The sequence below is a fragment of the Mycolicibacterium pyrenivorans genome (assembly GCF_025821625.1).
GTDB lineage: Bacteria > Actinomycetota > Actinomycetes > Mycobacteriales > Mycobacteriaceae > Mycobacterium > Mycobacterium pyrenivorans.
In genome coordinates this window covers 1-47,413 of record NZ_JACKSH010000143.1, presented here as the reverse complement: position 1 = coordinate 47,413, position 47,413 = coordinate 1, and the positions used below count along the sequence as shown (strand labels likewise).

Genomic DNA, 47,413 nt, shown 5'->3' with positions numbered 1-47,413 from the left:
TGGTCCCGGCCGTGCCGGCGGGTCCGCCGGTGCCCGCTGCACCGGCGGCCGCGCTCCCCGCGGTGCCCCTCGGCGATGCGCTGCCGGGGCTGCCACTGCTGCCCGCCACTTTGCCGGTCCCGCACGACCTCGTCTGCGAGGGCACCGCATGGTCGGCCGGCCAGTCCCCGGACGAATCGGGCGTACCGACCGCCTCGACCCGGCAGGATCGTCGCGACGAATGGTGATCTCCGGCACATCCGCCGTCGGCCCCGGGTCGTGAGCGGCGAGATTATCGTTGCTGCAGTGCGGAATTCACGACCCGAATCCGTTGCCCCGTGCCATCCTGTATGCACCGTCACGTCGCGGCGGGCAGGGTGACGTTGCCGGCGCGAGCGGGGCCGAATCCTGGGCGAATGCGATCCCGGTGTGGTGATTCGTACCCATGTTCTGCTGATGCCGGGTTACTGTCTGTGGCGTTGCAGCTGACACTGGGAGGATATGGATGAGCGCCTATCAAACCGTGGTGGTCGGTACGGACGGCTCTGATTCGTCGTTGCGTGCCGTCGACCGCGCCGGTCAGATCGCCGCCGGGGCCAACGCGAAGGTTATCGTTGCGACGGCCTACTTCCCGCAGAGCGAGGATCAGCGCGCCGCTGACGTGCTCAAGGACGAGGGCTACAAGATGTCGGGCAATGCCCCGATCTATGCGATCCTGCGCGAGGCACGGGACCGTGCGAAAGCCGCCGGAGCCGAGAACATCGAAGAGAAGGCCGTCGTCGGGGCACCCGTGGACGCGCTCGTCGAGCTCGCCGAGGAGGTGGGCGCGGACCTGCTGGTGGTGGGTAACGTCGGCCTGAGCACCATCGCCGGGCGGTTGCTCGGCTCGGTGCCCGCCAACGTCGCGCGTCGGTCCAAGATCGACGTGCTGATCGTGCACACTTCCTGACCGGAACCCACATCGGAACAACCCTGGGCCGGCGACCCGCCGACCCAGGGTTGCCGGGTGTCAGGTGTTGGAAGCCTTCGCGATGCTCGTGATCGCCGCGTCGAGCATGGCGTCGAACTCGTCGTCGCTCTGCTGAGCTGAGAGCCCCTCGGTGAGTGCGCGGGAGAAGCTGGCGATCACGCCGTGGTTTCTCGCGAGCTTGTCGCACGCCTCATCGCGGCTGTAGCCGCCGGACAGCGCCACCACGCGCAGCACCTTGGGGTGGTCGACGAGCTCGCGGTAGAGGTCGTCGACGTCGGGCAGGGTCAGCTTGAGCATGACGACCTGACCGTCGGCGAGGCTGTCCAGACCCTTGAGCAGCGCGGCCTTGAGCTGTTCTTCGGCCTTGCCCTTCTCCGGGCTGTGGATGTCGACCTCGGGCTCGATGATCGGTACCAGACCGGCGCCGATGATCTGGCGGCCGACCTCGAACTGCTGGTCGACGACGGCATCCAGGCCCGCACCGGGCATTTTGATGACCGAACGCATCTTCGTGCCGAAGACGCCCTTGTCGCGGGCGCGGGCCAGCAGGTCGTCGAGGTTCGGGATGGGCTTCATGACCTGGGCCCCGTCCTGCTCGTCGGCGAGGCCCTTGTCGACCTTGAGGAACGGAACGACCTGCTTGACGTTCCAGAGGTAGTCCGACGTGGGGCGACCGTCGATCTCACGGTCCATGGTGTCCTCGAACAGGATCGCCCCGAGGACGCGGTCGCCGTCGAAGCTCGGGCTGGTGATGATGCGGGTGCGCATCTGGTGAACCAGATCGAACATCTCCCCGTCGTCCGAGTAGGCGTCCTCGGCGATGCCGTACAGCTTCAACGCCTTGGGCGTGCTGCCGCCACTCTGATCCAGCGCCGCGATGAACCCGGCGCCGCGCTGCGCCTTGTTGAACTGATCGCTGTTCATGTTGTGTTCCGTGCCTCCTGTGTCACCATCCGCGCTCGCGCCATTCGCCCAGATGCGGGCGTTCGGCTCCCAGCGTCGTGTCGTCGCCGTGTCCTGGATACACGACTGTGTCATCTGCGAAGACGTCGAACACCCGACTGGTCACGTCGCCCAGGAGTTGCTCGAAGTCTCCGTCTTTCCAGGTCTTGCCGACGCCGCCGGGAAACAGGCAGTCGCCCGTGAACAGCTGCACCGCGTCACCGGCGGCCGGGCCGCGCAGTGCCAGCGCCACCGAGCCGGGGGTGTGGCCGCGCAGGTGAATGACGTCGAAGTCGAGGTCGCCGACGGTGACGGTGTCGCCGTCGGCCAGCAGGCGATCGGGGGTGACGGGCAGCGGCCCGGCGTCCAGCCGGTGCGCGGCGGTAGGGGCACCGGTGGCCTCGACGACCTCGGACAGCGCCATCCAGTGGTCCTGATGCTGGTGGCTGGTGACGATCAACGACAGCTTCGGTGCGTACTTCTCGATCAGCTCGAGCAGGATGGCCGGGTCGTTGGCGGCGTCGATGAGTAGGGTTTCGCCCGTGTGGGAACAGGTCACGAGGTAGGCGTTGTTGTCCATGGATCCGACCGACACCTTGACGATCGAGGCGCCGGGAAGGATGCGCCGGGCTGCAGTCCGGGGCTCGACGTGGCCCGTGTAGTTGTCGTCGACGACTGTCATGGTGACTCACGTTACTTCCCGCAGTCGAGCTGCCGACGAGGGCTTGGCCCAGCTTTGTCGGAGGGGCCACCTAGCATTGTGTCTGTGGTGCGTCTACCTGGATGCGTCGGGCACGGAACTGGGTATGCGCGAGTGATTGTGGGAAAGGACGGAGTTGGCTGACCGCCTGATCGTCAAGGGTGCCCGGGAGCACAATCTTCGCGGCGTCGACCTCGACCTACCGCGCGACGCGATGATCGTGTTCACCGGGCTCTCGGGCTCCGGCAAATCATCGTTGGCGTTCGACACGATCTTCGCCGAGGGGCAACGCCGCTACGTCGAGTCGCTGTCCGCGTACGCGCGGCAGTTCCTCGGCCAGATGGACAAGCCGGACGTCGACTTCATCGAGGGGCTCTCGCCCGCGGTGTCGATCGACCAGAAATCGACCAACCGCAACCCGCGCTCGACCGTCGGCACCATCACCGAGGTCTACGACTACCTGCGCCTGCTCTACGCCAGGGCGGGAACGCCGCACTGCCCGGTGTGCGGGGAGCGCATCGCCCGCCAGACGCCGCAGCAGATCGTCGACCAGGTCCTCGCCATGGACGAGGGGCTGCGCTTCCAGGTGCTCGCACCGGTGGTCCGCACCCGCAAGGGTGAGTTCGTGGACCTGTTCGACAAGCTCAACACCCAGGGTTACAGCAGGGTCCGCGTCGACGGCGTGGTGCATTCCCTGACCGACCCGCCGAAGCTGAAGAAGCAGGAGAAGCACGACATCGAGGTGGTCGTCGACCGCCTGACCGTCAAGGCCTCTGCCAAGCAGCGCCTCACCGACTCGGTGGAGACCGCGCTGAACCTGGCCGACGGCATCGTCGTGCTCGAGTTCGTCGACCGCGACGACGACCACCCCCACCGCGAGCAGAGGTTCTCCGAGAAGCTGGCCTGCCCGAACGGGCACCCGTTGGCCGTCGACGATCTCGAGCCCAGATCGTTCTCCTTCAACTCGCCCTACGGCGCGTGCCCTGAGTGCGTCGGCCTCGGCATCAAGAAGGAGGTCGACCCGGACCTCGTCGTGCCCGACCCCGACCTCACCCTGGCCGAGGGCGCCATCGCACCGTGGTCGATGGGGCACACCGCCGAGTACTTCACCCGGATGCTCTCCGGTCTCGGCGATCAGCTCGGTTTCGATGTCGACACCCCGTGGAAGAAGCTTCCCGCCAAGGCGCGCAAGGCGATCCTCGAGGGCTGCGACGAGCAGGTGCACGTGCGGTACAAGAACCGCTACGGCCGCACCCGGTCCTACTACGCGGACTTCGAGGGCGTCATGGCGTTCCTGCACCGCCGCATGGAACAGACCGACTCCGAACAGATGAAGGAACGTCTCGAAGGCTTCATGCGCGACGTGCCGTGCCCGGAATGCGACGGCACCCGCCTCAAGCCCGAGATCCTGGCGGTGACCATGACCGCGGGGAGTTTCGGCGCGAAGTCGATCGCGCAGGTCGCCGAGCTGTCGATCGCCGACTGCGCGAACTTCCTCAATGCGCTGACCCTGGGTACCAGGGAGGCCGCCATCGCCGGGCAGGTCCTCAAGGAGATCCAGTCCCGGTTGGGCTTCCTGCTCGATGTCGGCCTGGATTACCTGTCGCTGTCCAGGGCGGCGGGCACGTTGTCCGGCGGTGAGGCGCAACGCATCCGCCTGGCCACCCAGATCGGTTCCGGCCTGGTCGGGGTGCTCTATGTGCTCGACGAACCGTCCATCGGGCTCCATCAACGCGACAATCGCCGGTTGATCGACACCCTGGTGCGGCTGCGGGATCTCGGCAACACCCTGATCGTCGTCGAACACGATCTCGACACCATCGCCCACGCCGACTGGGTCGTCGACATCGGCCCGGCGGCCGGTGAGCACGGCGGTCAGATCGTCCACAGCGGTACCTACGAAGATTTGCTCACGAACCCGAATTCGATTACCGGGGCCTATCTTTCGGGCAAGGAGCAGATCGAGATCCCGGCGCTGCGGCGGCCCGCAGACCGCAAGCGCCAGCTCACCGTCGTCGGCGCGCGCGAGCACAACCTGCGCGAGATCGACGTGACCTTCCCGCTGGGCGTGCTCACCTCGGTGACCGGTGTGTCCGGCTCCGGAAAGTCCACGCTGGTCAACGACATCCTGGCCTCGGTGCTGGCCAACAAGCTCAACGGCGCCCGCCAGGTACCGGGACGGCACACCCGGGTGACCGGCCTGGACAAGGTCGACAAGCTGGTCCGCGTCGACCAGTCACCGATCGGCCGGACGCCGCGGTCCAACCCGGCGACCTACACCGGCGTCTTCGACAAGATCCGCACGCTGTTCGCGGCGACCACCGAGGCCAAGGTCCGCGGCTATCAGCCGGGCCGGTTCTCGTTCAACGTCAAGGGCGGGCGCTGCGAGGCCTGCTCGGGCGACGGCACCATCAAGATCGAGATGAACTTCCTGCCCGATGTGTATGTGCCGTGCGAGGTGTGCCAGGGCGCCCGGTACAACCGGGAGACCCTCGAGGTGCATTACAAGGGCAAGACCATCGCCGAGGTACTCGACATGTCCATCGAGGAGGCGGCCGAGTTCTTCGCGCCCATCACGTCCATCCACCGCTACCTGAAGACGTTGGTGGACGTCGGTCTCGGGTACGTGCGGCTGGGTCAGCCGGCGCCGACGCTGTCCGGGGGCGAGGCGCAGCGCGTGAAGCTGGCCTCCGAGTTGCAGAAGCGCTCGACCGGTCGCACGGTGTACATCCTGGACGAGCCGACCACCGGGCTGCACTTCGAGGACATCCGCAAGCTGTTGATGGTGATCAACGGCCTTGTCGACAAAGGCAATACGGTCATCGTGATCGAGCACAACCTCGACGTCATCAAGACGTCGGACTGGATCGTCGACATGGGTCCCGACGGAGGTTCGGGTGGCGGCACCGTGGTGGCGACGGGCACCCCGGAGGATGTCGCGGCCAACGTCGACAGCTACACCGGTCACTTCCTCGCCGAGGCGTTGGGCGTCGCGCGGCCGAAACCGGTCAAAGCTCGCAGCAGGCGCAAGGTCAGTGCCTAACCCCTGCTCAGTGGAGACGGAAACCGCGGACTGACGCGCACCCCGCCCAGCCATGCGGTGAGTTCCTCGGCGCGCGCCGACAACTCCTTGCGCGCCCGGCGGCCGACGCCTTCGAGGAGCAGCAGTTGAACTCGGCCGTCGGCGTCCTGGCGCCAGGCCCCCACGACGCGGCCGTCCACCCACACCGTCGGCCCCGCGTTGCCGTTGCGGTCGAAGACCTGACTGCGGTGCGGGCCGAGATACCAGTCGCGGTCGAACCACCCCATCGTCGTGACGTCCAGGCCGGGCAGCAGCGCGCACCAGGGTGCCACCTCCGGTTCAGGCTCGTCGTCACCGGGCAGCACGAATCCGGTCGCGCCGTCGATGTCCACCTCGACGGCCCGGATGTCGCGCAGCGCCTGGCGCGCCCAGTTCAGCGTGTTGCCGAACCACCACTTGATGTCGGTGACCGTGGCAGGGCCGAAGGCGTGCAACCATCGGCGGACCAGGTCGGCACGCGCAACGTCGGGCGCCACGGCGGTCGCAGGACCCAGCCAGTCGGCGGCCGGCACCCAGCGGGGTCGCGACGTGGTCCACCCGCCGTCGTTCGGGCCGCGGACGATCTCGCCGCGTGCCGACAGCAGCGTCAACACCCGCGGCGCCAGATGGCCCTCGCCACCCCATGTCTTACCCGGCGCCGGGTCGTACGTCCCGGTCAGTTCGGGCAGTGCCTCGCGTAACTGCCTGGCCGAGCGCCCTCCGGTGCGTCCCAGGTGGTCGACGACGGCCGAGCAGGCGGTTTGCAGCCACGCGTGCCCGTCGGCGGCCACCCCCGCGCGCTCGGCGTCGGCGACGAGGCGGCGGTGCTCGTTGGCCGCGACCCTGTCGCTGGCGGCCGACTGGATCGACGGCAGGTCCTCGGGACGCACGACCCACAGGGTGCGCCGCATCGCGAGGTGCTTGACCAGCGTGCGGTCCTCGTACAGCGCGGCCTGGACGTCGGGAACCGAGCAGCCGGGGATCCGGGCCCACAGCGACAGATACGGCGTCGCCGGGTCGGTGGCGTGCAGGCCGACCAGTGATCCGGCCAGCGCCGCCGGCGAGGCGGGCGGGGCACCGGCCGCCAGGTGATGACGCCTGGCCAGCCGGGCCCGCCGCTCGTCCACCGTGAAAGACCTCATCGTCGACGAACCGTACCGGCGGACACCGACACCGGCGCGAAATTGGGATCGGTAGCGGTCACGTTGATCTTGACTTCACCTCGACGACGCCACCGAGGCGAAGCACGAACGAAGGGAAACACCGTGGAGGGAATGATGGCGATGAAGCGAGTTGCCGCAGGCGTGATCACGCTGGCCGCGGGTACCGCGATGCTGGTGGGTTGCTCGGACGACAAGGCCACGACGTCCGAGAGCACGGCCGCGGAGAGCGCACAGACCTCCGCGGTCGACGCCGGTGCACAGACCGAGGTCAAGGTCGACGGCGCCGATCTGGCGGGTCTCGACCTGAACTCGGTGACCTGCGTCAAACAGGGCGGCAAGATCAACGTCGCCAGCGGCGCGATCGGTGGCCAGCAGGGGCTCGGCATCGTCATGACCGACGAGGCGACGCCGGTGGTCGAGTCGCTGGGCATGGTGGTCGACGGCAACGCCCTCGCGGTCGCCAACGCGATGGGCGCCAAGAGCGGGTCGGCCGAGGTCACGGTCGACGGCGAAAGCTACACGATCACCGGCGAAGCCGTCGGCGCCGACATGGCCAATCCGATGGCGGGGATGATCACCAAGCCGTTCACCGTCACGGTGACCTGCAGCTGACCGCTCCTGCCCGGGGAAGCGGCGGGCGTTCCGAACACGTCCGCCGCTTCCTATGATTCAGCGGTGACCCCCTCCGACGTCGAGCGGGACCTCGAGCGGGCCCGCCACCTGGCCTTCGCTGCCGACGAGGAAGCAGCGAAGGACCTGCTGCTGTCGTTGATGCCGGCCATCGAGGAGACCGATCGCGACGATCTGATGCTCGAGGTCTACGCCCAGCTGGGCGAGATCTACCTGGTCCGCACTGCCTACGACGGGGTGACGGAATGCCTGAAACGCATGAACGACTGCCTGACGATCTACTCGCAGATCCGGGCGGGAGCACGGCCCGACGCCGCCGATCAGGTCACGATGCCCGACGAGGCGGTGGACGCCATGATCTGCCGTTACACGCGCCGCGCGCAGTTTCTGCAGACCGGGTTGGCCGCGACGCACGGCGAGCACGAGTCCGCCGAGGGGTGGCTCCGATTGCTCGGTCAGGACGCCGGCGTGTTCTCTGACCTCGACGCAGAGCACGCCTACCTGGTGACCCACGCACAGATCCTGTGCGCGGTGGCACTGTGCGATGACGACCTGCATGTGCAGTCGATCCCGCTGTGGGAGAAGGTCTTCGACGCCCTCGACGGGCCAGGGGACGGCAGCGAGTTCGACGACACCCTCAGGGTGCTCGCCGGCACCGGCTACGGCCGGTTCTGCGTCGACACCGGACGCCTGACCGAGGCCGAACCCTGGCTGCGCCGTGCCGGGGCCAGGGCACAGGCGCGGGACTGGCACCTGGCGACCGCCCGAACACAATTGGAGCGGGCCACCGCGGCGTGGGTGGCCGGTGACCGGCGGCTGGCACAGGATCTGGTCCACGGCGCGTATCCGGCGATCGCCGAGCACGCCCGCGCGCACGACGTCTCACGGTGTTGGTTGCTGTTCGGTCTGCTCGGCATCTCGGTCGGTGCGCTCGATGACGCCGACGAGCGCCTCGGTCACGCTGAACGGCACTGGCGTGAGCTGGGCCGGCCGCTGCACATCCACCGAATCCTGTTGCAGCGCAGCTGGGTCGACATCCTGCGCGAAGACTTCGGTGCCGCCGCCGAACGTGTCACGGCCGCGCGTGCCTTGCTCGACGACTGGCCGCGGCACAGCTGGCTGCAGTACGCCAGGCTCGACGATCACCTCGGGTCGCTCCTCCGTGCGCAAGCCGTGTCCGATCCCGATACGGCCGAGGAGAAGTTGGCGCGGGCCTGCGAGCTCAAGGTGCCTGCCGCGCTGGCCGTGGACTCGGTCCGATACGCACTCGGTGACGCCGACGCCCGGATGCGCTGGGCCACTCATGTGTCGGCTCGCATGCTGGCCGGCGCCTTCGCGGTGGCCTGGGAGTGGGGGAACACCTCATTGGTGAGCGAGTTGATCGAATACCACTGCGCGCGAGGCACCTTCAGTGTGCCCGAAACGTCCGCGCCCGCGGACTGGGCAGACACCGCGACCGCCGCGGTTCCCGTCGACGACACCGGCGAGTACGCGCTGGTGGCCTCCGGACCCGGGCCAGGTGCCGGCGCCGCGGGCACCGGGCCGTTGACGAAGCTGGGTGCACTCCCGCCGCTGCGGATGGATCCCGGGTCAGAGCCGATCCTGGTGCGATACCGGGAGTTGGCGTTCCAGCGTTATGGCCGTCAGGTGACCGCCGCCGACCCGGAGTGGTCGACATGGCCGTGAACCCGCCGAACCCCACCTTGGTGCTGCGTTATGCCGACGTCGGCGTCGCCACCTACGCCAGCCTGCGGGTGGTCGGACAACCGTCCGCGACGGTCACCTGGGTGATCGAGGAGTCCGCGCTCAGGACAGTGGGGGACCTGCTGACCGACGCCTTACCGGAACCGCGGCCGCCGGAGAGTCCCCGTGAGGCGATCGAACGTGCCGTTGCCAGAGGCTCTTTGGCAACCCCGGCGGCGGAGAAGGAACTGGCCGCCGTTCTCGGTGAACACCTCATCGCTCCCGCGGCGTGGCAGCTCATCGCCGAACACGCGTCCCGGTCACTGCCCACGCTGTTCGTGGCGCCCACCGCGAGACTGGCCACGGCGCCCTGGTCGTTGTTGGCCTCGAACGCCACGCCCGACGGCCGTGGACCGCGGCTGATCGAAGTCGCCGACATCCTGATGGCCGCGCCGCCCAACATCGCGAACTCGCCTCGGCGCCCACCGCGGTCAGATGATCGAGGTGAGGGTCCACCGTTGCTGATCCTCGATCCGCGGGTGCCTGGGCAGCTCCCGGACTCGCCGCTCGGTTCGGTGCTGGGCAGACCCGACGCCGACGGCCCACTGGCCCGCCACTTCGCCGCGCTGATGGAACGATGCGCCGTGCTCCCCGGCGTGAACACCGCGGTGGCGTTGTTCCGCAACGCCGAGGCCGACCGCGCCTGGCTCGCCGAGCAGCTCGATCTGCAGCCGAGCAGGTTGTTGTTCGTCGGGCATGCCACCGCCGCCGACGGCGATGTCGGACACGCCGACCGCGCGGCAGTGCACCTGGCCGAACCGCGGCCGCTGACCGCCGCAGACATGATGACGGCGCGGTTGCCCATTCCGCCCCGGGCCGCGCTGCTGGCCTGCGCATCGGGGGGTGATTACCGGTTCGATGAAGCCACCGGGCTGGTCGCCGCGCTGATCCTCGGCGGCGCGGTGCTGGTGACGGCCACGCTGTGGTCACTGCCCACCACCGCCGGATACCGTCAGTTCTGCGGTACTGCAGGCGAATTCGCCGACCCGATGGGCGAGGTCGTCGTCGCGGTCGACACCGCCCATCAGGCCGAGCACGCCGGCCGTGCGGTGAACTCCTGGCAGCGGCGGCAGCTGGACCGGTGGCGTGCCGGAGAGGTCACGGCGAGCCCGCTGTACTGGGCGGCGCTGACCACCTACGCGGTGGATGGGGCGCGATGACCACCGGGCGAGCGGAGCGACGGGGGGACAATCCCGGGATCCATGCGACGCTCACCCCCGCGGCACGTACACGGCCACCGCGGTCTCATCGCCGGGGCGGTAGCACATGTCGATGATGCTGCCGGGGGTGAACCTGTCCAGGGCCGACCGGGGGATGAGCGTGGTCTCCCTGGCCGGGAACTGGCCGCCCTCAGGGCGGCTCACCATGACGTCCAGCTCGACCTCATGGCAGTCCGCGTCGACCGCACCGGTCGACCGCGCCGCGACCACGACACCGCGCGACCTCACCACGGTGCCCGTCGGAACGAGCAGGACTGCCGCGGTGCCGACGAGCAGAAAACCGAAGAACACGAGTGGTAACACGCTGGGCATGCCGTCAGCCTCGGTGAGCCACCCGGCTACCGAACCCAACTTCTATTCTGTTCCGATGAGCGCCGGCCCCGAGGTAGCCGTTGCCGTGCGGCAGCCACGTCGTGCGGTGATCGAACGGGCGTGGCGTCGCATCGGCCCCGGCGTCGAGGTGCTCAGTGCCGACGACGGGGGCCCACTGAGCCGGACCGTCAAGAGGATCATCGACCCGCTGGTGCTGCGGCTCCGTGCCAACACGAAGTACTCGGCCCCTCTGGTGACCGCGGACGTCGCCGCGGAGATGCATCAGGTGATCGTCGGGCAGGCCGCGACGCTGCGCGCCACCGCCGAGTGGTTCGACCTCCTGAAACGGGAGCGACGCCGACTCCGGATCACCACCGGAAACGCCCAGGAGCTCTATTTCCCGGTCTGCTTCGAGCTCGCGGTCGGCAGGGGCGCGCCCGCTCACGAGGACCGCGAGGCGGCCGAACGGCACCTGCGAGACATCCACTCCGACCGCGACCGCACCGCGATCGAGGTGCTCAATCAGCACGTCGGCGACGGTGCGGTGGTCGCGGCGCTGTCGGCGCAACTCGTTCGCAGCTGGCGCGATGTGCGGGCCGGCGACCAGATCACCGGTCCGTTCCTGGCGGGCCTGAGCACCGTGCTGGGACGGGCCGACGGTCACAATGCCGCCGCGGCCCGCCAGCGGGTGTGGTCGGCGCTGGTGGCGGACGCGACGCCGTACAACCTCGGCGCCGCCGCCCACCGTGACTGCTCGACGCTGCCGTGGTCGATCGTCGATCTCGGTCTGAGTTCCGTTGAGCCGCAGTCGACTCCGTCGGTCACGGGCGGTGACGGCGACCGGCCGCTTGACCGCAGCGTGGTCGATCGGGTCCGCGCGACCATGCGCCGGGCGATGGATCGCGACGAGCTTCCCGACGTGCCGCTGTTGTGCGCCGAAGAGGTCGATCGATGCTGTGCGCCATGGGGTCTGCTGGCCGAGGACAAGCAGGCGACGCTGATCGCCGGGATCGAGGTCTCCGCCGATTTGGCGCCGCTCGACGAGTCGGCGCAGCCCCGCCATGATCTGTCGGGCCAGATCCAGGCCAGGCTGCGCAAGGAGGCCTACGTGCTGCACGCCCGGCGGTATCTGGTCGCAGGTGTGCCGGTGCATCCGCGCCAGCAGCACGTGATCGACGACCTCGCGGCCTTCCACAAGCCCTACCTCAATCGGTTGTGGGCACGCCTGCACGGCCGCGACGTCTGGCAGGAACCGTGCACCGACGTCGACGACGTCCGTGCGGTGCTCGCGGGCGTGGCCCGATCCGTGAGCCTGGACCACCGTCAGCGCATCAAGTCGATGCTGGAACTGCAGGTGGTGCGGACGCGGGGAGCAGGAGGGCCCTGGGGATGAGATTCATGGGTGTTGCCGGCCTGTGGACCACCGGCCCGGCGCCGGAGGCGGTGCCGCTGACGGCGGTGCTGGAGGTCTGCGGCGCGGTGCTGTCGTGGACGGTTGACGACCCGGCAGCCCGGGTCCAGATTGCGTTCACCGAACCCGCACGGGCCGAATGGCTTTGGCGACTCGTCGGGGAGCGCGGGCACAGCTCGATCGTCGAAGCCCTCGAGGCCGGTCTCCCGGCGGGGGAGCGAGAGGTCGCAGGCGTCGACTTCGCGGCCGACACGCTTGCCCCGTTGCGACGGCTGGCGCTCGGCCAGTGGATGCGGCGGTGGTGGCCGGCGAGCAGGCGCGACGGCATCGCCGAACTGGACAGTGCGCTGCTCGACGGTGAGATCGCCCTGCTCACCGCCGCGGCCGAGGACTTCTTCGGAGACGGCACGTTCGATTCGGACGTGGCAGGGCTGCTCCGTCCGCACACCCAGGCGCTCAGCGCCTTTGCGCGGCTGGGGGATCCGCGTGTAGTGCACATCGTGCAGGCGTGCGCGGAGTTGGCCGAGGACATCGGGGTGGCATTTGCGGAATCCACGGCAGTCGCCGCGCCGGGGCGCCGTGCCGACTACGCACTGGCTGCGGGGCCCGGAACGGCCGGGCGGGGCGGGGCGATCGCCTCGGGGGTGGGGTCGGTCAACTGGGGCGCGGTGCCGCAGGGCGTCTTCGACGCGGCCGAGGACACCGTCGGCTGGCGCATCGAGGCCGACGGCGCGGGGGTCGGCGCGGTGGTGCACACCGAATTGGCCGGCTCCGGTTCGCCGGAAGGAGTCGAGGTGCGGTTCAGGTCGGGTGCGATCACCGGGGAGGGCAGGCTGGACGCGACGGGAAGCGCGACGCTGTCGCTGTTCGACGAAGAAGACCATCCGGTGCCGGAAACTGCTGCCTGGAACCATGATTGGCGCGGCACCGAGGTGACCGTCGGCGTGGAGGTCGACGAGTCGGCTCAAGTGCGGGACCGGGTGCGCGCTCTTGTGCGGGCCCGGCTGCGGCGCCCGGGCGACGACGCCTTCCTCGCGGAGTTGCTCGCCGCCGAGTCCGACTACTGAGCGTCGTCCTCTGCGTGCATGGACTGGCGGATCTGCGCCAGCCGGTCGGCCGCGGCCTTCTGCCGGGCGGCGTACTGTTCCTCGGCGCTGCGGCCTTCCGGGGTCTCGGCGGCGAGTTCCGCCGACCCGATGGACGTCGTATAGCGCGTCTCGATCTTCTCGCGGACCGACTCGAAGGTCGGCACTCCGCTGCCGGTGTAGCCGGTGTCGACGGGTTCGGCGGCTGGCAGCGGCGTGACGTCTGCCTCGGTGCTGGGTTCGTCCGGCATACCGACCACGCTACCTCCCGGGACCACCGCGCCGCGGTGGAGATGACCGGCCGGCAGGTGGTTGCTACCGCGGTTTGGCCAGCGGGAAGGGCAGGGTCTCGCGGATGCTGCGGCCGGTGATGAGCATGACCACGCGGTCCACCCCCATGCCGAGACCGCCCGTCGGCGGCATGGCGTACTCCATGGCCTGCAGGAAGTCCTCGTCGAGTTCCATCGCCTCGGGGTCGCCGCCGGAGGCGAGCAGCGACTGCTCCTGCAGTCGGCGGCGCTGTTCGACGGGATCGGTGAGTTCGCTGTAGGCGGTGCCGAGTTCGACGCCCCAGGCGACGAGATCCCAGCGCTCGGCGATCCCGGGGATACTGCGGTGAGGCCGGGTCAACGGCGACACCGACGTCGGGAAGTCCTTGTAAAACGTGGGTTCGGTCGTCTGATCCTCGACGAGGCGTTCGTAGAGTTCGAGCACGACCGCCCCCGCGTCCCAGTGGGTGAGGTAGGGGATGCCCGCGGCGTCGCACAGCCGGCGAAGGGTGGGTAGATCGGTCTCCGGCGCGATCGATTCGCCGAGGGCCGCGGACACCGCACCGTGCACGGTCTCGACCCGCCACTGCCCGGAGATGTCCACGGGCTGCAGGACGCCGTCCTCGCGGGGGCGCAGGAACACCTGTGCGCCGTTGGCGGCCTGGGCGGCGTTCTGGATCAGCTCGCGGCAGCCGTCGATCCACACGTTGTAGTCGGCGTGCGCCTGGTAGGCCTCCAGCAGCGTGAACTCCGGGTTGTGGCTGAAGTCGACGCCCTCGTTGCGGAAGGCTCGTCCCAGCTCGAAGACCCGCTCGACGCCACCGACGCACAACCGCTTGAGATACAGCTCGGGAGCGATGCGCAGATACAGGTCGAGGTCGTAGGCGTTGATGTGGGTCAGGAAGGGCCTGGCGTTGGCGCCGCCGTGGATCTGCTGCAGGATCGGTGTCTCGACTTCCAGGAATCCTTTGGCGACAAGGGTTTCCCGGATCGCGTGCAGGACGCCGCTGCGCGCCTTGATCAGATCGCGCGCCTCGGTGTTGATCGCCAGGTCGACGTAGCGGGCCCGCACCCGCGCCTCCTGGTCGGTCAGCCCCTTCCACTTGTCGGGCAGGGGCCGCAGGCACTTGCCGATGAGTCGCCACCGGGTCACCATCACCGACCAGGCGCCGGACCGGCTGCGCCCCATGGCTCCCGTCACCTCGACGAGATCGCCGAGATCGATCGTGCGGGTGAAGTCGGCGGTTCCGGCGTCACCGAGCATCGCGTTGTCGAGCAACAGCTGAGTCTCGCCGGACCAGTCGCGCAGTTGGGCGAAAAGCACACCGCCGTAGTCACGCACCCGCAGCACCCTGCCGGCGACCGACACCTCGGTGCCGTCCGCCGCGGCCAGCGCCTGCGCGACGGTGTGGCTGGGCGGGTTGCCAACCGGGTAGGCGTCGACGCCGTCGTTCTGCAGCGCCTTGAGTTTGGCCATCCGGACCCGGACCTGTTCGGGCAGCCGGGGCAGATCGTCGTCGTATGGCAGATCGGGCGCAAGGCTCTCATCGGGGGTGGTTCCGTCGGAGTGCAGCAGTCCCGTCGCCATCAGGGTTCCCGGCGCATTGATGTGGTGGCCGGTGTGGGGTTGCTCGTGGCGCCGCGAAAACGGAAGCACCAGAAAGCCTTCGGCGATCACCGAGGCCACGCCGACACGCGGGACCAGCCTCGCGTCCTCATAGCAGGCGAAGCGCGGCACCCACTCGGGCCGGTACTTCATGTTCGACCGGTACAGCGTCTCCAGCTGCCACCAGCGGGAGAAGAAGACCAGAAGCCAGCGCCACAACCTGGCCACCGGCCCGGCTCCCAGTTGAGCGCCCTGCTCGAACGCCGAGCGGAACATCGCGAAGTTCAAGGAGACGCGCGTCAGCCCGATGTCCTCGGACTGCATGCACAGTTCGCTGACCATCAATTCGATGGTGCCGTTGGGCGATTGCGGCGAACGGCGCATCAGGTCCAGCGACACCCCGTTGGTACCCCACGGCACCAACGACAGCATCGCGACGACCTGCTGCCCGTCCCCTTGCACCGCCTCGACCAGAAGGCAGTCGCCGTCCGCGGGGTCACCGAGCCTGCCGAGCGCCATCGAGAAGCCGCGTTCGTCGTCGGTGTCGCGCCACGCGTCGGCCCGCGTGACCACCTGGGCCATCTCGTCGCTGCCGATGTCGCGGTGTCTGCGGATCCGCACGGAGGCCCCGGCGCGCCTGGCTCGGGTCACGGCCTGACGCACTGCCCGCATGTCGGGGCCGGAGAGCCGGAAATCGTCCGGGTGAAGGATCGCCTCGTCACCGAGCTGCAGCGCATTGAGGCCGGCCCCACGGAAGGCCTGCGCGGCCGTCGAGCTGGCGCCCATCACCCCCGGAGCCCAGCCGTAGGTCTGGCACAGCCCCAGCCAGGCTTCGATCGCCTGTGGCCATGCCTTCGGATCGCCGACCGGGTCACCGCTGGCCAGGCACACCCCGACTTCGACGCGGTAGGTGATGGCCGCGCGACCGTTCGGGGCGAACACCACGGCCTTGTCGCGGCGGGTGGCGAAGTAGCCCAGAGAGTCGTTCTTGCCGTAGAGCTCGAGCAGGCCGCGCAGCGCCGATTCGTCCTCCCCGGTGAGCGCGTTGTCGGCACGCTGTGACTGGAACAGCACGATCGCCGCTGCCATCAGGGCCAGCGCGCCGAACAGGCCGAGCAGCGCGTTGACGAACACATGCGGATGGCCGCTGAACGAATCGGCGTCGGCGCCGGCGAAGGCGCTCACCCGGTTCAGCGCGTACCAGAACCGGTCGGGACGGGCCAGGCTGCCGGGGAAGAACTCCAGCAGCGCCCACCCGATCAACGTGCCGATACCCATCGCGGCGACGAGCACGCCTGCGGCCTTGAGCAGGGCACCCCGGCGCACCCTCGCCCAGAACTCTTTGCGGGCCGGCAGCAGGAACGCGATCGCCGCGAGGTGGAAGGCCAGGCCGATCCACTCGCCGATGTCCTGCATCCAGGATTCGCTGCCACTGAGCAGATCGCCGACGTTCCAGCCGACCGCGGCGACCATGTAGAACACCAGGATCCACCAGGCGATGCGTTTGCGCGCAGCCAGCGCGGCAGCCAGCAGTGCCAGCACGAAGGCCCACGCGAAGCTCGTGTCCGGGAAGTTGAACAGGTAGTCGTTGACGAACTCCCGAGGAACCCTGATGAGCGACCGGATCAGCGGGGAGACGCTGGCCAGCAGCGACAACGTCGCGATGACGCCCACCACCCAACCGGCCGCCGCGGGCACCCAGCGGAAACTGGAGGTCGGACGCGTCCGCGCCGGGGTCGTCAGGGTCATAGGCCGCGAGGATATTCGCTCGTGCTGCGACCCGTGCGGATGTTCGGCCACGCCGAGTGGCGCTACCAGACCGGGCCGGTGTACTTCTCTCCCGGACCGTGACCGGACTCCTCGGGTGCGGCGCTGGATTCGCGGAATGCCAACTGCAGCGTTTTGAGGCCGTCGCGTACCGGCCCCGCGTGCGGGCCCAGGTACTCGGCCGATGCGGTGACCAGTCCGGCCAGCGCGGTGATCAATCGGCGGGCTTCGTCGAGGTCACGGTGCGGGCTGTCGTCGGGATCCGCCGCCGAAAGGCCGAGCTTCTCGGCGGCCGCACTCATCAGCATCACCGCGGCGCGGGTGATCACCTCGACCGCGGGGATGTCGGCGAGGTCGCGCTCCGGTGGGTAGGCCTCTGCAGCGCGTGTTGGATCATCGGTCATGGCTGCTAGACTGGCATGCGCGACCGTCCCGGCTGACGCCAGGGACAGCAAGTGGAGTCCCACTCCCACCGCTGGCCACCGATTCACTCGAAGGTACAGCGGTCCGGTCACAGGCATCGTTGATGTCTGTCCTGGTCGGCATTGGGCCCTGCTTTGAGCAGGGCTTATCTGTTCTTCGGGGCAGATTGCCGTCGGCGTGGGGGACTCCTGAGGACAACATAGGAGGCCCCATCAGCACTGAGACCCGCGTCAACGAGCGCATTCGCGTACCTGAAGTTCGCCTGATCGGACCGGGCGGTGAGCAGGTAGGCATCGTGCGCATCGAAGATGCACTCCGCGTCGCCGCGGATGCCGATCTCGATCTCGTCGAAGTAGCCCCGGACGCCAAGCCGCCGGTGTGCAAAATCATGGACTACGGCAAGTTCAAGTACGAGACGGCCCAGAAGGCGCGCGAGTCTCGCAAGAACCAGCAGCAGACCGTCGTCAAGGAACAGAAGCTGCGTCCCAAGATCGACCCGCACGACTACGAGACCAAGAAGGGTCACGTGATCCGCTTCCTGGAGGCAGGGTCGAAGGTCAAGGTGACGATCATGTTCCGCGGGCGTGAGCAGTCGCGTCCCGAACTGGGTTACCGACTCCTGCAGCGCCTGGGCGCCGACGTCGCCGACTACGGCTTCGTCGAGACGTCCGCGAAGCAGGACGGCCGCAACATGACGATGGTGCTGGCGCCGCACCGCGGTGCGAAGACTCGCGCGAAGGCGGCGCAGGACGCCGATGCACCGGCCGCCGCTCGACGGCCCGCCGCGGAAGCGCAGCCCACCGACAACCCTGACACCACCCAGCAGAACTGAGGAACCATGCCCAAGGCGAAGACACATAGCGGCGCTTCGAAGCGTTTCCGTCGTACCGGAACAGGCAAGATCGTGCGCCAGAAGGCCGGCCGGCGCCACCTGCTCGAGCACAAGGCGAGCAAGCGCACCCGGCGGCTCGACGGCCGCACCGAGGTGGCCGCCAACGACAAGAAGCGCATCGCGAAGCTGCTCAACGGCTGACATTTTGGGCGCCCGTGGCGCCCGAGCCTGAACCTGACCCGAACGAGATAGGAAACACCCATGGCACGCGTGAAGCGCGCAGTCAACGCGCAGAAGAAGCGGCGCACCATCCTCAAGGCCTCCAAGGGATACCGCGGCCAGCGGTCCCGGCTCTACCGCAAGGCCAAAGAGCAGCAGCTGCATTCGCTGACCTACGCCTACCGTGACCGCAAGGCGCGCAAGGGCGACTTCCGCAAGTTGTGGATCACTCGCATCAACGCCGCGGCCCGCGCCAACGGCATCACCTACAACCGGCTGATCCAGGGCCTCAAGGCCGCCGGGGTCGAGGTCGACCGCAAGAACCTGGCCGAGCTCGCCGTCAGCGATGCGGCCGCGTTCACCGCGCTGGTCGAGGTCGCCAAGGCCGCTCTGCCCGAGGATGTCAACGCACCCTCCGGAGAGGCTGCCTGACGCTCACCGAGCGCTCCAACCGGGTGGCTGCCGCGATCAAGCTGCACCGCCATTCCGGACGCACCCGCGCCGCACGTTTTCTCGCCGAGGGGCCTAACCTCGTCGGGGCCGCGTTGCGGCGCGGTGTCGTGTCGGAGGTCTTCGCGACCGAGAGCGCAGCGGCGCGGTTCGCGGACCTGCTGGTGGGAGCCGAGGTCCAGTTGGTCACCGAACGTGCCGCAAAAGCATTGTCGGACACGGTGACTCCGGTGGGCCTCGTCGCGGTGTGCTCGGTCGACGACACCACTCTCGGTGACGTCCTCGACGGTGCGGCGACGTTGGTGGCGGTGCCTGTGGGCGTCTCCGAGCCCGGCAATGCCGGCACCCTGATCCGGGTCGCCGACGCGATGGGGGCCGATGCGGTGGTGTTCGCGGGGCACAGCGTGGACCCCTACAACGGAAAGTGCCTGCGCGCGTCGGCGGGCAGCATCTTCTCGATCCCGGTGGTCAGCGATCCCGATGCGCTGGGGGTCGTGAGCCGACTCGAGGACGCCGGACTGCAGGTGCTGGCGACCGTGCTCGACGGCGAGATCAGCCTCGACGACGCCGAACTCGTGTCGCCGACGGCGTGGCTGTTCGGCCCCGAGGCGCACGGCCTGCCGCCGGAGGTGGCCGCGCGTGCCACGACGCGAGTACGGATTCCGATGGAAGGCGACGCCGAAAGCCTGAACGTCGCATCCGCCGCGGCGATCTGCCTCTACGAGAGTTCACGGGCCCAGCGCAGAGCCAGGGCCTAGTTGCTCGGCACGCCCTAACCGCCGAGCAGACCCCGGGCGACGTGGGTGATCTGAACCTCGTTGCTTCCCGCGTAGATCATCAGCGACTTGGCGTCGCGGGCGAGTTGCTCGACCCGGTACTCGGTCATGTAGCCGTTGCCCCCGAACACCTGCACGGCCTCCATCGCGACGTCGGTCGCGGCCTGCGAGCAGTACCACTTGATCGCCGACGCCTCCGCCAGGGAGATGGGTGTGCCCGTCTCCGCCGCCTCGATCACCCGGAACAGCATGTTGCGCACGTTCATTCGCGCCACCTCCATCGTGGCGAGCTTCAGTTGGATCAGCTGGAACTGGCCGATCTCCTTGCCCCACAGCGTGCGACTCCTGGCGTAGTCGACGCACAGACGCAGGCATTCCTCGATCACGCCGAGGGCCATGGCCGCGACGCCGATACGTTCGGCGGAGAAGTTGGAACGGGCACTGTCACGGCCGGAGTCGCCTGCACCATCTCCCTCGGTCTCGCCGAGCAACCGGTCACGCCCGAGTCGGACGTCGTTGAAGAACAGCTCTCCGGTACGGGATGAGTGAATGCCCATCTTGCGGAACGGCTTCGACTGAACAAAGCCGTCCATGCCGCGGTCGAGCACGAAGGTCAGGACCTTGCGGTCCCGCGGATTCGCCGGGGCGGCACCAGGCGCATCGTCGTTGAGCTTGGCGTACACCACGACGACGTCGGCGTCCGGACCGTTGGTGATGAACGTCTTCTGGCCGTTGAGGATGTAGTCGTCCCCGTCACGCACCACATAGGACTTCATGCCCCCGAACGCGTCGGAGCCCGAGTCGGGTTCGGTGATCGCCCAGGCGCCGACCTTGTCGTAGGTCACCAGATCGGGAAGCCAGCGTTCCTGCTGGGCCAGGGTGCCGCGGCTCATGATCGTCGGCACGGTGAGCCCCAGGCTGACGCCCATCCCGGTGACGACGCCCATCGACACCCGGCACAGCTCGCTGACGACCACGAACCCCATGCCCGGAGCACCGCCGCCGCCGAACATGCCGCCCGAGGACGGTTTCTGCTGCGACGAGGCGTCGCCGTCGCGCAGCCGGGCCAATCGTTTGGTCAGCGAGTCGCGCGCCATGTCGGCGATGCCGAACGTCGAGAACAGCTTGCGGATGATGGGGTAGGGCTCCATCTCGCCGCTCTCCAGCGCGTCGACGTGCGGGCGCACCTCCTTGTCGACGAACTCCCGCACGGCGTCGCGCACGGCGATATCGACGTCAGACCATTCGAGCATGCCTTCAGGCTGCCTTACCGCGGCCGCGCGCGGGGCGCATACCCGCCAGAGAGAAGGTCGTGTGCACCAGCGAACCGACTCGGTCGAGCAGCGATTTGTTCGGTGGCACGTAGTGCATCGGTTTGTCCCGGCGATCACGTGGGGGGGCGGTGAAGGCCGGAGCCTCCACCAGTGGAGCATCGGCGGGGAGGCGGCCCTGCGCGCGGCGGTACGCGGCGACTGCCCGCGGATGGAGCCTGACTTCGTCGGGCACGGCCACGAAGGCCAGTTCGACCATCTTGCCGAACAGGCGGAGCAGGACCTCGTCACCGGGCGTCCACCGCATGCCGGCCCGCTCCCGCACCACCGGGTCGAAAAGTCCTGCGGCAATCCATCGTTGTGCGCCGACCATCGGTCTGAACATCTGATCCCACACCGGCGTCGGCATCAACACGAACCACGGCTTCGGGATGCGGATCGAGAAGATGTCCAGCGTCGCGCGGTTGATCTCGAGTTCGTCGCGGCACTTGCGGTCCCAGTACTCGCAGAACGCCTCCCACGAGTCGGGAACCGGCCGCATGCTCATCCCGTACATCCGGTACCACTGGACGTGCTCGTCGAAGAGTTGGCGTTTCTCGGCCTCGGTCAGCCCGCCGCAGAAGTACTCGGCTGTCTTGATGATCAACATGAAGAACGTCGCGTGCGCCCAGTAGAACGTCTCGGGATTCAGGGCGTGGTAGCGCCTGCCGTCGGCGTCGACGCCCTTGATGGTCTGGTGGTAGCTGCGGATCTGCGCCCCGGTATCGGCCGCTCGGTCCCCGTCGTAGACGACGCCCATGATCGGGTACACCGAACGGGCCACTCGCTGCAACGGCTCACGCAACAGGATCGAATGGTCCTCGACGCCGGCGCCGAGTTCCGGATACATGTTCTGGATCGCGCCGATCCACACTCCGAGCATGCCCGTGCGCACGTCCCCGAAGTACTTCCACGTCAGTGAATCAGGGCCGAGAGGATTGTCGTTCGCCGCTGTTGCCATCGCCATTGATCGCACCGTCCCACGATAGGCTTTGACAACACTCGTTGTCTATGGTTCGGGCAGCGCGCCGCAGCAGTGTTACGCAGCCTCAACCGCAGTGCCACACGGCCGTGACCTGCCTGTTTACCCGCCGGTTCGCGCTCTGATTAGGCTGAGGTCCGTGGACGACGACCCGCCGGACGAGCGAGGAGGCGGTCAGTCCTCACGGCCGCTGGGCTGGCTGAAGGATGTCAACCACAGCGCCAACGTCATTTCGTTCCTACGGCGCGCGCGCCGCGCGCTGCCCGGCGACCCCGAGTTCGGCGATCCGCTGTCCGTCGACGGGGTGGGTGGACCCCGGGCGGCCGCCCGGGCCGCCGACCGCATCCTGGAGCGCAATGCGGTGTCCCGCGAGGTCAGCCTGGGCGCCCTGCAGGTCTGGCAGGCACTGACCGAACGGGTCTCCGGTCGGCCCGCCAACGCCGAGGCGACACTTGTGTTCACAGATCTGGTCGGGTTCTCGGCGTTCTCGCTGAGCGCCGGTGACGACGCGACGCTGCGGTTGCTGCGCCGGGTCTCCCAAGTCGTCGAACCCCCGCTGCTCGAATCCGGCGGTCACATCGTCAAGCGGATGGGCGACGGGATCATGGCGGTGTTCGCCGATCCGGCGACGGCGGTGCGCGCGGCGATCACCGCCCGCGAGGACCTCAAGTCCGTTGAGGTGGAAGGCTATACGCCACGGATGCGGGTCGGCATCCACACCGGCCATCCGCAGCGACTCGGCTCGGATTGGCTCGGTATCGACGTGAACCTCGCGGCGCGGGTGATGGAACGTGCGACCAGAGGTGAGCTGATCGTCTCGCAGGCGACCCTGGAGCGGATTCCCCCGGAGGAGTTCGACAGCCTCGGCGTGACCGCGAAGAAACTCCGCAGGCAGGTCTTCGCGCCCAAGCAGGAGGGTGTGCCCCCGGACTTCACGATGTACCGGTTGCGAACTCGCAGGCAGGCAGCTGAGGATCCGGACGACGGTGAGGCACTGACCGGCGGATAGTCACCGACGGTCACGACGCCGCGCGTCTGCGGCTGCACAGTTATCCACCTTCGATTGCTGGTTCGACCACATACGTTGTCACCTAAGGGTGCACGCCGTACTGCTGCCAATGCTGAGCAAACGAAGGATCGTGAATCCGGTTCGGGCTACAGTCGGGGAAGGGTCGGGGGGGAGCTAACAAGTGAGGGGATTCGCATGATTCGTGCTCTTGTCACAACAGCGGCCGCCGCGGCAGCCGTCGGAGCCATTTTCGCTGCGCCGATGGCTGCGGCCGCGCCCAACGAGAACGGCACCAGCCACGCCGACGAGCGGGCCCAGACGGGGTTGAGCCGCGCCGCCGCCGGTGGCGCGAACGGCGGCCAGGGAAGCGGCGGGGTCGCAGGAGCAGCGGGCAACGGTCCCGGACCGGTGCTCTCCGCAGTTCAGGTGTCTGCGCCGTCGCAGGCACAGGACGGACTCGGCGAGGCGATCTGCGTGGTGGCAGAAATCTGTGAGGAGGAAGCCACCCCCTGACGTCTCTGGATAAGAGAAAGGCCGCCCCGGTGGGGCGGCCTTTTTCGGGGCGGGGCGCTACTTGACGTCGAGGTAGATGACGTGGCCGACGTTCTGGCGAATCTTGTCGTCGCCCTGGGCGTCCCAGACGTACTCGCGGATCGGGTTGCCCTGGCGGACGGAGACGACGGTGGCGTCGCTCAGTGCCGTGCCGCTCTGGCGGTTGACGATGACCCGGGGGTTCACCGGGACTGCGATGAGAGCGACGCTCAGCCCGCGATCGGGGGCAGCACGGGAACAACCGGGCCGAGCACCGGCGGGGGCGGCGGCGCCACGATGGGCGGTCGCACCGGCAGCGTGGGTAGGCCGGCCTTCGGTGCCTCCGGAAGCAGCACCGCACCCTCGGCGGGCGGGGCAGCGCAGGTGAGTCCGTTCCACACACCACCGGAGCGGTGGCAGCAGTACCGATCGTTTTCCTCTTCCTGCGCAATGGGATCGCTCCCGGGCGGCACCCCTCCGGTCTGCCGCATGCAGTAGTCGTACTCCTCGACGTCCCACACGGGTGCTGCTGTCACGATCCCTGGGCATGCGGCGGCGAATGTGATCGCAGAGGCGATCAAGGCGGCACGCGCAAGCCGACGGGCAGATGCGGGAACAGTGGTCATGTTCGTCGCCCCCTGTCTCACGTGGGTGCTGAGTCGAGTGTGCGCCTGGTCGGAGCGCAGGTTTCCTGGTTTCGCCAATTTTTTCCGGCGGATCAGCGGGCATCGCGCCGCGCGACAAATGCGTGCGAAGGGCACCCGGACGCATCGCCTATGATCGCCGGGTGGCTGAGCAGCCAGGAGACCTATCAGACGATGCGCTGGCCAGAGCCGCCGGCGCGGCCAGGGATGCCTTCGACCAGGCATCGACCCTGGAGGAACTGGCGCGCGCCAAGACCGAGCACCTCGGCGACCGGTCGCCGGTCGCGCTGGCGCGACAGGCCCTCGGGTCACTTCCGAAAGCCGAGCGTGCCGATGCGGGCAAGCGGGTCAACGTCGTGCGGACCGAGGTGCAGAACTGCTACGACGAGCGCCTGGCGGTGCTGCGCGCCGAGCGTGACGCCTCCGTCCTGGTCGCCGAACGCATCGACGTCACGTTGCCGTCGACCCGGCAGCCGATCGGTGCCCGGCACCCCATAACGATCCTGGCCGAGCATGTCGCCGACACGTTCGTCGCGATGGGCTGGGAGCTGGCCGAGGGCCCCGAGGTCGAGACGGAGCAGTTCAACTTCGATGCACTGAACTTCCCGCCCGATCACCCGGCGCGCAGCGAACAGGACACCTTCCACGTCGCGCCCGACGGGTCGCGACAGGTACTGCGCACCCATACCTCGCCGGTGCAGATCCGTGCCCTGCTCGAGCGTGAACTGCCGGTGTACATCATCTCGATCGGACGCACGTTCCGCACCGACGAACTCGACGCCACCCACACACCGGTGTTCCATCAGGTCGAGGGCCTCGCGGTGGACAAGAACCTCACGATGGCCCATCTGCGCGGCACCCTGGACGCATTCGCGCGGGCCGAGTTCGGACCCCAGGGCCGGACCAGGTTCCGGCCGCACTTCTTCCCGTTCACCGAGCCGTCCGCCGAGGTCGACATCTGGTTCCCGAACAAGAAGGGCGGCCCCGGCTGGGTGGAATGGGGCGGCTGCGGCATGGTCAACCCGAACGTGTTGCGCGCCTGCGGCATTGATCCCGAGGTCTACTCCGGCTTCGCCTTCGGCATGGGCCTGGAGCGCACCCTGCAGTTCCGCAACGGCATCCCCGACATGCGCGACATGGTCGAGGGCGACGTGCGGTTCTCGCTGCCGTTCGGGGTGGGGGCCTGATGCGCCTTCCCTACAGCTGGCTGCGCGAAGTCGTTCAGGCCGGCACCCCGGGCTGGGGCGTGTCGCCGGAAGAGCTCGAACAGGCGTTGATCCGCATCGGCCACGAGGTCGAGGAGATCATCCCGGTCGGTCCGGTCAGTGGCCCGCTGACGGTCGGCCGCGTGACCGAGATCGATGAACTCACCGAGTTCAAGAAGCCGATCCGCGCGGTCAAGGTGGATGTGGGTGAAGCGCAGCCACGTGACCTCGTCTGTGGTGCAACAAACTTCGCTGTCGGCGATCTCGTCGCGGTGGCGCTGCCCGGCACCGTGCTGCCCGGTGACTTCACCATCACCGCGCGCAAGACCTACGGCCGGACGTCCGACGGGATGATCTGCTCGACGTCGGAACTGAACCTGGGCGCCGACCATTCCGGCATCCTGGTTCTGCCGCCCGGAACCGCCGAACCGGGCACCCCGGCGGCCGAGGTGCTCGGCCTCGACGACGTGGTGTTCCACCTCGCGATCACTCCCGACCGCGGCTACTGCCTTTCGGTGCGCGGGATGGCGCGCGAGATCGCCAACGCGTACGACCTCGAGTACATAGACCCCGCCTTCGATCCAGCCCGAGTTCCGCCGCTGCCCGTGGACGGCGAGGCGTTACCGGTGACGATCGAACCGGGAACCGGCGTACTCCGCTTCGGGCTGCGACCGGTCACCGGCATCGATCCGAAAGCCGTGTCGCCGTGGTGGATCCAGCGCAGGTTGCTGCTGAGCGGCATCCGTGCGATTTCGCCGGCGGTGGACGTGACGAACTACGTGATGCTCGAGTTGGGCCACCCCATGCACGCCCACGACCGGAGCCTGATCACCGGCGGCTTCCGGGTGCGTTTCGCCGAGCCGGGGGAGACGGTCGTCACGCTCGACGATGTCGAGCGCCGGCTGGATCCCGCCGATGTGCTGATCGTCGACGACGTCGCCACCGCCGCCATCGGCGGTGTGATGGGGGCCGGGACCACGGAGGTCCGCGACGACACCACCGACGTGCTGCTCGAGGCCGCGGTCTGGGATCCCGCCGCGGTGTCACGCACGCAGCGCCGCCTTCGACTGCACAGCGAAGCCGGCCGCCGCTACGAGCGAACGGTCGATCCCGCCGTGTCCGTCGCGGCGCTGGACCGGTGCGCCGCCCTGCTGGCCGAGATCGCGGGCGGTTCGGTCGAACCCACGCTCACCGACTGGCGCGGTGACCCGCCCGCCGAGAACTGGTCGCACCCGCCGGTGAGCATGCCCATCGACCTGCCCGACCGCACCGCGGGTGTCGGCTACCCGCAGGGAGCCACCCAGCGGCGGCTGACGCAGATCGGTGCCGAGGTGACCGTCGACGGTGATCGGGTCACCGCCATCCCGCCGAGCTGGCGACCCGACATCCGGCAGCCCGCCGACCTCGTCGAAGAGGTGATGCGGCTGGAGGGCCTGGATGTGATTCCGTCGGTGCTGCCGCCGGCTCCGGCCGGACGCGGGCTCACCCCGGTACAGAAGCGGCGTCGGGCGATCGGAAAGTCGTTGGCGCTCAACGGCTACGTGGAGATACTGCCCACCCCGTTCCTCGCCGGCGACATCTTCGACCAGTGGGGCCTGCCCGCCGACGACGATCGGCGGCGCACCACCAGGGTGCTCAACCCCCTGGAATCGGACCGTCCCGAGCTCGCCACCACGCTGCTGCCCGGGCTGCTGGAGGCTTTGACGCGCAATGTGTCCCGCGGGGCGGTCGACGTTGCGCTGTTCGCTGTGGCACAGGTCGTCGAGCCGACATCGCAGACCCGTGCGGTCGACCGCATTCCGAACGACCGCCGACCCACCGATGACGAGATCGCCGTCCTCGACGCGTCGCTGCCCCGTCAGCCACAACACGTCGGGGCGGTACTCGCGGGCCTGCGGGAGACCGCGGGGCCGTGGGGGCCGGGACGGCCGGTGCACCCGTCCGACGCGTTCGAGGCGGTGCGCATCATCGGCAGGGCCTGCGGCGTGGAGTTGACGTTGCGCCCGGCCCAGCGCCTGCCGTGGCACCCCGGTCGCTGCGCGGAGGTGGCGCTCGGCGGTCACGAGGGCTCGGTGGTCGTCGGGTACGCCGGTCAGCTGCATCCCGCGGTCGTCGAGCGCTGCGGCCTGCCCAAGGGTGCCTGCGCACTCGAGTTGGACCTCGACGCGATCCCCATCACCGAACGGCTTCCGGTGCCGTCGGTGTCCCCGTTCCCCGCGGTCTTCCAGGACGTCGCGCTCGTCGTCGACGACGACGTCGCGGCCCAGAGTGTCGTCGATGCCGTCCGCGCCGGCGCCGGGGAGCTGCTCGAAGACGTCCGGCTGTTCGATGTCTACACCGGCCCCCAGGTCGGCGAGGGACGCAAGTCGCTGGCGCTGGCGCTGCGCTTCCGCGCACCCGACCGCACCCTCACCGAGGAGGAGGCCAGCGCCGCCAGGGACGGAGCCGTGGCAGAGGCGGCGGCGCGGGTCAACGCGGCTCTGCGCTCCTGACGTCGATGATCATCCGCGACGAACGCGAATCCGACGTCGCCGCGATCCGCGCGCTCACCGAGGCCGCCTTCGCCGGCGTGCCGCAGAGCCACCAGACGGAGGCGGCGGTGATCGACGCGCTTCGGGCTGCCGGCGCCCTCACCCTCTCGTTGGTCGCGGTCGATGGCGCAGGCGAGGTCGTCGGCCATGTGGCCCTGTCGCCGGTGGCCATCGAAGGTCGCGCCGATCTCGGCTGGTATGGCGGTGGCCCTCTGTCGGTGCGGCCGGACCTTCAGCGCCGCGGCATCGGTACCGCGCTCGTGCGCGCGGCCTTCGAGCGACTACGCGAGATCGGCGCGCGAGGCTGCGTGGTGGTGGGTGACCCCGACTACTACCGCAGGTTCGGGTTCACCGGTGCCAGCCCGTCGCTGGTGATGCCGGGGGTGCCGCCGGAGAACGTTCTGGTGCTGACGGCGGCCGAGGAGACCCCCACCGGGACGGTCGCCTTCCACGAGGCCTTCGACGCCCGGGACGGCACTCAGCGCGGCTGACCCACCCGCGGATAATGAGTTTGCATCTTTCTGCATAACCATGCATCATCGCTGCATGACATCCGTCGCGGTCGCCGGTGCCAGCGGTTATGCCGGGGGAGAGATCCTGCGGTTGCTCCTCGGTCATCCCGCCTACGCCGCAGGCAGGCTGACGATCGGCGCCTTGACGGCGGCGGCGAGCGCAGGCACCACGCTGGCCGAGCATCACCCGCACCTGCTCCCGTTGGCAGGCCGGACGTTGGAACCCACCGAGGTCGACGTCCTCGCCGGCCACGACGTCGTGTTCCTCGGCCTGCCCCACGGACACTCCGCGGCGCTGGCCGACCAGCTCGGACCCGACACGCTCATCATCGACTGCGGCGCCGACTTCCGGCTCACCGAACCCGCCGACTGGGAGCGCTTCTACGGATCCGACCATGCCGGCAGCTGGCCCTACGGACTGCCCGAGCTGCCCGGCGGCCGTGACCGGCTTCGCGGCGCCAAGCGGGTCGCCGTACCCGGCTGCTATCCCACCGCCGTACTGCTCGCGCTGTGGCCCGCCCTGGCCGAGGGGCTCATCGAACCCGCGGTCACCGTGGTCGCCGTCAGCGGCACCTCAGGTGCGGGCCGCGCGGCGAAGGTGGATCTGCTGGGCGCCGAGGTCATCGGCTCGGCACGCGCGTACAACATCGGCGGTAAACACCGGCACACCCCCGAGATGGCGCAGGGGCTGCGTGCCGTCAGCTCGGGCGACGTCACGGTGTCGTTCACCCCGGTCCTGATCCCCACCTCGCGCGGCATCCTGGCCACCTGCACGGGGCGTACTGCCGCACCGGTGTCGCAGCTGCGTGCAGCCTACGAGAAGGCCTACGAAAGCGAGCCTTTCGTATACCTGCTGCCCGACGGTCAGCTGCCGAAGACGGGAGCGGTGATCGGAAGCAACGCCGCCCAACTCGCCGTCGCGGTCGACGAGGACGCCCAGACGTTCATCGCGATCGCCGCCATCGACAACCTCGTGAAAGGTACCGCGGGAGCGGCTGTGCAATCGATGAACCTCGCGCTGGGCTGGTCTGAGACCGACGGACTCTCGACGGTGGGGGTGGCGCCGTGACCCGGTTGCTGCGCACCCAGGGTGTCACCGCACCCGCCGGTTTCCGGGCGACCGGAATCGCCGCAGGTATCAAGGCTTCCGGTGCGCTGGACCTCGCCCTGGTGTTCAACGAGGGACCCGACTACGCCGCCGCGGGGGTGTTCACCCGCAACAAGGTGAAAGCCGCGCCGGTGTTGTGGTCCCAACAGGTGCTGACCACGGGACGGCTGCGCGCGGTCGTCCTCAACTCCGGCGGCGCCAACGCCTGCACCGGCCCGGCGGGATTCCAGGACACCCACGCCACCGCCGAGACCGTCGCGACCGCGTTGTCGGACTGGGGTACCGAGACCGGTGCGATCGAGGTCGCCGTGTGCTCGACCGGTCTGATCGGCGACCGCCTGCCGATGGACAGGGTGCTGGCCGGCGTCCGCGAGATAGTGCACGAGATGGCGGGTGGCCTCACCGGCGGTGAGGAGGCCGCGCGGGCCATCATGACCACCGACACGGTGCCCAAACAGGTTGCGCTGCACCATCAGGACAAGTGGACGGTCGGCGGGATGGCCAAGGGGGCGGGCATGCTGGCACCGTCGCTGGCGACCATGCTCAGCGTCATCACCACCGACGCCGTCGCCGACACCGCAGCGCTGCAACAGGCACTGCGGCATGCCGTCTCCCGCACGTTCGACCGGCTCGACATCGACGGCAGCTGCTCCACCAACGACACGGTGCTGCTGCTGTCGTCGGGCGCCAGCGAGATCACCCCGAGCCAGGACGAACTCGACGACGCCGTGCTGAAGGTGTGCGACGACCTGTGCGCACAGCTGCAGGCCGACGCCGAGGGCGTCACCAAGCGGATCGTCGTCGCGGTCACCGGCGCGGCCACCGAGGACGACGCGCTCACCGCCGCGCGGGTGGTGGCCCGTGACAGCCTGGTCAAGACGGCGCTGTTCGGGTCGGACGCGAACTGGGGGCGTGTGCTGGCGGCCGTCGGGATGGCCCCGGTGACGCTCGACGCAGACCGGATCACGGTGTCCTTCAACGGTTTCCCGGTATGTGTCGACAGCGTCGGCGCACCCGGTGCGAGAGAGGTCGATCTGTCGGGCGAGGACATCGCGGTCACCGTCGATCTGGGGGTCGGAACGGCGTCGGCCGAGGTCCGCACCACCGACCTCTCGCACGCCTACGTCGAAGAGAACTCGGCCTACAGCTCGTGAGCCCGACGACGTACGACAAGGCACAGGTGCTCGCCGGCGCACTGCCGTGGCTCAAGGCGCTGCACGGCAAGATCATCGTGGTGAAATACGGCGGCAACGCGATGACCGACGACACGCTGAAGGTGGCGTTCGCCGCGGACATGGTGTTCCTGCGCAACTGCGGTATCCACCCGGTCGTGGTTCACGGAGGCGGCCCCCAGATCTCCGCCATGCTCAAGAAGCTGGGCATCGCAGGCGATTTCAGGGGCGGCTTTCGCGTCACCACGCCCGAGGTGCTCGACGTCGCCCGCATGGTGCTCTTCGGTCAGGTCGGCCGGGAACTGGTGAACCTCATCAACGCACACGGTCCCTACGCCGTCGGTATCACCGGGGAGGATGCACACCTGTTCACCGCTGTGCGTCGCACCGTGCTGGTCGAGGGGGTGGCCACCGACATCGGGCTCGTGGGCGATGTCGCGCGGGTCAACACCGATGCCGTGCTGGATCTCATCGACGCCGGCCGCATCCCGGTCGTGTCGACGATCGCCCCCGACACCGACGGCCTGGTCTACAACATCAACGCCGACACCGCCGCCGCCGCGCTGGCCGAGGCCCTCGGTGCCGAGAAGCTGCTGATGCTCACCGATGTCGAGGGTCTGTACACGAACTGGCCCGACCGCGGCTCGCTGGTCAGTGAGATCGACGTCGCCGCACTGACCCAACTGCTTCCCACCCTGGAGGAGGGCATGGTGCCCAAGATCGAAGCGTGCCTGCGCGCGGTCGGCGGCGGAGTGCCGAGCGCGCACGTCATCGACGGCCGGGTGGAGCACTGCGTGCTGGTCGAACTGTTCACCGACGAAGGGGCAGGCACGAAGGTGGTGAGCCTGTGACCGAGAACGCGCCGCTGCTGGACCGGTGGTCGGCGGTGATGATGAACAACTACGGCACCCCGCCGCTGGCGCTGGCCAGTGGTGACGGAGCGGTGGTCACCGATGTCGACGGCAAGTCTTACGTCGACCTGCTCGGTGGGATCGCCGTCAACGTGCTGGGACACCGCCATCCCGCGGTCATCGACGCGGTGACCCGCCAGATGAACACACTGGGGCACACCTCCAACCTGTATGCGACCGAGCCCGGTGTGGCGCTGGCCGAAGCCCTCGTCGGGCTCCTCGGTGCGCAGGCCCGGGTGTTCTTCTGCAACTCGGGAACCGAGGCAAACGAGGTGGCGTTCAAGATCACCCGGCTGACGGGCCGCACGAAACTCATTGCCGCCCAAGGGGCGTTCCACGGGCGCACGATGGGTTCGCTCGCGCTGACCGGTCAGCCGTCCAAGCAGGCACCGTTCGCCCCGCTGCCCGGCGACGTCACCCACGTGCCTTACGGGGACATCGAAGAGCTTGCGCGCGTGGTCGACGACGAGACCGCCGCGGTCGTCCTCGAGCCGATCATGGGGGAGGGCGGCGTCGTCGTCCCGCCCGCCGGCTACCTGGTGGCGGCACGGGAGATCACCGCCGCGCACGGCGCCCTGTTGGTGCTCGACGAAGTGCAGACCGGGATCGGGCGCACTGGAGCTTTCTATGCCCATCAGCACGACGGGATCACCCCCGACGTCGTCACCCTGGCCAAAGGGCTCGGCGGCGGACTGCCGATCGGGGCGTGTCTCGCGGTCGGCGCGACGGCCGACCTGCTCACCCCGGGGTTGCACGGCAGTACGTTCGGGGGCAACCCGATCTGCACGGCGGCCGCGTTGGCGGTCCTCGGTGTGCTCGCCGACGAGCACCTGATCGAACGCGCCGACGTGCTGGGCAAGACGATCGTCCACGGCACCGAAGCACTCGGCCATCCCCTCGTCGACCACGTGCGTGGTCGTGGCCTGCTGCTCGGCATCGTGCTCACCGCCGAGGCGGCCAAGCGCGTCGAGATTGCCGCGCGCGACGCCGGTTTCCTGGTCAACGCCGCCGCACCGGACGTCGTCAGGCTGGCCCCGCCGTTGGTCATCACCGAGGCGCAGGTCGAGGCGTTCGTGTCCGCGCTACCGGCGATCCTGGACCGGGCGAGCACCGAGGTGGAGGCCTGATGACCCGGCACTTCCTTCGCGACGACGACCTGACCCCCGAGGAGCAGGCCGAGGTCCTGGCGCTGGCGGCGGAGCTGAAGGCGGCCCCGTTCAGCCGACGGCCGCTCGAAGGCCCGCGTGGGGTCGCGGTGATCTTCGAGAAGAACTCGACGCGGACCCGGTTCTCGTTCGAGATGGGCATCGCGCAACTCGGCGGACATGCCGTGGTGGTCGACGGCCGCAGCACCCAACTGGGCCGCGAGGAAACGTTGGAGGACACCGGCCAGGTGCTGTCGCGGTACGTCGACGCCATCGTGTGGCGGACCTTCGCCCAGGAACGGCTGACCGCCATGGGCTCCGGCGCGACCGTGCCGATCGTCAACGCCCTGTCCGACGAGTTCCACCCGTGCCAGGTGCTCGCGGACCTGCAGACCCTGGCGGAACGCAAGGGCTCCCTGAAGGGGCTGCGGCTGGCCTACTTCGGCGACGGGGCCAACAACATGGCGCACTCGTTGATGCTGGGTGGGGTCACCGCGGGCATCCACGTCACGATCGCCGCCCCGCGCGGCTTCGAACCTCATCCGATGTTCGTGGCCGCCGCCGAGACCCGCGCCCATCAGACCGGCGCCATTGTGACGCTGACAGCCGATCCGCTTCAGGCGGCCGCCGGGGCGGACGTGCTGGTGACCGACACCTGGACGTCGATGGGCCAGGAGAACGACGGCCTCGACCGGGTGCGGCCGTTCCGGCCGTTCCAGGTCAACGCCGCGATGCTGGACCACGCCGATTCCGATGTCGTTGTGCTGCACTGCCTTCCGGCCCACCGCGGGCATGAGATCACCGACGAGGTGATCGACGGCCCGCGCAGCGCGGTGTGGGACGAGGCGGAGAACCGCCTGCACGCGCAGAAGGCACTGCTGGTGTGGCTGCTCGAGCAGGGTTCGCCGTGACCAGCGCCGCGACCCGCGCCGGCCGGCAGGCGAGGATCATCGCCCTGCTCTCGGCACAGTCGGTGCACAGCCAGAGCGAGTTGGCGGCGCTGCTGGCCGACGAGGGCATCGACGTCACGCAGGCGACGTTGTCGCGCGACCTCGAAGAACTCGGCGCGGTCAAACTGCGGGGCGCCGACGGCGGTGTCGGCGTCTACGTGGTCCCCGAGGACGGCAGCCCGGTGCGCGGCGTCACCGGAGGCACCGAACGCGTGTCGCGGCTCCTGGTGGACCTGCTGGTGTCCACCGACGCCAGCGGGAACCTCGCCGTGCTGCGCACGCCGCCCGGCGCGGCGCACTACCTGGCCAGCGCCATCGACCGTGCGGCGCTGCCGTACGTGGTCGGCACCGTCGCCGGTGACGACACCATCCTGGTGATCGCTCGCGAACCGATGACCGGCGCCGAACTCGCCGCCACCGTCGAGAACCTTTCCCGAACCTGAATTTGCCCCACAAGAAGGAGTTTCGTTATGTCCGAACGCGTCATCCTGGCCTATTCCGGCGGACTCGACACCTCGGTGGCGATCAGCTGGATCGGCAAGGAGACCGGGCGTGAGGTGGTCGCGGTCGCCATCGACCTCGGGCAGGGCGGTGAGGACATGGAGGTCGTCCGGCAGCGCGCGATGGACTGCGGTGCGGTGGAAGCCGTCGTCGTCGACGCCCGCGACGAGTTCGCCGAGCAGTACTGCCTGCCTGCGATCCAGTCCAATGCGCTCTACATGGATCGCTATCCACTGGTCTCCGCCCTGAGCCGGCCGCTGATCGTCAAACACCTCGTCGACGCCGCCCGTGAGTACGGCGGCGGAATCGTCGCGCACGGCTGCACCGGCAAGGGCAACGACCAGGTCCGCTTCGAGGTCGGATTCGCCTCGCTGGCACCCGATCTCGAGGTGCTCGCCCCGGTCCGCGACTATGCGTGGACCCGTGAGAAGGCGATCGCCTTCGCCGAGGAGAACGCCATCCCGATCAACGTCACCAAGCGTTCGCCGTTCTCGATCGACCAGAACGTCTGGGGCCGGGCCGTGGAGACCGGCTTTCTGGAGCACCTGTGGAACGCCCCGACCAAGGATGTGTACGACTACACCGAGGATCCGACGATCAACTGGAGCAGCCCCGACGAGGTGGTCGTCGGCTTCGAGCGTGGTGTGCCGGTCTCCATCGACGGCAACCCGGTGTCCGTTCTGCAGGCCATCGAACAACTCAACCAGCGCGCGGGCGCGCAGGGAGTGGGCCGGCTCGACGTCGTCGAGGACCGCCTGGTCGGCATCAAGAGCCGCGAGATCTACGAGGCCCCGGGGGCGATGGTGCTCATCACCGCCCACACCGAACTCGAGCACGTCACGCTGGAGCGCGAACTCGGCCGGTTCAAGCGCAACACCGACCAGAAGTGGGGTGAACTGGTCTACGACGGCCTCTGGTACTCGCCGCTGAAGACCGCTCTCGAGTCGTTCGTGGCCAAGACGCAGGAGCACGTCACCGGGGAGATCCGGCTGGTGCTGCACGGCGGGCACATCGCGGTCAACGGTCGCCGCAGCGCGGAGTCGCTGTACGACTTCAACCTCGCCACCTACGGCGAGGGCGACACGTTCGACCAGTCCTCAGCCAAGGGGTTCGTACACGTGCACGGCCTGTCGTCGAGCCTGTCGGCGCGGCGGGACCTGGCTGGACGTTGAGCATGAGCACAAACGAAGGGTCCCTGTGGGGTGGCCGGTTCGCCGACGGCCCGTCGGACGCACTGGCAGCGCTGAGCAAGTCGACGCACTTCGACTGGGTGCTCGCGCCCTACGACGTCGTCGCCTCCAAAGCCCATGCCCGCGTGCTGTTCCAGGCCGGGCTGCTCACCGAGGAGCAGCGTGACGCCCTGCTCGCCGGTCTGGACAGCCTGGGCTCCGACGTCGAGGACGGCAGTTTCGGGCCGCTGGTAAGCGACGAGGATGTCCACGGCGCGCTGGAGCGCGGGCTCATCGACCGTGTCGGTGCCGAACTCGGCGGCCGACTGCGGGCCGGACGCTCGCGAAACGACCAGGTGGCCACGCTGTTTCGGCTCTGGCTGCGCGACGCGATCCGCCGTGTCGCCGACGGCGTGCTCGAGGTCGTGGGAGCGTTGACCACCCAGGCCGCCGCGCACCCGACCGCGATCCTTCCCGGCAAGACCCATCTGCAGTCCGCGCAGCCGATCCTGCTGGCGCACCACCTGCTCGCTCACGCCCACCCGCTGCTGCGTGACGTCGAACGGCTCGTCGACTTCGACAAGCGTGCCGCGGTGTCGCCCTACGGCTCGGGTGCGCTCGCAGGTTCCTCGCTCGGCCTCGATCCCGATGCCATCGCCGAGGAACTGGGTTTCGACACCGCCGCGGAGAACTCCGTCGATGCCACCGCGTCGCGGGACTTCGCCGCCGAGGCGGCGTTCGTGCTGACCATGATCGGCGTGGATCTGTCCCGGCTGGCCGAGGACATCATCCTCTGGAGCACCACCGAATTCGGCTACGCGACGTTGCACGACGCCTGGTCGACGGGCAGCTCGATCATGCCGCAGAAGAAGAACCCCGACATCGCCGAGCTTGCCCGCGGCAAGTCCGGCCGGTTGATCGGCAACCTGACCGGGTTGCTGGCCACCCTCAAGGCGCAGCCGCTCGCCTACAACCGCGATCTGCAGGAAGACAAGGAACCGCTGTTCGACTCGGTGGCGCAGCTGGAGATGCTGCTGCCCGCGATGGCCGGTCTCGTCGGCACCCTGCGCTTCGACGTGGACAGGATGGCCGAGCTCGCGCCGCTCGGCTACACCCTGGCCACCGACGTCGCCGAGTGGCTGGTCCGCCGTGGAGTGCCGTTCCGGGTGGCCCACGAGGCCGCCGGGGCGGCGGTGCGGGCGGCCGAGGCCCGCGGCGTGGGGCTCGAGGAACTGGCCGACGCCGAGCTGGCCGGCATCCACCCCGAGCTGACGCCCGAGGTCCGCGATGTGCTCACCGTCGAGGGCTCGGTGAACTCCCGCGATGCGCACGGCGGCACCGCCCCGGTGCAGGTCGCCAGGCAACTCGGCGCGGTGCGCGAAGCAGCCGACACGTTGCGGATCCGGCTCCGGCGCTGACGGGTCGTCGACGGCGGCAAGCACAGGTCATCAGCTGTCCTCGGCGGCGGCGAGCCAGGCCTCTTCCAGGGAGTCCTTGCGGGCGAGCAACTCGCTGAGCTCCGCGTTGAGCTCTCCGGCGCGGACATGATCGGCGGCGGCCTGCGCCATCGACTCGTGCAGCGAGGCGATCCGGTCGTCGAGCTTGGCGAGCTGGTTCTCGATGCGCGCCATCTCCTTGCCGGTGCGGCGTTCCCGGGCCGCGGCGGTCTCGCTGCGCGCCGGCGCCGGTTTGGATGACGTCGCGGTGTCGGCCGCGGCGCGGTCGGCGAGGTACTGCTCGATGCCGCCGGGCAGCAGATCGCAGCGACCGTCACCGGTGAGCGCATAGGTCACGTCGGTGACCCGCTCCAGGAAGTACCGGTCGTGCGTCACGACGATCAGCGTGCCGGGCCAGCCGTCGAGGTAATCCTCGATGACGGTGAGGGTGTCGATGTCCAGATCGTTGGTGGGTTCGTCGAGCAGCAACACGTTGGGCTCGTCGAGCAACAGCCGCAGGAACTGCAGTCGGCGACGCTCACCGCCGGACAGCTCGTCGATGCGGGTGGTCAGCTTGTCGCCGACGAACCCGAAGTCCTTCAGCAGCGTGTCCGCGGTGATCTCCCGGCCGCCGGCCAATTCGGCGATCCTGCGGCGACCCTCGACCGCGTCGATGACCCGCTCCGCGCCGTCGATCTCCTTCAGAGCCTGGCTCAGGTGACCGATCCGCAGTGTCAGGCCCCGCTTGACGGTGCCCGCGGCGGGCGGCAACTCGCCGGCCAACAGCCGCAGCACCGACGTCTTTCCGGTGCCGTTGACACCGACCAGCCCGATCCGGGCGCCCGGCCCGATCGACCAGTCGACGCCGTCGAGCAGCGCGCGCGGCGGGTCGCCGACCTGGAGGCGCACCCGGTGCAGGTCGAAGACGTCCTTGCCGAGCCGTGCGGTCGCAAAGCGTTGCAGGACAAGGGAATCCCGTGGCGGCGGCTCGTTGGCGATCAGCTCGTTGGCGGCCTGGATTCGGAACTTCGGTTTCGATGTGCGCGCGGGTGGGCCGCGCCGCAGCCAGGCCAACTCCTTGCGCATCAGGTTCCTGCGCCGCGCCTCCGTGCCCGCGGCAACCCGCATGCGCTCCGAGCGGGCCAGCACGTACGCCGCGTACCCGCCGTCATAGGCGTCGACGACACCGTCGTGGACCTCCCAGGTGCTGGTGCACACCGCGTCGAGGAACCAGCGGTCGTGGCTGACGACCACGAGGGCACGCGCCGGACGTGAGCTCAGGTGCCCGGCCAGCCGGCCGATCACCTCCACGTCCAGATGGTTGGTGGGCTCGTCGAGCACCAGCGCGTCGTGCCCGGCGAGTAGGACCTCGGCCAGCGCGACACGGCGGCGCTCACCGCCGGACAGACCGATCACCTCGGCGTCGAGGTCGAGCCCTGCCAACAGGTGCTCGACGACCGCGCGGGTGTCGGGTTCGGCCGCCCAGACGTGATCGGGCCTGCCCTCGACGATCACCGTGCGCACCGTGGCCCCGACGGGGAAGTCGTCGGCCTGGCGCAGATAACCCACTGACAGGCCCGCGGTGTGGGTGGCCCGGCCCGAGTCCGGATCCTGCACACCGGTCAGCACTTTCAGAAGCGTGGTCTTACCGTCGCCGTTGCGGCCGACCACACCGATCGCGTCGCCCTCCTCGACCCCGAGGCTGACGGCGTCGAGCAACGTGCGGGTGCCGTAGCCGACCGTTGCCCGTTCGAGGTTTATCAGGTTTGCCATCAGGCGCCGATGATAGGCGCGGCCTGTGCCATGATGTCGTCGGCAGGCGGCGGATCAGAAAAGGATGTCTGGCGATAGGGGAGCGTGCGTTGGTGGACCTCTCGACGATCACCGGGCCCGTGGGGCGCATCGTCGCCACCGCCCAGAACGGACTGGAAGTACTTCGCTACGGCGGCCTGGAGACGGGCGCTGTTCCGTCGCCGTTCCAGATCATCGAGAGCGTGCCGATGTACCGGCTGCGCCGCTACTTCCCGCCTGACAGCCGTCCCGGCGCCAAGCCCGCCGGGCCTCCGGTTCTGATGGTGCACCCGATGATGATGTCGGCCGACATGTGGGACGTCACCCGGGACGAGGGTGCCGTCGGCATCTTGCACAAGGCCGGGATCGATCCCTGGGTGATCGATTTCGGCTCTCCCGACAAGGTCGAGGGCGGGATGCAACGCAACCTCGCCGACCACGTCGTCGCGCTGAGTGAGGCCATCGACACCGTCAAGATCGTCACGGGCCGCGACGTCCACCTCGCCGGCTACTCACAGGGCGGGATGTTCGCGTATCAGACGGCCGCCTTCCGTCGGTCCAAGGATCTGGCGAGCATCATCGGCTTCGGGGCGCCCGTCGACACGCTCGCGGCGTTGCCGATGAACCTGCCGGCCAGCCTGGCGCCCGCGGCTGCCGACTTCATGGCCGATCACGTGTTCAGCCGGATCGACATCCCCGGCTGGCTGGCACGGACCGGCTTCCAGATGCTCGACCCAATCAAGACCGCCCAGTCGCGACTGGATTTCCTGCGCCAGCTGCACGACCGGGAGGCGCTGTTGGCGCGCGAGCAACAACGCCGGTTCCTGGCCTCCGAGGGTTGGATCGCCTGGTCCGGTCCGGCGATCTCCGAGCTGCTCAAGCAGTTCATCGCGCACAACCGGATGATGACCGGCGGCTTCTCGATCCGCGGCGACCTGGTGACACTGTCCGACATCGACTGCCCGGTGCTCGCCGTCATCGGTGAGGTCGACGACATCGGCCAGCCGGCGTCGGTGCGCGGCATCAAGAGGGCGGCCCCGCAGGCTGATGTGTACGAATTCCTCATCCGCGCAGGGCATTTCGGTCTCGTCGTCGGTTCGAAGGCGGCGACCCAGACCTGGCCCGCGGTGGGGGCGTGGGTGCGCTGGCTCGATGGCGGCGGGGACATGCCCGAAGGGGTGTCGCCGATGCCGCTGCAGCCGGCAGCGACCACCGAGAGTGGCGTCTCGCTGAGTTCCCGGCTGGCCCACAGCTCAGCGGCCGCGACGGAGATGGCGTTCAGCCTGGCGCGATCGGCGGCAGGTGCGTTCGTCGCCGCGAACAAGTCGGCACGCACCCTCGCGGTGGAGACGGCACGGACCCTGCCGCGGCTGGCCCGCCTGGGCCAGGTCAACGACCACACCAGGATCTCGCTGGGCCGGATCATGTCCGAGCAGGCGCGGGACGCACCTCACGGCGAGGCACTGCTCTTCGACGGGCGCGTGCACACCTACGAGGCCGTCGATCGGCGCATCAACAACGTCGTTCGCGGTCTCATCGGGGTCGGAGTACGGCAGGGTGCGCGCGTCGGGGTGCTCATGGAGACCAGGCCCAGCGCGCTGGTCGCCATCGCGGCGCTCTCGCGCCTCGGTGCGGTCGCCGTGCTCATGCCGCCCGACGCCGACCTGGCCACAGCGGCCCGGCTCGGGGGAGTGTCGGAGATCATCGCCGACCCCAGCAACCTCGATGTGGCACGCGGTCTCGACATGCGCGTCCTGGTGCTCGGCGGCGGCGAGGCCCGCGACCTGCACCTGACCGACGACTCCGATGGGGCGTCGGTGGTCGACATGGAGAAGATCGACCCCGAGCAGGTCGACCTGCCCGGCTGGTACCGGCCGAACCCGGGGCTGGCGCGTGACCTGGCGTTCATCGGCTTCAGCACGATCAGCGGCGAGCTCATCGCCCGCCAGATCACCAACTACCGGTGGGCACTGTCGGCCTTCGGCACCGCCTCGGCCGCCAACCTCAGCCGCAGCGACACGGTCTACTGCCTCACCCCGCTGCACCATCAGTCGGGCCTGCTCGTCAGTCTCGGCGGCGCCGTCGTCGGCGGTGCGCGCATCGCACTGTCGCGCGGGCCGCGCCCGGACCGTTTCCTCCAGGAGATCCGTCAATACGGCGTCACCGTGGTGTCCTACACCTGGGCGATGCTGCGTGACGTGATCGACGACCCGGCGTTCTCACCGGCAGGCAGCCATCCCGTCCGGCTCTTCATCGGGTCCGGCATGCCTGCAGGTCTGTGGAAGCGGGTCCTGGACGTGTTCGAGCCCGCTCAGGTGGTCGAGTTCTTCGCCACCACGGACGGGCAGGCCGTGCTGGCCAACGTCGCGGGCGCCAAGATCGGCAGCAAGGGCCGACCGCTTCCCGGTGGCGGCGAGATCGCGCTGGCCGCCTACGACCCCGAGCACGACCTGATCCTCGAGGACGACCGTGGGTTCGTTCGGGTCGCCGAGGCCGACGAGGTCGGCGTGCTGCTGGCGCATCCCCGTGGTCCGGTCGATCCGCTGGCCTCGGTCAAGCGGGGGGTCTTCGCCCCCGCCGACACGTGGGTGTCCACCGAGTATCTGTTCCGCCGCGACGAGGACGGCGATTACTGGCTGGTCGACAACCGCGACACGGTCATCCACACCGCGCGGGGTCCGGTGTTCGCAGCGGCGATCAACGACGCGGTCGGACGGCTGGGTGCCGTCGACATGGCCGTCACCTACGGCGTCCAGGCCAACGGGGAAACCCTGGCGGTGACGGCACTGGCCCTGCGTCCGGGTGGCAGCGTCCCGTCGGCCGACCTGTCCGAGGCGCTGGCCGAGCTGCCGGTGGGCAACGCCCCGGACATCGTGCACGTCGCGCCCGACATGACCCTCACCGCGACATATCGCCCACTGGCAGCCCCGCTGCAGGAACGGGGGGTGCCGAAGGCGTCCCGTAACGCCTGGTACCGCGACCCCGATACCCATCGGTACAAGCGCTTGACCGTTGCGGTGCGCAGCGAGATCGCCGGCAGTCGGTAGTGATGCCCGGGGGCGGCGGCACTGTTAGGCTCGCGCTGGCTTGCTGTCCACGAGGAGGATCGATGTCCCCACACATCCGGCGCCGCTCCGTCGCGTCCGCGCTCGCGTGCGCCGCAGTGGTCGGCGGACTCGCAGCTGTGTCCGTACCGGCGGCATCGGCGCAGCCGGCCGACTCGTCGGAGACGCCGGCCCAGCCGACGCGCGTGTCGCCGGATCAGGTTCTGATGATCATCTCGCAGGAGTACCAGACGGGCGCCGGCGGCGGACAGGTATCGAAGCTGATCGAGCAGGTGATGAACCTGCGCGCGAAGGGGATTCGGCCTTCGGTGCCCAATGCGTTGGCGTTGCGCGCGGCTCTCGATGCGCGGCCCAACCAGACACCCCTGGTCGAGGCGCTGCAGGCGACGTTGGTCGACCAGCGCAAGCAGTTCGCGCAGCGAGGCGCCCAGGCGCCCGCTCAGGCCGCTCCGCCCGTTGCCACCCCGGGCAGCCCCCACGCACCGATGGGCCCGTCCTGGGGTCCGAACAACCCGATGATCCAGGACGACGCGCCGATCTTCCAGATGCCCGGCCGTTAACGAGCGTCGGTGTCGGAAGACGTTTTGGACGCCCAACTGCTGTCCATCCTGGTGTGCCCGGCCGATCGCGGCCCGCTGCTCCTCGTCGACGGTCACCTCTACAACCCGCGGTTGCGCCGCAAGTACCGCATCGATGACGGCATTCCGGTGCTGCTGATCGACGAGGCCGTCGCCGTCGACGACGACGAGCACCAGCGGTTGGTCGCTGGGGGCCAGTCCTAGGACATCCGCGGTAGTTCGCCGGTCAGATAGCGCTGCAGGTTCGGCGCCACCGTGTCGACGATCTGCTCCACCGGAAGCGACTTGAACGGTTCGAGCTCCAGGATGTAGCGGGCCATCACGATCCCGACCAACTGCGAGACCACGAACTGCACCCGCACCCGCCCGCTGCCCGGCGGATCGTCCACGCGGCTGCCGACCTCCGCGGTGATCACCTCCTGCAGGAAGGCCCGGAACAGCGAGACGTCGTTGCTACCGCCCAGGATCGACCGCAGGGTGGCGATGAACCCCTTGCCCAGCTCGGAGTCCCACAGCGGCAGCAGCAGCGACGGCAGCACCCGACCGATCTGGTCGACCGGGACCTCGCGCAGCGGGCCGATGATCGTCATGGGGTCGATCGGGATGTGGATCGCCGCAGCGAAGAGCTGCGTCTTGGTGCCGAAGTAGTGATGCACCAGGGCGGGGTCCACCCCGGCATCGGCGGCGATCGCCCGGATCGAGGTGTTGTCGATTCCGTTGCGCGCGAACAGCTCACGTGCGCACGAGAGGATTCGATCGCGAGTGTCCGATGCCCCCGGCGGTCGCCCGGGACGTTTGCGGTCCGGAGTGGTCGTCAAGGTGTCTAGGGTGTCCTTCGTCGTAGGGTCGCCGCGGCCAGTCCCAGTGACACCACGGCGAACCCGACGACGACCGCGATGTCCCGCACCGCCACGAACGTCAACTCCGGGTGCGCACCGACCTGCTGCAGTGCCTCAAGAGCGTAGCTGGCGGGCAGCGCGTTGCTGATCCACTGCAGCCAGTCGGGGAGTTGGGCGCGCGGAACGATGATTCCGCAGAGCAGCAATTGGGGCGCGATGACCAGCGGCATGAACTGGACGGCCTGGAACTCGGTGCGCGCAAAGGCGCTGCACAACAGGCCGAGGCCCACGCCGAGGACGGCGTTGACGATGGCGATGAGGATCACCCACCCGGGATTGCCCGCGGTGTCCAGCCCGAGGAACCAGAACGACACCACACACGCCAGGGTGGCCTGCGCGGCCGCCGCGATCGAGAACGCGGTGCCGTAGGCGGCGAGCAGGTCGAGTTTGCGCAGGGGCGTGGTCAGGATCCGCTCCAGGGTCCCGGAGACGCGTTCTCGCTGCATGGTGATCGAGGTGATCAGGAACATCACGATCAGCGGAAACACGCCGAGCATGATCAGGCAGGCGTTGTTGAACGGCGACGGGCCGCCGGGACGCTGGGGCACGTCGGCAAACATGAAGTACATCAGCGCGATGACCAGGCTCGGCACGACCAGAATCATCGCGACGCTGCGGTGATCGGTGGCGAGCTGGCGCAGGATCCGGACCGTCGTCGCGAGGTACGCGCGGGGGCTGAGCGCGTTCAGCCCGTCGTTGCTTCGGTGCCGCGCCGGATGACGGACAGAAACGCTTCCTCCAGTGACTGACATCCGGTGTCCTCTCGCAGTCGGTTCGGTGTGCTGTGGGCCAGAACCTGCCCGTCGCGCATCAGCAACAGGTCCTCGCAGTGCTCCGCTTCATCCATGACGTGGCTGGACACCAGCAGGGTGGTGCCGTTGCGGGCCAGCCGGCCGAACCGCTCCCACAGGTCCACCCGCAGAACCGGGTCGAGCCCGACGGTCGGTTCGTCGAGGACCAGCAGGTCGGGGTGGGCGACGAGCGCGCAGGCCAGCGAAACCCTGGTGCGCTGTCCGCCGGACAGGTTGACGGCCAACGCCTTTCGATGGTCGTCCAGGCCGACGGCGAAGATCGCCTCGTCGACGTCCCGGGTGTCGTTACCGCACAGTGCCGCGAAGTAGCGCACGTTGTCGACGACCCGCAGGTCGGGGTAGATCGTGGGATCCTGGGTGACGTAGCCCACCCGGTGGCGCAGTTCGGGGGAGCCGGCAGGTCTGCCCAACACGGTCACCGACCCGCCGGCCACGATCTGTGTTCCGACGATGCTGCGCATGAGCGTGGTCTTGCCGCACCCCGACGGACCCAGCAGACCGGTGATCGCGCCGGCAGCCACCTGGACGGTGACGTTGTCGACCGCCACCCGCCCGCCCCGCACGACCCGCAGGTTGTTCACCTCCACGGCGGCGGGAGACACCGCCCTCGTTAATTCATCGCGAGATGAAGTCATCACGAGTTGAATACTCCGGCTTCGGAGAGCTCACGTCAATAGCGGGGCGGCACGCCGCCCGTAGGATGTCGGCGATGGTCCGAGAATCGTTGCGCGCCATCCCAGCGGGGATGGTGGACGTCACCGCACCTGTGACGATCGACGGGCTGAGCTACATCGATCCGGACGACCCCGCCATGCCGATGTACCGGGTGATCGCCAACAACCGCAGGCCGGTGGCGTTGCGCGACCTGATGATCGCGCCCGTTCGTAGCGGATATATCGGGGCCGACCCGACCCGCGTGGCCTTCGCCGGGTTCATCCGGGGGGCGTACGTGGGTCCTGCGCCCTGGGACCACCCGTGGGTCAGCCCGATCGAAGGCGACCTGGCCGGCTATCCGACGGCGGTCGTCGTCGCGGGAACCCACGATCCGATCGTCGATTCCGCGCGCGAGTTCGCCCGGCGCATCCGAGCCGCCGGCGGCACTGCCTTCGAGTACTTTCCCAACGGCATGCCTCACGGGTTCTACTCCTTCCCCGGCGTGCACCCGGAGGAGGAGGAGATCGCCTACGGTGTCGCCGCCGACGCCCTCTCCGGTGTGTTCGGGCGCTGACGTGTCGACCGAGCGCCTGGCGGTCGACCCGCTGGCCGCGGCGCAGTTGCTGCTGGGCGCGGTACTGACCGGGCGGGGAGTCGATGCGGTGATCGTCGAGGTGGAGGCCTATGGCGGGCCCGAGGCCGGCCCCTGGCCGGACGCCGCCGCGCATTCCTACCGCGGCCCGGGGCTGCGCAACGCGGTGATGTTCGGGCCGCCCGGATTGCTCTACACCTACCGCAGTCACGGTATCCACGTATGCGCCAACGTCGTGTGTGCGACCGACGGGGTGGCGGGCGCGGTTCTGCTCCGCGCCGCGGAGATCGAGTCCGGCGTGGCGACCGCGCGTGCCCGCAGAGGTGAGCTGGTCCGCCAGACGGCCTTGGCACGTGGCCCGGGCAATCTGTGCTCTGCCCTCGGGATCGCGATGGGCGACAACGGGATCGATCTCTTCGATGCGGCGTCACCGGTCCGGCTGGCGCTGACGGACGAACGCGTCGGCCTCAAAGGGCCGCGGGTCGGCGTGAGCAAGGCCGCCGACCGTCCATGGCGGATGTGGCTGGCGGGCCACCCCGCGGTGTCGGCGTATCGGCGCAGCCCGCGGGCACCGGCTCCCGGCGACAGCGACTAGTACGGAAAGATCGAAACCTGTGACTTCTGCGTCTTCTGGAGCTTCTGCAACGTCTTCTGCAATGCCGATGGCGACCCCGATCCTCGACGAACTGGAGTGGCGGGGGCTCATCGCGCAGTCCACCGACCGCGACGCGTTGGCCGAAGCGCTGGACCACGGCCCGCTGACCGTCTACTCCGGATTCGACCCGACGGCACCGAGCCTGCATGCCGGGCACCTCATCCCCCTGCTCACGCTGCGGCGTTTCCAGCAGGCCGGGCACCGACCGATCGTGCTCGCCGGTGGCGCCACCGGGATGATCGGCGACCCGCGTGACGTCGGCGAACGCACCTTGCAGACCGCCGACATCGTGGCCGACTGGGCCGGCCGCATCCGGGGTCAGTTGGAGCGCTTCGTGGAGTTCGACGAGTCGCCGACCGGTGCCGTGGTCGCCAACAATCTGTCCTGGACCAGTGAGCTCTCGGCGATCGAGTTCCTCCGCGACGTCGGCAAGCACTTCTCGGTGAACGTGATGCTCGACCGCGACACGGTACGCCGCAGGCTCGAGGGTGAGGGGATCTCCTACACGGAGTTCAGCTACATGCTGCTGCAGGCCAACGACTTCGTGGAGTTGCACCAGCGGTACGGGTGCACGCTTCAGGTCGGCGGCTCCGATCAATGGGGCAACATCATCGCCGGCGTCCGACTGGTCCGGCAGAAGACCGGGGCCACGGTGCACGCCCTCACCACGCCGTTGGTGACCGACTCCGAGGGCAAGAAGTTCGGCAAGTCCACCGGCGGGGGCAGCCTGTGGCTGGACCCGGCGATGACCAGCCCCTACGCCTGGTACCAGTACTTCATCAACACCGCCGACGCGGACGTCGTCCCGTACCTGCGCTGGTTCACCTTCCTGTCCGCAGACGAGCTGGCCGAACTCGAACAGGCCACCGCAGACCGTCCCCATGAACGGGCTGCGCAACGGCGCCTGGCACGGGAACTCACCACACTCGTGCACGGGGAGGCGGCGACGGCTTCGGTGGAGCACGCGAGCCAGGCGCTGTTCGGGCGCGGTGAGCTCAGTGAGCTCGACGAAGCGACGTTGGCCGCGGCGCTGCGGGAGGCATCAGTGGCCGCGCTGGCCCCTGGGGCTCCGGACTCGATCATCGACCTGCTCGTCGCCAGCGGGTTGTCCGCAAGCAAGGGAGCCGCGCGCCGGACGCTCGCCGAGGGCGGAGTGTCGGTCAACAACGTGAAGATCGCCACAGATGACTGGGTCCCCCAACCGTCGGACTACCTTCACGGCAAGTGGCTGGTGCTCCGCCGGGGGAAGCGGAACATCGCGGGCGTCGAGCGGGTGGAGTGACTGTCGGGCCGTTCTGACTGGTCAGGAGCTTTTGTCCGCGCACAGGAACAAAACCAGGAAGCCCGGCGTTGAGCCTTCCAGGAGTTGACGCACCGAGGGGTGCGCGCGCTGGGTGCGAATCGGAAGACACGCTCTAGCAGGCCATTTGACTCAGAGTTATCCCTGGCGTAACTTATCGGAGTCGCCGCGACACGGGCCAAAACCCGGAGAGCGCGGCGGCCTCCAGCAGGAAGCGCCACTTCGGTGGGTTCCTGATCGTCCGCATTACGAGCAAGCGGCTTCAAGCCGCGGGTTGGTTGCGCGGCCGAATGGGGTGTGTTGTTTGAGAACTCAATAGTGTGTTTGGTGGTTTTTGTTTGTTGTTGTTTTTGTTTTGGGTTGCGTCCTCTTTTTCCCGTTTGGGGGTGTGAC

The 47,413-nt window shown here is 68.9% G+C and carries 45 protein-coding genes and 1 pseudogene; 31 read left to right on the top strand and 15 right to left on the bottom strand.

Features of this window, described 5'->3' with window-relative positions; translation table 11 throughout:
• Both H7I57_RS16860 and H7I57_RS16855 read left to right on the top strand, forming a co-directional pair.
• Window positions 1-227 (top strand): annotated as a pseudogene (locus H7I57_RS16860) (hypothetical protein); the annotation flags it as partial.
• 257 nt (window positions 228-484) lie between these two features.
• On the top strand, window positions 485-928 hold the full coding sequence (locus H7I57_RS16855) for a universal stress protein (protein WP_264024789.1): 444 nt from the start codon (window positions 485-487) through the stop codon (window positions 926-928).
• Between the two features lie 60 nt (window positions 929-988).
• On the opposite strand, the gene H7I57_RS16850 is transcribed toward H7I57_RS16855, so the two are convergent.
• A complete protein-coding gene (locus tag H7I57_RS16850; RefSeq protein ID WP_264024788.1) occupies window positions 989-1,873 on the bottom strand; it encodes a fructose bisphosphate aldolase in 885 nt (294 codons plus the stop codon).
• 22 nt (window positions 1,874-1,895) lie between these two features.
• Window positions 1,896-2,573, bottom strand: coding sequence for an MBL fold metallo-hydrolase (locus H7I57_RS16845; protein WP_264024787.1), 678 nt, complete (start codon window positions 2,571-2,573; stop codon window positions 1,896-1,898).
• A 154-nt stretch (window positions 2,574-2,727) separates the two neighbouring features.
• Between H7I57_RS16845 and uvrA the strand changes: the two genes are divergently transcribed.
• Complete coding sequence (uvrA, locus tag H7I57_RS16840) at window positions 2,728-5,634, top strand: excinuclease ABC subunit UvrA (protein WP_264024786.1); 2,907 nt, start codon at window positions 2,728-2,730, stop codon at window positions 5,632-5,634.
• Here uvrA and H7I57_RS16835 read toward each other — a convergent pair.
• Window positions 5,631-6,794, bottom strand: coding sequence for a winged helix DNA-binding domain-containing protein (locus H7I57_RS16835; protein ID WP_264024785.1), 1,164 nt, complete (start codon window positions 6,792-6,794; stop codon window positions 5,631-5,633). The genes uvrA and H7I57_RS16835 overlap by 4 nt on opposite strands.
• Before the next feature lie 141 nt (window positions 6,795-6,935).
• Here H7I57_RS16835 and H7I57_RS16830 point away from each other — a divergent pair, with 141 nt between their 5' ends.
• The 3 genes from H7I57_RS16830 to H7I57_RS16820 all read left to right on the top strand — a co-directional run bounded on the left by H7I57_RS16830 (window position 6,936) and on the right by H7I57_RS16820 (window position 10,348).
• The gene (locus tag H7I57_RS16830) at window positions 6,936-7,427 is read left to right on the top strand and encodes a lipoprotein LpqH (protein WP_264024792.1); all 492 of its coding nucleotides are present in this window, start codon (window positions 6,936-6,938) and stop codon (window positions 7,425-7,427) included.
• A 63-nt stretch (window positions 7,428-7,490) separates the two neighbouring features.
• Window positions 7,491-9,131 (top strand): hypothetical protein, encoded by a 1,641-nt coding sequence (locus tag H7I57_RS16825; RefSeq protein ID WP_264024784.1) that lies wholly within the window; start codon window positions 7,491-7,493, stop codon window positions 9,129-9,131.
• The gene (locus tag H7I57_RS16820) at window positions 9,122-10,348 is read left to right on the top strand and encodes a CHAT domain-containing protein (RefSeq protein ID WP_264024783.1); all 1,227 of its coding nucleotides are present in this window, start codon (window positions 9,122-9,124) and stop codon (window positions 10,346-10,348) included. The genes H7I57_RS16825 and H7I57_RS16820 overlap by 10 nt, the downstream gene beginning before the upstream one ends.
• A gap of 51 nt (window positions 10,349-10,399) precedes the next feature.
• Here H7I57_RS16820 and H7I57_RS16815 read toward each other — a convergent pair whose 3' ends face one another.
• On the bottom strand, window positions 10,400-10,720 hold the full coding sequence (locus tag H7I57_RS16815) for a hypothetical protein (protein ID WP_264024782.1): 321 nt from the start codon (window positions 10,718-10,720) through the stop codon (window positions 10,400-10,402).
• A gap of 55 nt (window positions 10,721-10,775) precedes the next feature.
• Between H7I57_RS16815 and H7I57_RS16810 the strand changes: the two genes are divergently transcribed.
• Both H7I57_RS16810 and H7I57_RS16805 read left to right on the top strand, forming a co-directional pair.
• The gene (locus tag H7I57_RS16810) at window positions 10,776-12,113 is read left to right on the top strand and encodes a hypothetical protein (protein ID WP_264024781.1); all 1,338 of its coding nucleotides are present in this window, start codon (window positions 10,776-10,778) and stop codon (window positions 12,111-12,113) included.
• Complete coding sequence (locus H7I57_RS16805) at window positions 12,110-13,198, top strand: hypothetical protein (protein ID WP_264024780.1); 1,089 nt, start codon at window positions 12,110-12,112, stop codon at window positions 13,196-13,198. The genes H7I57_RS16810 and H7I57_RS16805 overlap by 4 nt, the downstream gene beginning before the upstream one ends.
• On the opposite strand, the gene H7I57_RS16800 is transcribed toward H7I57_RS16805, so the two are convergent.
• From H7I57_RS16800 to H7I57_RS16790, 3 genes are all read right to left on the bottom strand, one after another.
• Complete coding sequence (locus H7I57_RS16800) at window positions 13,192-13,467, bottom strand: hypothetical protein (RefSeq protein WP_264024779.1); 276 nt, start codon at window positions 13,465-13,467, stop codon at window positions 13,192-13,194. The genes H7I57_RS16805 and H7I57_RS16800 overlap by 7 nt on opposite strands.
• 64 nt (window positions 13,468-13,531) lie before the next feature.
• Entirely contained in the window at window positions 13,532-16,840 is a 3,309-nt protein-coding gene (gene lysX, locus H7I57_RS16795; RefSeq protein WP_264024778.1) for a bifunctional lysylphosphatidylglycerol synthetase/lysine--tRNA ligase LysX, read from the bottom strand.
• A gap of 62 nt (window positions 16,841-16,902) precedes the next feature.
• Window positions 16,903-17,262, bottom strand: a complete 360-nt coding sequence (locus H7I57_RS16790; protein ID WP_264024777.1) for a DUF1844 domain-containing protein — start codon at window positions 17,260-17,262, stop codon at window positions 16,903-16,905.
• 185 nt (window positions 17,263-17,447) lie between these two features.
• Between H7I57_RS16790 and infC the strand changes: the two genes are divergently transcribed.
• The 4 genes from infC to H7I57_RS16770 are packed head-to-tail and all read left to right on the top strand — an operon-like array spanning window position 17,448 to window position 19,540.
• On the top strand, window positions 17,448-18,113 hold the full coding sequence (infC, locus tag H7I57_RS16785; RefSeq protein ID WP_275081351.1) for a translation initiation factor IF-3: 666 nt from the start codon (window positions 17,448-17,450) through the stop codon (window positions 18,111-18,113).
• Window positions 18,114-18,119: 6 nt separating this feature from the next.
• Window positions 18,120-18,314, top strand: coding sequence for a 50S ribosomal protein L35 (rpmI, locus tag H7I57_RS16780; protein WP_137145251.1), 195 nt, complete (start codon window positions 18,120-18,122; stop codon window positions 18,312-18,314).
• Between the two features lie 60 nt (window positions 18,315-18,374).
• Complete coding sequence (gene rplT, locus H7I57_RS16775) at window positions 18,375-18,764, top strand: 50S ribosomal protein L20 (RefSeq protein ID WP_264024774.1); 390 nt, start codon at window positions 18,375-18,377, stop codon at window positions 18,762-18,764.
• A gap of 23 nt (window positions 18,765-18,787) precedes the next feature.
• Window positions 18,788-19,540: a TrmH family RNA methyltransferase gene (locus H7I57_RS16770; protein WP_264024773.1), complete on the top strand. Its 753-nt coding sequence runs from the start codon at window positions 18,788-18,790 to the stop codon at window positions 19,538-19,540.
• A 14-nt stretch (window positions 19,541-19,554) separates the two neighbouring features.
• Here H7I57_RS16770 and H7I57_RS16765 read toward each other — a convergent pair whose 3' ends face one another.
• Complete coding sequence (locus tag H7I57_RS16765) at window positions 19,555-20,811, bottom strand: acyl-CoA dehydrogenase family protein (protein ID WP_264024772.1); 1,257 nt, start codon at window positions 20,809-20,811, stop codon at window positions 19,555-19,557.
• Between the two features lie 4 nt (window positions 20,812-20,815).
• On the bottom strand, window positions 20,816-21,835 hold the full coding sequence (locus H7I57_RS16760) for an oxygenase MpaB family protein (RefSeq protein ID WP_264024770.1): 1,020 nt from the start codon (window positions 21,833-21,835) through the stop codon (window positions 20,816-20,818).
• Between the two features lie 154 nt (window positions 21,836-21,989).
• Between H7I57_RS16760 and H7I57_RS16755 the strand changes: the two genes are divergently transcribed.
• Window positions 21,990-22,859 carry an adenylate/guanylate cyclase domain-containing protein gene (locus tag H7I57_RS16755; protein ID WP_308204372.1) on the top strand — a complete coding sequence of 290 codons (870 nt, stop codon included), beginning with the start codon at window positions 21,990-21,992 and terminating at the stop codon, window positions 22,857-22,859.
• Between the two features lie 195 nt (window positions 22,860-23,054).
• Window positions 23,055-23,372 carry a hypothetical protein gene (locus H7I57_RS16750; RefSeq protein WP_264024768.1) on the top strand — a complete coding sequence of 106 codons (318 nt, stop codon included), beginning with the start codon at window positions 23,055-23,057 and terminating at the stop codon, window positions 23,370-23,372.
• 57 nt (window positions 23,373-23,429) lie between these two features.
• On the opposite strand, the gene H7I57_RS16745 is transcribed toward H7I57_RS16750, so the two are convergent.
• Both H7I57_RS16745 and H7I57_RS16740 read right to left on the bottom strand, forming a co-directional pair.
• Window positions 23,430-23,597 carry a hypothetical protein gene (locus H7I57_RS16745; RefSeq protein WP_264024766.1) on the bottom strand — a complete coding sequence of 56 codons (168 nt, stop codon included), beginning with the start codon at window positions 23,595-23,597 and terminating at the stop codon, window positions 23,430-23,432.
• Between the two features lie 23 nt (window positions 23,598-23,620).
• Window positions 23,621-23,926 (bottom strand): hypothetical protein, encoded by a 306-nt coding sequence (locus tag H7I57_RS16740; RefSeq protein WP_264024765.1) that lies wholly within the window; start codon window positions 23,924-23,926, stop codon window positions 23,621-23,623.
• A gap of 251 nt (window positions 23,927-24,177) precedes the next feature.
• On the opposite strand from H7I57_RS16740, the gene pheS reads away from it, so the two are divergent.
• Genes pheS through argH form a run of 11 tightly spaced genes read left to right on the top strand, consistent with a single transcriptional unit; the run spans window position 24,178 to window position 36,656 of the window.
• The gene (gene pheS, locus H7I57_RS16735) at window positions 24,178-25,221 is read left to right on the top strand and encodes a phenylalanine--tRNA ligase subunit alpha (RefSeq protein ID WP_264024764.1); all 1,044 of its coding nucleotides are present in this window, start codon (window positions 24,178-24,180) and stop codon (window positions 25,219-25,221) included.
• The gene (pheT, locus tag H7I57_RS16730; RefSeq protein WP_264024763.1) at window positions 25,221-27,731 is read left to right on the top strand and encodes a phenylalanine--tRNA ligase subunit beta; all 2,511 of its coding nucleotides are present in this window, start codon (window positions 25,221-25,223) and stop codon (window positions 27,729-27,731) included. Before pheS ends, pheT begins: the two co-directional genes overlap by 1 nt.
• Before the next feature lie 5 nt (window positions 27,732-27,736).
• Window positions 27,737-28,261, top strand: coding sequence for a GNAT family N-acetyltransferase (locus tag H7I57_RS16725; protein ID WP_264024762.1), 525 nt, complete (start codon window positions 27,737-27,739; stop codon window positions 28,259-28,261).
• A gap of 55 nt (window positions 28,262-28,316) precedes the next feature.
• A complete protein-coding gene (argC, locus tag H7I57_RS16720; RefSeq protein WP_372510246.1) occupies window positions 28,317-29,351 on the top strand; it encodes an N-acetyl-gamma-glutamyl-phosphate reductase in 1,035 nt (344 codons plus the stop codon).
• Entirely contained in the window at window positions 29,348-30,544 is a 1,197-nt protein-coding gene (gene argJ / locus H7I57_RS16715) for a bifunctional glutamate N-acetyltransferase/amino-acid acetyltransferase ArgJ (protein ID WP_264024760.1), read from the top strand. Before argC ends, argJ begins: the two co-directional genes overlap by 4 nt.
• A complete protein-coding gene (argB, locus tag H7I57_RS16710; RefSeq protein WP_264024759.1) occupies window positions 30,541-31,413 on the top strand; it encodes an acetylglutamate kinase in 873 nt (290 codons plus the stop codon). Before argJ ends, argB begins: the two co-directional genes overlap by 4 nt.
• Window positions 31,410-32,600, top strand: a complete 1,191-nt coding sequence (locus tag H7I57_RS16705) for an acetylornithine transaminase (protein WP_264024758.1) — start codon at window positions 31,410-31,412, stop codon at window positions 32,598-32,600. Before argB ends, H7I57_RS16705 begins: the two co-directional genes overlap by 4 nt.
• Window positions 32,600-33,529 (top strand): ornithine carbamoyltransferase, encoded by a 930-nt coding sequence (gene argF / locus H7I57_RS16700; RefSeq protein WP_264024756.1) that lies wholly within the window; start codon window positions 32,600-32,602, stop codon window positions 33,527-33,529. Before H7I57_RS16705 ends, argF begins: the two co-directional genes overlap by 1 nt.
• The gene (locus H7I57_RS16695; protein ID WP_264024754.1) at window positions 33,526-34,011 is read left to right on the top strand and encodes an arginine repressor; all 486 of its coding nucleotides are present in this window, start codon (window positions 33,526-33,528) and stop codon (window positions 34,009-34,011) included. Before argF ends, H7I57_RS16695 begins: the two co-directional genes overlap by 4 nt.
• 27 nt (window positions 34,012-34,038) lie before the next feature.
• Window positions 34,039-35,241 (top strand): argininosuccinate synthase, encoded by a 1,203-nt coding sequence (locus H7I57_RS16690; protein ID WP_264024753.1) that lies wholly within the window; start codon window positions 34,039-34,041, stop codon window positions 35,239-35,241.
• Window positions 35,242-35,243: 2 nt separating this feature from the next.
• Window positions 35,244-36,656, top strand: coding sequence for an argininosuccinate lyase (argH, locus tag H7I57_RS16685; protein WP_264024752.1), 1,413 nt, complete (start codon window positions 35,244-35,246; stop codon window positions 36,654-36,656).
• Between the two features lie 30 nt (window positions 36,657-36,686).
• Here the strand turns inward: argH and H7I57_RS16680 are convergent, their stop codons facing one another.
• Window positions 36,687-38,447, bottom strand: coding sequence for an ABC-F family ATP-binding cassette domain-containing protein (locus H7I57_RS16680; RefSeq protein WP_264024750.1), 1,761 nt, complete (start codon window positions 38,445-38,447; stop codon window positions 36,687-36,689).
• A gap of 92 nt (window positions 38,448-38,539) precedes the next feature.
• Here H7I57_RS16680 and H7I57_RS16675 point away from each other — a divergent pair, with 92 nt between their 5' ends.
• The 3 genes from H7I57_RS16675 (at window position 38,540) to H7I57_RS16665 (ending at window position 42,312) form a co-directional block, all read left to right on the top strand.
• Entirely contained in the window at window positions 38,540-41,512 is a 2,973-nt protein-coding gene (locus tag H7I57_RS16675) for an acyl-CoA synthetase (protein WP_264024749.1), read from the top strand.
• Window positions 41,513-41,574: 62 nt separating this feature from the next.
• Window positions 41,575-42,090 (top strand): hypothetical protein, encoded by a 516-nt coding sequence (locus H7I57_RS16670; protein WP_264024748.1) that lies wholly within the window; start codon window positions 41,575-41,577, stop codon window positions 42,088-42,090.
• Between the two features lie 9 nt (window positions 42,091-42,099).
• Window positions 42,100-42,312: a Trm112 family protein gene (locus tag H7I57_RS16665; protein WP_264024746.1), complete on the top strand. Its 213-nt coding sequence runs from the start codon at window positions 42,100-42,102 to the stop codon at window positions 42,310-42,312.
• Here the strand turns inward: H7I57_RS16665 and H7I57_RS16660 are convergent.
• Genes H7I57_RS16660 through H7I57_RS16650 form a run of 3 tightly spaced genes read right to left on the bottom strand, consistent with a single transcriptional unit; the run spans window position 42,309 to window position 44,457 of the window.
• On the bottom strand, window positions 42,309-42,926 hold the full coding sequence (locus tag H7I57_RS16660) for a TetR/AcrR family transcriptional regulator (RefSeq protein ID WP_264024745.1): 618 nt from the start codon (window positions 42,924-42,926) through the stop codon (window positions 42,309-42,311). The two genes, H7I57_RS16665 and H7I57_RS16660, sit on opposite strands and share 4 nt — an antisense overlap.
• Before the next feature lie 5 nt (window positions 42,927-42,931).
• A complete protein-coding gene (locus H7I57_RS16655; RefSeq protein WP_264024743.1) occupies window positions 42,932-43,759 on the bottom strand; it encodes an ABC transporter permease in 828 nt (275 codons plus the stop codon).
• Window positions 43,693-44,457 carry an ABC transporter ATP-binding protein gene (locus H7I57_RS16650; RefSeq protein ID WP_264024742.1) on the bottom strand — a complete coding sequence of 255 codons (765 nt, stop codon included), beginning with the start codon at window positions 44,455-44,457 and terminating at the stop codon, window positions 43,693-43,695. The genes H7I57_RS16655 and H7I57_RS16650 overlap by 67 nt, the downstream gene beginning before the upstream one ends.
• A gap of 71 nt (window positions 44,458-44,528) precedes the next feature.
• On the opposite strand from H7I57_RS16650, the gene H7I57_RS16645 reads away from it, so the two are divergent.
• The 3 genes from H7I57_RS16645 (at window position 44,529) to tyrS (ending at window position 47,002) form a co-directional block, all read left to right on the top strand.
• Window positions 44,529-45,047, top strand: a complete 519-nt coding sequence (locus tag H7I57_RS16645; protein ID WP_264024740.1) for an alpha/beta hydrolase fold domain-containing protein — start codon at window positions 44,529-44,531, stop codon at window positions 45,045-45,047.
• Between the two features lies 1 nt (window position 45,048).
• Window positions 45,049-45,660, top strand: coding sequence for a DNA-3-methyladenine glycosylase (locus tag H7I57_RS16640; RefSeq protein WP_264024738.1), 612 nt, complete (start codon window positions 45,049-45,051; stop codon window positions 45,658-45,660).
• 67 nt (window positions 45,661-45,727) lie between these two features.
• Window positions 45,728-47,002 carry a tyrosine--tRNA ligase gene (gene tyrS / locus H7I57_RS16635; RefSeq protein ID WP_264024736.1) on the top strand — a complete coding sequence of 425 codons (1,275 nt, stop codon included), beginning with the start codon at window positions 45,728-45,730 and terminating at the stop codon, window positions 47,000-47,002.
• The last annotated feature ends 411 nt before the right edge of the window (window positions 47,003-47,413 follow it).

What these genes read in the sequence shown, in the direction of transcription:
- lysX (WP_264024778.1), bottom strand. Translation starts at nt 16,840, where the DNA reads ATGACCCTGACGACCCCGGCGCGGACGCGTCCGACCTCCAGTTTCCGC.
- H7I57_RS16850 (WP_264024788.1), bottom strand. Translation starts at nt 1,873, where the DNA reads ATGAACAGCGATCAGTTCAACAAGGCGCAGCGCGGCGCCGGGTTCATC.
- H7I57_RS16820 (WP_264024783.1), top strand. Translation starts at nt 9,122, where the DNA reads ATGGCCGTGAACCCGCCGAACCCCACCTTGGTGCTGCGTTATGCCGAC.
- H7I57_RS16725 (WP_264024762.1), top strand. Translation starts at nt 27,737, where the DNA reads ATGATCATCCGCGACGAACGCGAATCCGACGTCGCCGCGATCCGCGCG.
- H7I57_RS16800 (WP_264024779.1), bottom strand. Translation starts at nt 13,467, where the DNA reads ATGCCGGACGAACCCAGCACCGAGGCAGACGTCACGCCGCTGCCAGCC.
- H7I57_RS16680 (WP_264024750.1), bottom strand. Translation starts at nt 38,447, where the DNA reads ATGGCAAACCTGATAAACCTCGAACGGGCAACGGTCGGCTACGGCACC.
- H7I57_RS16750 (WP_264024768.1), top strand. Translation starts at nt 23,055, where the DNA reads ATGATTCGTGCTCTTGTCACAACAGCGGCCGCCGCGGCAGCCGTCGGA.
- H7I57_RS16805 (WP_264024780.1), top strand. Translation starts at nt 12,110, where the DNA reads ATGAGATTCATGGGTGTTGCCGGCCTGTGGACCACCGGCCCGGCGCCG.
- H7I57_RS16760 (WP_264024770.1), bottom strand. Translation starts at nt 21,835, where the DNA reads ATGGCGATGGCAACAGCGGCGAACGACAATCCTCTCGGCCCTGATTCA.
- H7I57_RS16690 (WP_264024753.1), top strand. Translation starts at nt 34,039, where the DNA reads ATGTCCGAACGCGTCATCCTGGCCTATTCCGGCGGACTCGACACCTCG.
- H7I57_RS16815 (WP_264024782.1), bottom strand. Translation starts at nt 10,720, where the DNA reads ATGCCCAGCGTGTTACCACTCGTGTTCTTCGGTTTTCTGCTCGTCGGC.
- H7I57_RS16765 (WP_264024772.1), bottom strand. Translation starts at nt 20,811, where the DNA reads ATGCTCGAATGGTCTGACGTCGATATCGCCGTGCGCGACGCCGTGCGG.
- rplT (WP_264024774.1), top strand. Translation starts at nt 18,375, where the DNA reads ATGGCACGCGTGAAGCGCGCAGTCAACGCGCAGAAGAAGCGGCGCACC.
- H7I57_RS16830 (WP_264024792.1), top strand. Translation starts at nt 6,936, where the DNA reads ATGAAGCGAGTTGCCGCAGGCGTGATCACGCTGGCCGCGGGTACCGCG.
- argC (WP_372510246.1), top strand. Translation starts at nt 28,317, where the DNA reads ATGACATCCGTCGCGGTCGCCGGTGCCAGCGGTTATGCCGGGGGAGAG.
- argF (WP_264024756.1), top strand. Translation starts at nt 32,600, where the DNA reads ATGACCCGGCACTTCCTTCGCGACGACGACCTGACCCCCGAGGAGCAG.
- H7I57_RS16855 (WP_264024789.1), top strand. Translation starts at nt 485, where the DNA reads ATGAGCGCCTATCAAACCGTGGTGGTCGGTACGGACGGCTCTGATTCG.
- argH (WP_264024752.1), top strand. Translation starts at nt 35,244, where the DNA reads ATGAGCACAAACGAAGGGTCCCTGTGGGGTGGCCGGTTCGCCGACGGC.
- pheT (WP_264024763.1), top strand. Translation starts at nt 25,221, where the DNA reads ATGCGCCTTCCCTACAGCTGGCTGCGCGAAGTCGTTCAGGCCGGCACC.
- tyrS (WP_264024736.1), top strand. Translation starts at nt 45,728, where the DNA reads ATGGCGACCCCGATCCTCGACGAACTGGAGTGGCGGGGGCTCATCGCG.
- H7I57_RS16790 (WP_264024777.1), bottom strand. Translation starts at nt 17,262, where the DNA reads ATGACCGATGATCCAACACGCGCTGCAGAGGCCTACCCACCGGAGCGC.
- H7I57_RS16835 (WP_264024785.1), bottom strand. Translation starts at nt 6,794, where the DNA reads ATGAGGTCTTTCACGGTGGACGAGCGGCGGGCCCGGCTGGCCAGGCGT.
- rpmI (WP_137145251.1), top strand. Translation starts at nt 18,120, where the DNA reads ATGCCCAAGGCGAAGACACATAGCGGCGCTTCGAAGCGTTTCCGTCGT.
- H7I57_RS16670 (WP_264024748.1), top strand. Translation starts at nt 41,575, where the DNA reads ATGTCCCCACACATCCGGCGCCGCTCCGTCGCGTCCGCGCTCGCGTGC.
- H7I57_RS16655 (WP_264024743.1), bottom strand. Translation starts at nt 43,759, where the DNA reads ATGTCAGTCACTGGAGGAAGCGTTTCTGTCCGTCATCCGGCGCGGCAC.
- H7I57_RS16810 (WP_264024781.1), top strand. Translation starts at nt 10,776, where the DNA reads ATGAGCGCCGGCCCCGAGGTAGCCGTTGCCGTGCGGCAGCCACGTCGT.
- H7I57_RS16845 (WP_264024787.1), bottom strand. Translation starts at nt 2,573, where the DNA reads ATGACAGTCGTCGACGACAACTACACGGGCCACGTCGAGCCCCGGACT.
- H7I57_RS16645 (WP_264024740.1), top strand. Translation starts at nt 44,529, where the DNA reads ATGGTCCGAGAATCGTTGCGCGCCATCCCAGCGGGGATGGTGGACGTC.